The following is a 57,671-nucleotide window of genomic DNA, read 5'->3' as shown; positions in this document are numbered from 1 at the left end:
GGGGAGTTGCTGCTCGCCCGCGGCCTCGGGGACGTCCGCGCCACCCTGCGGCTGGGGAGTGCGTGATGCCGCCGAACATCCTGCTGCTCACCGCCGACGACATGGGCGGCGACACCCCCGGCTGCTTCGGCGGCCCGGCAGGCGTCACGCCGACCCTCGATCGGCTCGCCGGCGAAGGCATGACGTTCGGGCGGGCGCACGTCGCCGTCGCGGTGTGCCAGCCCAGCCGGTCGGCGATCATGACCGGCCGGTGGCCGCACCGCAACGGCGCGCAGGGCTTCGAACCGATCGCCGACGGCGTCCCGCTGCTGACCGAGGTGCTGCGCGAAGCCGGGTACTTCTCGGGCATCCTCGGCAAGGTCGAGCACCTGCAACCGGTCGAGCGGTTCGGCTGGGACTTCACCCGGGGCATGCGCGAGCTGGGCATGGGCCGCAGCCCCGACGCCTACGGCGAAGCGACGGCGGCCTTCGTCGCCGAGGCGGCCGAACAGGGCAGGCCGTGGTTCCTGATGGCGAACGCGCACGACCCGCACCGGCCGTACTCCGGCAGCCAGGCCGAGCAGGAGCGGTTCCCCGCCGAAGCCCGCGCGACCTACCCGCCGCCGTCGCGCGTTTTCGGACCGGAGGACGACGTCGGGGTGCCCGGATTCCTGCCGGACCTGCCCGGCGTGCGGCAGGAGTACCGCGAGTACCTCAGCTCGTCCCGGCGCTGCGACGACGTCGTGGCCGCCGTCCTCGGAGCCGTGGATCCGGCGGACACGCTCGTCGTTTTCCTGTCGGACAACGGGATCGCGGTGCCGTTCGCCAAGGCCAACTGCTACCTGCAGAGCAGCCGGACGCCGTTGATCGTGCGCTGGCCGGGCGTCACCCGCCCCGGCACGAGCGAGAACACGGCGTTCGTGTCGGCGCTGGACCTCTTCCCGACCTTCTGCGCGGCGGCCGGGGTGCCGGTGCCGTCCGGAGTGGATGGTCGGAGCCTGCTTCCGCTGCTGCGCGGGGAACCGCAGGGCGGCCGCGACGCGGTGCACACGGTGTTCCACGAGACGGCCGCGAAGGGCCGGTTCGAGATGCGCTGCCGCCAGGACGCCCGGTTCGGCTACATCTGGAACGCCTGGTCCGACGGCGTTCGCGAGTACCGCGCCGAGAACATGCTGGGCCTGACGTGGCCGGCGATGGTCGAAGCGGGCGGCGACCGGGTCGGGTTCTACCTGCACCGCGCCCCGGAGGAGCTCTACGACCTGCGAGCCGATCCCCACTCGCTGGCCAACCTCGCCACGGACCCCGCCCACGAGCAGAACCTGGCCGCGGTGCGGCGGGAGCTGCTTGCCTGGCTGGACACCACTGGCGATCCGCTGCTCGGTACCTACCGGGCGTTGCTGGCCGAGTCGTGAAGCCGCACTGGTACGAGGAGGGGGAGGAGCCGGACTACCGGTTCACCCTCGCCAACGAGCGGACCTTCCTGGCGTGGCTGCGCACGGCGCTGGCGTTGATCGCCGGTGCGGTGGCGCTGGCGCAGCTGGTGCCGTCGTTCTCGGTCGCCGGGCTGCGCACCGGGCTGGCGGTCTTGCTGGCGGTGGCGGGCACGGTGCTGGCGGCCTTCGCTTACCGGCGGTGGGCGACGGTGCAGCGGGCGATGCGGCACCAGCGGCCACTGCCGATGGACTGGCTGCCCGCCGCTATGGGCACGATCGCGGCCCTCACCGGCATGGTCGTGGTGTTCGTCGTGCTGACCCACCGGTCGTGAGCGAGCGCGACCCAGGGCTGCAGCCGGAGCGGACGGCGCTGGCCTGGCGGCGGACGGCCCTGTCCGCCGCAGTGGCCGCGGCCGTGTTGCTGCGGACCGGGTTGGTCGAAGCTTCTGCACTGGCTCTGACAGCCGGATTCGGCGCGCTGGCGGTGGTGGTGATCGCGGGGCGGGCCGGACTGTACCCACGTCGAACCGCTACGCCGAGGGTGCTGCTTGCCCTCTCGGCGGCCACCAGCCTGGTCGGGACGCTCGCCGCCGGGCACCTGCTGTGGAGGTAGCGCCGAGTGCACCGCAGAGGGAGGTTCGCCTTCGTTATCGAGGTTTGACTTCTCGCGTGGGAACAGTCACAGCTGATCGTCAGGCAATTCGCTCTCAGGTAGCTCGCGATCGTCGGACCATCGTGTCGGCCGTCTCGGGGAATCGTGCACGGAGTTCGTCGAGTAGTCGGTCTTCGCGGACGTAGAAACTTCTTGGCGAGTTCTGGTGGGCGGCTGCGGGCGTCACCCGCCGCCAGGCTCCTGGCGCGGGATGGATCCTTCGTGGACTTTTCCCGATCGAGGCCGGGCGCGTGGCGGATGGGTCTCTCTCCGGATCGGATTGCCGAATTTGGGGGAGAGCTCAGGAAACCGCGAGTGGTACCCGCTACTCAGAGGTAGTAAACACGTTGGCGTGAAAGAAAAAACTTCGATCTGCACCCAATCCGGTGATGGCTGCCGTGCCGAACCAAGACTGACGGTGAAGTCCAGACCCGAAAGGGGGTGAGATGGATGGATACTTCCCGGACGGATGACACGCCGGTAGAGCACCCGCTGGTACTTCGGGTGCTCGTGGTGGCCGGCGCGTTGTTCGGATTCACCCTGCTGGCCTTGGCCGTGTCGGGGGCCGCGAACGCTTCCGAAGGTTCGCCGCCGCCGGATCGGCCCGGTCTGCTCGGCGGCGTCGGGAGCGCCATGCACGACGTGCTCAAGCCTGTGGGGCCGGCGCTCGAGCCGGTCGCGGGCACGGTGCACACGGTGACGTCGCGGGTGGCTCCGGTGGTGAAGCCGGTGACGGACGGGCTGGAGCCCGTGGCCGCACCGGTGACGCGTCCGGTGCTGCATGCCGCGGAGCCGGTGCTGTCGGCTTTGCGGCCGGTCACCAAGCCCGTACTCCACGCGCTGTCTCCGGTGACCTCGCCGGTGTTGCATGCGACGGCGCCGTTGACCGCACCGGTGGTGCAGGCGGTCGGGGCCGAGCACGTGCTCCCGGCGGTGACCGGGCACCCGGCGACCGATCAGCCGGCGAAACCCGGACCGCGCGAAGACAGCGGTGCTGTGCCGGTGGTCGCCGCGCCTGCCGGTCCCACTGGGCCGGTCGTGGTCAACCAGGCCGGCTCGTCGCGTCCGCACGCGGCCGTGCCGGTCGCCGGGCATCCCGGTTCGGCGGACATCGGCGTTGCCGGTCCGCTGTCGGGCTCCGGTGGCGGCGAGTTACCCGCTGGCGTCTCGGGCGTGAGCGGGACGATGTCGGCCGGTTCCGGTGCGCGGCACGGTGGTGAGTTCGCCGTGACCGTGGCCGGGAGCGGTATTCCCGGCACCGATCGCACGTGGCGGGCGCCGCCCGCGGGTGCGTGGTCGTTGCACTGGCTCGAGTACTACGGCAACGACCATCCGAGCTGACGAACCCTTTCCACCTCCGGAAATCCATGAAGGACAGATGGTAAGGAAAGGGAAGTCATGCACAAGTACGTGCGACGCGGCCTGACCGCCGCGGTCATTTCCGGCGGGTTCGTCCTGCTGGGATCAGCGGTGGCCAGTGCGGACACCGGCGACTCGGGCCCGCTGGGCGGGCTCGGCACCACGCTGCACTCCGTGGTCTCCGGCGTTTCGGCCGGCGGCACCGGCGGGGACTCCGGTTCCGGCGGGAACGCGAGCAGCAGCAACAACGCTGTCAGCGGGAACTCCGGCAACTCGGGCAACTCCGGCTCCACCGGGCACAACAGCGCCTACGGCGTCTGTGTGCTCGCGAAGTGCAGCACCTCGGTGTCCTCGGGCAACTCCGGGAACACGGGCGCGACCGGCTCGACCGGGAACGCCTCGAACACCAGCACCACCACCGGCGGCAACTCCGGCAACGCCGGCAACGGCGGCTCCGCAACGTCGGCGGCGTCGGGCAAGAACACCGCGGACTCGCGGGGCGCCCGCGGCGGCCTGACCGGGGTCCTCGGCTCCGTGACCGGTACCGCCAAGGGCGGCAACGGTGGCGGCTCCGGCGACGCCGGGAACGCCACCAGCGGCAACTCCGCGGTGTCCGGTGACTCGGGCAACTCCGGGAACTCCGGCGCCACCGGCGGCAACAGCGCCTACGGCCTGTGTGTGCTGGCGCGGTGCGAAACCACGGTGACCTCGGGAGACTCCGGGAACACCGGCGCCACCGGCTCGACCGGTGACGCGACCAACACCAGCACCACCACCGGCGGCAACTCCGGCAACGCGGGCCGCGGCGGCGACGCCACCACGGCCACGTCCGGGGAGAACTCCGCCACGAACGACGGCGGCCATGCCTGGGGCTGGAACCGGCACGAGCGGGGCGGCAACACCGGCGTCCTGGGTGTCGTGACCGGAACCGCGAAGGGCGGCAACGGAGGCAACTCCGGCGACGCCGGCAACGCGAGCAGCAAGAACACCGCGGTGACCGGGAAGTCCGGCAACTCGGGCGACTCGGGTTCAACCGGCGGCAACTCCGCCATCGTGTGGACCATCGGCGGCCAGCACAACGGTCGCGGGCACGGGAACCACGAGAATGGGGCGAAGTCGGCCACCACGGTGACTTCGGGCAACTCGGGTGCCACCGGCGCCACCGGTTCGACCGGCGACGCGGGCAACTGGAGCACCACCACCAGCGGGAACTCCGGCTGGGCGGGCAACGGTGGCGACGCCACTGTCGTGAGCACCGGCCACAACTCCGCCACGAACAACGGTGGGCACAGCTGGAAGCACCAGAGCGGCCGTACCGGTGTTCTGGGTGTCGTGACCGGCGCCGCCAAGGGCGGCAACGGTGGCAGCTCCGGCGACGCCGGGAACGCCACCAGCCGCAATAACGCCGTGAGCGGCAAGTCCGGCAACTCGGGCGACTCGGGCTCGACGGGCGGCAACACCGCCGTCTCCTCGACCCGCGGGCACGAGCAGCAGAGCCGTCACCACGGCTGTGGCTGGAAGCACGAGAGCGGCACGAAGTCGCACACCACGGTGACTTCGGGCAACTCGGGTGCGACGGGTGCCACCGGTTCGACCGGTGACGCCGGGAACGACAGCACCACCACCGGCGGGAACTCCGGCTGGGGCGGCAACGGCGGCGACGCCGGCGTCATCGCCTCGGGCTGGAACACCGTCGCGCACAGCCCGCACACCGTCTGACGGTTCGCGGGATGGGCCAAGGCGGGGCACCGGAGGAATCCGGTGCCCCGCTCCTTGTGTGTGGAAATTCAGCGGTCGTGCGCCGGCGTTCAGCCGATCGCGAGGTTCGCGATCGAGGGTGTGGTGGGCTGCAGCGATCCGGTAAGGGGCGCCCATGAGTTCGGTGAGGCGGATTCGGTGTCGCTCATGGGGTTCCCTTCAGTTGACGATGAGGACCAGGCGGCCACGGACGTGACCGGTCTCGGCGGCATGGTGGGCTTCGGCGATGTCGGCCAGCGGGAAGGTCCGTTCGACCGGCAGCCAGAACTTGCCGGCTTCGATGAGGTCGCCGATGGTGGCCAGGGCGTGGAAGGCGTTGCCGTCGGTGAAGCCGTTGCTGAAGTGCACGCCGTGCTGTTCGGCGCCGGCGAAGTCGGCGAGGGTGATGACGTTCTTAAGCTCGCCGCCGGCGAGGGCGATGAGCTCGGGGAGCACGCCGTTGCCGGCGACGTCGAGGGTGACGTCGACTCCACCGGGGGCGAGGGCGCGGACGCGGTCGGTCATGCCATTCCCGTAGGTCACCGGTTCCGCGCCCAGGGTGCGCAGGAAGCCGGTGTTGCGGGCGCCGGCGGAGCCCATCACCCGTGCGCCGCGGGCGCGGGCGAGCTGGACGGCCGCGGTGCCGACGCCACCGGAGGCGCCGTTGATGAACAGGGTTGTGCCCTCGGTGACGTGGAGCTGGTCGAGGCCGCGGGTGGCGGTTTCGAGGGCGGCGGGGATACCGGCGGCGTCGACGAACCCGAGTGACGGCGGGATTTTCCCGCGGTAGGTCAGCAGCGCGTATTCGGCGGCCGCGGCTTGGTCGTCGGAGATGCCGAAGACGCGGTCGCCGACGGCGACGTCGGTGACGCCGTCGCCGAGTTCGTCGACGACGCCGGCGACGTCGGCTCCGGTGGTTTGGGGGAGGGTGGCGCCGAAGCTGAGTTCGCCTCGGCGGATCTTGGTGTCGCTGGCGCTGATCCCGGCGGCGCGGACCTTGATGCGGACCTGGCCGGGGCCGGGGTGTGGGTCGGGCAGGTCTACGAGTTCGAGGACTTCGGGCCCGCCGTACTGCTTGAACTGCACAGCTTTCACGGTGGTCGTCTCCTTCTCAGACGTTGCGGCTGTGGGGGATCTGCTTGGTGTAGTCGACGTCCCAGTCTTCGACGCCGATGGCGATGATCCGCCGGGGGTGGACGCGGATCATGGCGTTGTCGTGGTGGCCGGGGGTTTCGACGTCGGTGAGGGCTTCGGCGTGACCGCGGATCTCCAGGGAGCGGACCCGCCAGGGGTCGGTGCTGGGGACGTCGTCGATGACGAGCGCGATGCGGCCGTTGTCGGCGACGTTGCGGAACCGGCGGCTCTTGCGGAGGTTGAGCCCCATCAGGTCGATGGTCTGCGTGTCGGGGTTGTAGGTGAAGCCGACCGGGCTGACCTGGAGAGTTCCGTCGGGTTGGGCGGTCGCCACCCGGCACAGGGGCTGGTCGTGCAGGTACTGGATTTCCTTGTCGGTGAACATGGTTCTCCTCGGGTCGGTCAGTGGGTGAGGACGGGTTCGGCATCGGGGCTGACGGTCAGGGGGCCGGTGCGGAAAAGGCCGGCGGCGAGCAGGGCACCGGCGAAGAACAGTGCGGCGGCGATCCGGAACACGAAGTGGTAGCCGGCGAAGGTCGCCGCGGCGAGGCTGGCGGGGTCGGTCGCGGTTGCGGCGTGGGCGGTGAGGTAGCTCGTGGTGGCGGTCGCGCCGAGGGAGCTGAACACCGCGAGGCCGATCGAGCCGCCGACTTGCTGGGTGATGTTGGCCATCGCCGACGCCGCCCCGGTTTCGTGCGGCCGCACGCCGCTGGTGGCGGCGTTCTGGCCGGGGCCGAAGATCAGGCCGAGGCCGAGGCCGATGACGAGCAGGGCCGGGAGCACGCCGCCGGGGTAGGTCGAGTCCGCGTCGAGCCCGGTGAGCAGGACCATGCCCACGGCGGCGAGCAGGCTGCCCACCGGGACGATCGGGCGCGGCCCGAACCGGGGGAGCAGCACCGCACCGGAAACCACCGCCCCGGCCATGACCAGGACGACCATCGGCAGGAAAGCCAGGCCGCTCTGTACCGGCGTGAACTTCAAGGTGTCGGTGAGGTAGTAGGTGACGAAGAGGAACACGGCGAAGCCGCCGGTGCCGGAGATCCCGATGGTCAGGTAGGACCCGCCCCGGTCGCGGTCGAGGATCACCGACAGCGGCAGCAGCGGGTTCCGGACCCGGCGTTCGACGAGGACGAACGCGATGACGAGCAGTACGCCGAACGCGGTCGGGCCGACGGTCCACGCGTCGGTCCAGCCGCGGGAGGCGGCGTTGCCGAGGCCGTGGACGATCCCGAACAGGCCGAGCAGGGCCAGGGCGGTGCCCGCGAGGTCCAGGGGCGTGCGTGCCGGGCGGGCCCGGTCGACGAGGAAGACCAGCGCACCGCCGATGGCGATCGCGGCGATGACGACGTTGACGTAGAGGCACCAGCGCCAGGACAGGCTCTGGGTGAGCACGCCGCCGAGCAGCAGGCCGAGTGCTCCGCCGGCGCCGGAGATGGCGCCGAAGACGCCGAAGGCGCGGCCGCGTTCGTCGGCGTTGCCTGCGAAGGTCACCGAAACCATGGCCAGTGCGGCAGGAGCGAGGATCGCGGCGAACGCGCCTTGGGCGATACGGGCGATGAGCAGGAGGGTGAACCCGTCCGCGGCGCCGCCGAGGGCGGAGGCGGCGGCGAAGCCGAGCATGCCGGCGATGAACAAGCGTTTGCGCCCGTAGAGGTCGCCGAGGCGGCCGCCGAGGAGCAGCAGGCTGCCGAAGGCGAGGGCGTAGCCGGTGACGACCCATTGGCGGTTGTCGTCGGAGAAGGCCAGGTCGTGCTGTGCGGTGGGCAGGGCGATGTTCACGATCGTGGAGTCCAGGATGACCGTCAGCTGGGCCAGGCTGAGGACGACCAGCGCGAGCCACCGGTTCGGGACGGCTTCGGATTTCATGGGAGACCTTCGATCGCTCACGGGCTTGACTTACCGATGTTATATTAACTTACCGACGATAAGTCAAATGTGGGCGGGTAAGGTGACCGGTCATGACCGACGACGTCGTCTGGCTGCGGGACGAGCCGCCGCGGCCGCCGAGGCGGAACACGCCGCTCACCCTGGACCGGATCATCACCGCTGCGATCGCCGAACTCGACGCGGCGGGCGCGGAACGGCTGACGATGCGCAGGCTCGCCGAACGGCTCGAGGTGACGTCCACTGCGCTCTACTGGCACGTCTCGACGAAGGAAGACCTGCTGGATCTCGCGCTCGACCACGTCGTCGGCGAAGTTCCGGTGCCCCCGCCGGGCTCGGAGCCCCGGGACGGGCTCCGGACGCTGCTCGTCGGCTGGCGCGCCGCGATGCTCGCCCACCCCTGGTCGCCCGCGCTGCTCGGCCGCCCGCTGCTCGGACCCAACGTGCTCGCGCGCACCGAGTTCATCCAGGCGATGCTCGTCCAGGCCGGGCTGGCCGGACTGGAACTCGCGGCCGCGACCCGCACCCTGGCCGGCTTCGTGCTCGGCGCGTCGCTGGCGGACGCCACCTGGCGCCGGCTGGACGACCCGGCCGCGATCGCCAAGGTCCGCGCGCACATCCTCGCCTCCGCCGAGCGCTATCCGACGCTCAGCACGTCCGGGTTCGTCGACGCCGGGTGGCCGGACGACGAGCTGTTCGCCGTCGGGCTCGACCGGGTGCTCGACCGGCTTCTGGCCGGAACCTGAGCGCGGCGGGCTCGCCGACCTCGCGAACCCGTAGCACCTCTGCCCGGAGACAAGGCCGAATGCGGCGAGGCAGCCGGCGCAAGTGCGGTCGTGGTTCCTCGGCTTCCGCAAGCAGCTACGCCGGCGTAACCGCCGACTGCCACCCGAACCGCCGCTTCGCCGTCAACTCCGTGGTCCGCCGTTGCCCGATGCGGCGGCAGGACTCCCTGACCGCTCCGGGCAGGGGCACCGGAGCGGCGCGAAAGCGGCCTGGCGACACCCCATACGAGCGGTGGAAGGCGGCGGAGAAGCTGAACTCCGTATCCCGCCAAGGCGGCGGATGGCGGTGTGTCGGATGCTCCTCAGCGCTGGGCCAACCCCTCGAGCAGCGCCGCCGAGAACTCCTTCGGCTTCTCGATGTGCGGGCTGTGGCCGGTGTCGGAGATGACCACCTCGCGGTAGTCGCCGCCCGCCGAGGCGTAGCGGTCGAGGACGGCTCTGGTCTGGGTGACCATCGGCTGCGCGGGGTGGGTGGCCTCGCCCGGCCAGCCGGGCACCGCGCCGAGCCGGCCGAGGTGGGCGAGGTCGAACATGGAGGTGTCGGACACGATCTGGTCGTCGGCTCCCCGCACCCAGAGGATCGGGGGCTTGGGCTCGATGGTGTCGAGGTCATCGAGGCGGAAATGGCCGGGCGCCAGGGTGTTGAGCACGCCACGGGTGCCCGGCGCGACGCCCGGCCACGCGTCGGTCGTGGTGGAGTCGCCGGGGTAGTGGTCGTCGCCGACCCGGGTGGTGAGCATCGACTCGACGAGGTCGTCGAGGCGGGCGGGGTGGAACGGCGGTTTGACGTAGAAGGCCAGCAGCACCTGTCGCGGGGAGAACGGCGACTCGTCCGATGCGTCGCCGTCCTTGAGCCGGGCGACGAAGTCCGGGTTGGCTCCGCCGCCGCCCGAGCCGGCGCCCGCCGCGTCGACCAGCTCGCCGTCCGCGCCTTTGGTGCCGCCGAAGCCGTAGGGCGAGACCGGGTTGACCAGTGTCACGGTGCGTGCGAGCGCGGTGTGGTCGCGCAGCAGCTGCAGGACCACGCCGCCGCCCATGCTCCAGCCGACCAGGTGCGCGGCGCCGACGTCCAGCGCGGCCAGCGTGGCGGCCACGTCGTCGGCGTAGTCGCGTACCCCGCGCGTCGCGTCCACCGGCAACGGATCGGTGCCGCCGAAGCCGCGCAGGTCCACCGCGATCGGGCGGTACCGCTCCGGCAGGTCGAGCATCGACTCCTGCCAGAAGGCGGAGGACGAGACGTTGCCGTGGACGAACACGACCGGCTCGCCGTGCTCGCGGCCGGCCACCTCCAGCACGTGCGTGGTCAGCCGGTCGGTCGGCACCTTCGCCGAGGTGATTCCGTCGAGGAGTGTGGTCACAGTCGTCCCTTTCACGCCAGCCAGCTCGTCACCTGGGACATCGACGCCGACGCCCAGCCCAGCTGCAGGTGGTTCACCGAGCCGACCAGTGCGGTCGCGGCGAGGTGGCCGATGCCCGTGCTGTCCAACGCGCTGGCCACGAACACGATGCCGTCGCTCGGGCCGCGGTTCTCGTTGAACACGCCGACGATGGTGGGCGAGCCGCCGGCCAGCAGGTACACCGAGACGCCCGCGGGGGTGCCGGCGGACTGGATGGCAGAGATCATCGACCCGGCGTCGATCGCGGCCTGGATGCCCGTCCCGTCGGTGTAGAAGCCCTGGCCGCCGTAGTAGGTCGTGTACCAGTCCTGCTGCGAGCCGTCGACGCCGAGCGTGCTGTCGAAGCGGGCCAGCATCTGCCGCTGCCCGGGATAGGTGTCCCAGCCGGCGGTGGGGGTGATCGACAGTTCCGGGTGGTAGGTGTACCTGCCGTAGCAGGTCATCCTGGTGTGCGGACTCGGCGCGTTGATGTTGACGCCGCACTCCGGCCAGATCGACAGGTCGTGCGCGTAGCCGTGCGCGAACGGGTAGTCGTAGCCCCCGTTCGGCCCGCCGAGGGTGATCAGCTTGCGCACGTCGCCGGCGTAGGCCCGGCCCCACGGGGGCTTCACCGAGGAGACGTACATCCGCGTGGACAGCTCGCCCTTGCTCCAGCCGACCAGATCGACCTGGCTAACCCCCAGCCGTGACTTGATCAGTGCGATCGCGTCACCGACCTGCTGTGCCTGCTGGCGGTTCTCGCCCTGCTTGTGCGCGAAGCCGATGGCGAACACCCGGTACCCGCGCGAGCTGAGGTACTGCATCAGCCCGGTCGACGGGCAGGTCGCCGAACCGCACCCGAAGCCGCCGGATTCGTTCGGATTGGCCCAGGCCCGGTCGGGGTTGTCGTTGGCACCGTGGACGAGCAGCACCGGCGTGGCCTTCGCGCCGGTCGACCAGCCGGGTGCGGAGTACAGCAGGAACCGCGACGAGGACGGCTGCGCCACGCCGCCGAAGAAGGTCAGCCGCTGCCCGTCCTGGTTGCCCCGCCCGTCCGGCGGGTACTGCTCGTCGGCGAATCCCGGTGTGGTGTCGCGGTAGCGCTCCACCTTGGCCCACCCGTTGGCGACGGTGCTGAACGTCGCCTCGTTGGTCAGGTAGGAGGGAGCGGCCGAGGCAACCGGCAGCGCCGGCGCGGCGACCTCCACACCGACGACGATGGCGGCAGCGGCCACCAGGCTGAGCAGGCGCACGACGGGCTCCTCACGACACCGGGGGGAACTCCGCAACTATCGGCTAACGAGCGAGCCGGGGCAATGTGCGCCGGCCACGTCCCGCACGCCTCGGACATGGTCGTGGGCACCACATCGAGGGGTGCGGTCACGGGTCGCCGAAGGTGCTCGGTCCAGGGTGCCTCGGGCTGTCCGGGCTTCAGTGGAGGTCGAGGCGGTGGACGATCTTCTCGCGCTCGGCCAGGTTCACGTGTGCCTCTTCTCCTCGGGCCTCCAGCAGCAACGCGACCACGGCCTCGATCGAAGCGATCGTCGGCACGAAGCTGTCGTAGGCCGAGGGTGCGGTGACCTGCTGGGCCAGCACCACGTCCGCGTGGTGGCTCACCGGGGACAGCCAGGGATCGGTGAACAGCACGATCGTGGCCTTGCGCTCCGCCGCCAGCTCGGCCAGGCGCTCCGTCGGGGGCTCGTAGCGCCGGTAGTCGAACAGCACCAGTACGTCCTTCGGGCCCCAGGACGAGGCAGCCGCCGCTCGCTGTACCGGGTGTTCGGACAGGACTTCGACTCGGTCGCGCAGCTGCATCAGGTGCAGGGCCAGGTACTGGGCGAACAGGCCGCTGAACCGGCCTCCGGCGAGCGTGATCCGCCGCTTGGGGTCGGTGAGCAGGGAAACCGTGCGGTCGAGGTCGTGTTCGCTCGTCTCGGCGAACGTGCGGTGGATCGCCCGGCCGAACTCGCCGGCCGCGCGGTCGAGGACCGCGATCGCGCCGATGGGCTCGTCCGCTCCCGAATAGAGCGTCAGCGGCGAGGCTTCCCGGGCGCCGAGCTCCTCGCGCAGTGCGGCCTGGAACGCCGGGAAGCCCGCATAGCCGAGCCTGGTGACCAGCCGGAGCACGGTCGGCGCGCTGACCTTGGACTGCTCGGCCAGCGCCGCGAGGGTTTCGAAGCCCGCCGCGGGGTAGTTCGCCAGCAGGATCCGGGCGACCTTGGTCTCGGCGGGGCTCAGCTCGCCGAGCCGCCGCCGGATCTGCTCGGCAACCGTGTCGACGGGCATCGTGGGGCTCCTCCGTGTGCCGGGGCGGCGGGATCGCCCCGCCGACAACCTAACGGACGGGCGCCGTGCACGCCGTCGGCCCGACGTCGAGCCGCAAGTCCAGGACACTGCCCGGGACCGCGGGCTTCGTCCACGTCCGGGTGGCCGCGGTCTTCCGGAGCCGGACGTCGAACCGCGGCGCGGTCTCGAAGGTGTGCGCGGTCGTCGTGCGGGCGACCGCACTGCCCGCCAGGGCGACGGCGGTGCGCAGGAGCGAATAGGGCGTGCCGGCCGCGTTCCGCGGCGAATGGAAGACGTCGTCGTTCTCCGGGACCGGGGACCGGTCCACCGGCGTGGCGGGCCGGGCACCGGCCGGCGGAACGGCCAGCCGGGCCGCCGGGATGTACCGGGCACCGTCGGTGAGGTAGTCGTACCGGACGTCGTGGACGGACCAGCCGCAACTCCCGGTGGTCGCCTGGCCGTGGCGCAGGTCGAGGACCGTCACGCCGTGTTCGCCGAGCACCCGGAGCGTTTCGGCCGGGCTGCCGGGGCGGTCGACCACCACCGCCGTGTTTTCGTCGAGGGCGTAGACGCGGTCGTGCCCCGTGTCGGCGGCCAGCCGCAAGGACCGGCCTTCGCGGCCGTCGACGCCGGTGTGGGTGTCCAGCAGGCCGGACGTGAGCAGGCCGAACCCGCCGGCCGGGAGGTAGCCGAGCACCGAGGGGTCCTCGAAGTAGCCGGGCCTGCTGCCGTCGCGCAGGCCCTCGTAGGAGTCGCCGCCGGTGACCATGTCGGGGCCGGACGCGATCTGGGCGCCCGCACTGGATCCCGAGATCACCGCGCCCGCGCGGAACTTCGCCCGGATGGCGGCCAGCACCAAGCTGTCGGTGTGCCGGTCCCCGCGCAGCAGCGTCGTCACGTAGCGGTACTGGTCGCCGCCGCCGAAGAAGAAACCGCTCATACCCCGGACCCGCGCGGCGACCGCGTCGGATTCCGCCGCGGCCACGTGGTCCAGGTCGACCGGGATCCACTCCGCGGCGGCACCGTGCTGGGTGAACAGCCCGGCGTAGTACGCGCCGTTGCACACGGAGTTGGAGCACTTCTCGGGGTCGTCGGCGTCGGGGTCCTGGCTGGCCGGGAGGGAGGCTGCGGTGATGATCCCGATCCGGGCCCGTGGGCCGCCTGCCCGCGCGATGACCTCGTCGAAGACGGCGTCGTTGTCTTCGGCGAGCGCGCCGCCGACGAGCACCAAGGACCCTCGTGCGGCCGTCGTCGCGTGCGCGGACGTCCACGAGGAAAGCAGGAGCAGGATCGTGACGATGATGGCGCGAGCCGGGCGTCCGGGCATCAGAGGTCCTTCCGGGCATCGAGGGTGCCGCAGGTGGCGATGAGCGTGGCGAGCAGGGCGACGCGGTCCGGCACGGAGGTGACGTCGAGCCACTCGCCGGGGGTGTGGTCCGCACCGCCGATGGGACCGAGCCCGTCGAGGACGGGCACGCCCTGACCGGCGATGAAGTTGGCGTCCCCCACCCCACCCGTCGCGGCCGCGTCGACGGCGAAGCCGAGCCGGTCGCCGATGGCGCGGGCGCGGGCGAGCAGCACCCGGGCGCCGGGGCCGTCTTCCATGACCGGGCAGTCGTCGAGCTGGGTGACCACGGCGGCGGTGCCTTCGACGGCGAGGTGCCCGGCGTGTTCGTGGATGCTCTTCGCGGCCCACTCCATGCCGTCCCGGGTCGGCGAGCGCACCTCGAGCTCGAGGCACGCTTCGGCGGAGACGATGTTCGTCCGGGTACCGGCCCGGATCGTGCCGACGTTGACCGTCACGCCGGGCCGCCGCCCGTTCAGCGCCTGGAGTTCGAGCACGAGGTTCGCCGCCGCCAGCGCGGCGTTGGCCCCGCGCTCCGGCTCGATCCCGGCGTGGGCGGCCCGTCCGGTGATGCGGATGTGGAAGTCGGCGACGCCCTTGCGGGCGAGCACCAGGTCGCCGTTCTCCCGGGCGCACTCCAGGGCCAGGGCCAGGTCCGCGGTTCCGGCCAGTGCTTCGGTGACCGGCCGGCTCATGGGCGAGCCGGCCTCTTCGTCCGGGGTGGCCAGGAAGACCAGCTCGGCGAAGTCCCGGAAACCCGTGCCGAGCAGCAGCTTCGTGGCGGTCAACCCGGCGAGCAGCCCGCCTTTGTCGTCGCTGACGCCCGGTCCGTAGGCACGCTTGCCGTCGGCGGAGAACGGCCGCGCGGCGGCGGTGCCGCGGTCGAAGACGGTGTCCAGGTGCCCGGCGAGCAGGATGCGCCGTCCGCCGCGGGGCCGGGGTGTCCGGCCGGCCAGCCGGCCGATCACCGCGTCGCCCCGCCCGTCCAGCGGCACCCGCTCGACCGCGAACCCCTGCTGCCGCAGCAGGTGCGTCACCCGGGAGGCCACCGCGTTCACGCCCTCGGGGTCGTCCGAGCCGGAGTCCAACGCGACGAGCCCGGCGAGTTCGCTCAGGTAGCCCGGCAGGCTTTCGACCGCGGCGCGCCGGAGCGGGTGCGCCAGGTCGGTCCGCAGGCTCACAGGACCTTCGCCAGGAACTCGCGGGTCCGCGCCTGGCTCGGCCGGACCAGCACCTGCCGCGGATCACCCTCCTCGACCACGACGCCCTCGTCCATGAACACCGCCTTGTCGGCGACCTCCCGCGCGAAGCCGATCTCGTGGGTTACGACGACCATCGTCATCCCGCCGGCCGCCAGCCCGCGCATGACGTCCAGCACGTCGCCGACCAGCTCGGGGTCGAGCGCCGAGGTCGGTTCGTCGAACAGCATCAGCTTGGGCCGCATGGCCAGCGCGCGGGCGATGGCCACCCGCTGCTGCTGGCCACCGGAGAGCTGGGCCGGGTAGTGACCGGCCCGGTCGGCCAAGCCGACCCGGTCGAGCAGTTCCCGGGCGCGCTCGCGCGCGGCGGCCTTCGTCAGGCCGCCGACGCGGACCGGGGCCTCCATGACGTTCTCTTCGGCGGTCAGGTGCCCGAAGAGGTTGAACCGCTGGAACACCATGCCGATCTCGCGGCGGCGGCGGGCGACCTCCCGCTCGGTCAGCTCCAGCAGCTTCGTCCCCTGCTGCCGGTAGCCGACGAACCCGCCGTCGATCGACAGGTGCCCGCCGTCGATCTTTTCGAGGTGGTTCATGCACCGGAGCAGCGTCGACTTGCCGGAGCCGGACGGGCCCAGCAGGCAGCACACCTGCCCGGCTTCGACCTCCAGGTCGATCCCGCGCAGCACCTCGAGCCGGCCGAACCGCTTGCGCACGCCGTGGGCGCTGACCATGGCCGGGCTCATCGGTCTTCCTTTCGCGAGAGCCGGCGGGACAGCCCGCCGGCGAACAGCCGGGCCGCGGGGCCCGGTCCGGCGGTCGTGGTGCCGCGGCCGAACCGCCGTTCCAGCCACGACTGCGGCCCGGCCAGCAGGGTGACCAGCGCCAGGTACCACGCGCCCGCCACCACCAGCATCGGGATGACCTGGTAGTTCTGGGCGTAGACGTCCTGGATGTTCGACATCAGGTCGTGGGCGGAGATGATCGAGACCAGTGCCGTCATCTTCAGCATGTTGATCACTTCGTTGCCCATCGGCGGGATGATCACGCGCATCGCCTGGGGCAGCACGATCCGCCGCAGGGTCAAGCCCGGTGGCATGCCCAGGGAGTGCGCGGCCTCGGCCTGGCCGACGTCGACGGACTGGATGCCCGCCCGCACGATTTCGCTGCAGTAGGCCGCTTCGTTCAGCCCGAGCGCGAGCAGCGCGGCGACGGCCGGGGTCAGCACGGAGTTGGTGTCCACGCTGAAGAACGTCACGTGGGTGAACGGGATGCCGATCATGATGCGCTGGTAGAGCGCGCCGGCGTACCCCCAGAAGATGATCTGGACCAGCAGCGGCGTGCCGCGGAAGAACCAGACGAAGAGACTGCCGAGGCTGCTCAGCACGGGGTTGTGCGACAGCCGGAGCACGGCGATCACCGTGCCCAGCGCCAGGCCGAGCGCCATCGCGGCGGCGGTGAGCCAGAGCGTGGTGGCGAGCCCGCGGAAGACCAGGCCGTCGAAGAGGTACTGCCCGACGATGTCCCAGTGCACGTTCGGGTTCTTCGCCAGGGAGCCGATCAGTCCGATCAGGGCGGTGAGCGCGATCGCCGCGGAGACCAGCCGGCCCCAGTGTCGCAAGGGGACGGTGGTCAGCTCGGCCGGCGGTGTCCGGCCGGTCGTCGCCTCCGGTTCGGTGTGGACGGTCATCTCAGGCCGCCCCGGCGTTGCGGGTCGCCTTCGGCACGGCGATGGACTCGACGCCGTAGGCGGCGCAGATCTTCTTGAGCGTGCCGTCGTCGATCAGCGCCTGAAGCGCCTTCTGGATCGCGTCGGTCAGCTCGGGCAGCCGCTTGGACACCCCGATCCCGTTGGGTGTCGCGTCGTAACCGCCGTCGGCGGCGGGGTCCTGGACCGACTCGAACGCCGAACCGCCGTCGGCCGTCTTGGCCGTCCAGCCGGCGGCCGGCTTGGTCAGGACCTCCGCGGCCACCTTGCCCGAGCGGAGGGCCAGCTGGGCGTCGGAGTCCTTCGGGAACGTCTGGATCGAGATCGGCGCGGGACACTTCGCCTGCTGCGCGGTCAGCAGGTCGAGCTGGTGGGTCGCGACCTGGACCGCGACGGCCTTGCCGCACAGGTCACCCAGGGAGCCGATCTTCTGCGGATTGCCCTTCGCGACGAGGATGCCCGAGCCGGAGACCGAGTAGTCGACGAAGTCGAGGACCTGCTGCCGCTTCTTCGTGTCGGTGATGGCCGACATGACGACGTCGTACTTGCCGGCCTGGATCGCCGGGACGATCCCGTCGAACTTCTGCGGCGTGAAGGCGAACTTGACTCCGAGTTTGCCGCCGAGGGCCTGGCCGAGGTCGTAGTCGAGGCCGGTCAGCTCCGGCTGTCCCTCCTTGACGAACATCTCGAACGGTGCGTAGGGGACGTCCGAGGCCACCCGGACGGTCCCGGTGTCGCGGATCGCGGCCGGGAGCGCGTCGTGCAGGTCCGCGGCCGCGCTGATGGTCACCCCGGCGACGGCGACGGTCTGCTGGGCGGGCGCTGCGGTGGAGGACGGGCTGCAGCCGGTCAGGGTGGTCACGAGGCAGGCGGCGGCCACGGCGGCGAGCGGGCCGGGGTGGGCAGGAGGTTTCACGAGCACGGTCGAGCCTTCCCGAGGAGTGGGGCGGGGTCCGGTGATGGCCGGTCGAAGGTGAAACGCAACTTACATCTTCCGTCAACATGAGGCTAGATGTAATATTTGTTTCTTCACCGGACCTGGGAGGGCACATGGGTCGTCGCCTCACCGTCTTGGCCGCCTGCATGCTGCTGGCCGTCTCCGGAACCGCTGTCGCCGAAGCTTCGGTCACCCGGTTCCGCGCCGGCAGCTCGATCGACGTCACCCGGCCGGACTGGTCGGGCCCGGCGTTCACGATGAACGGCTCCGGCGCGGTCGTCGACGCGAGCATGCGCCGAGCCGTCGACACCATCCGCGGCGGCAGCGGCACCCTCGACGTCGTGGTCCTCGCCGGCTCCACCCCGGCGAGCGGCAGCCGCACCCCCGAATGCGACGCCGTCATCCGGCTGGCCGGGGTGAACTCCTGCACCACCTGGGTGCTCACCCGGGCCGCCGACGGTGACGACAGCCGGGTCAACGCCGACCTCCGCAACGCCGAGTTCGTCTACTTCGCCGGCGGTGACCAATGCCGTTACGCCGCTTGGAAAGGCACCGCCCTGCAAGCCTCCGTCCGGTCCGTGGTCGCCAAGGGCGGCGGTGCGGGCGGGGGGAGCGCCGGGACGCACATCACCAGCTCGATCGTCTACAACGGATGCGGCGCCAGTGTCGACAGCCGGACCGCGCTCGACGATCCCTACTCCTCGGACATCACCTTCACCACGGGCATGTTCGCGTGGCCGGACTACGGTGACACGATCAACGACTCGCACTTCGTCACCCGTGACCGGATGGGCAGGCTGATGGCCTTCACCGCCCGGGCGGTGAACGACGGTCTCACCTCCGGCGGTGCCGCGTGGGGTGTCGGTGTCGAAGAAGGCGGCTCCCTCTTCCTCGACCGCACCGGCCTGGCCACCCTGTACGGCCAGGACGCCTACGTCGTCCTGGCCGACCACCGGCCCGAGCGGGCGGTGCCCGGCGAATCGCTCACTTACCGCGGGTTCAAGATCTGGCGCCTGCGCCCCGGCTCGACGTTCGACTTCCACAGCCGTCCCACGACCGGCTACTACCTCCGCGACGTCGATCGGGGCACGCCGGACGCGGACCTGTACGCCCCGTGACGCGGCTCGGGAGCAGCGCCGCCGAACTGGACTGGATCAACCTGCTCGTGTTCCGCGCGGTGGCGGAGGAGCTGTCGTTCACCCGCGCCGCGACCCGGCTGCGGATGTCGGTTTCGTCGGTGTCGCAGCGCATCCGGCGGCTCGAGCGGTCCCTCGGCGCCCAGCTGCTCGACCGCGATTCGAAGTCGGTGGCGCTGACGGCGGCCGGCGACACGACACTCGCCGCCGTTCTCGAGATCGACGCGGTCTGGGCCTCGGCGCACCGGCGGCTGGCGGCACCGGCGGCCGCCGACCGGCCGGAGAGCTACACCGTCGGCACCTACCGCGCCGTGCACGAAGACATGGTGCCGTTGCTCAGTGCGGTGGCCGGGGACGTCCCCTGGCGCCTGCGCTACTACCGCGCCTGCGCGGACGGGTTCGCCGACCTGCGCCGCGGCGCCGTGGACTTCCTGGTCTGGGAAACCTGGTACGGCCCGCGGGTCCGGCCCCGGCTGGACCTGACCGGGTTCGGCTCGGCGGACATCGTCCGCGATCCGGTGTGGGCCATCTTCGGCGCGCACCACCCCCTCGCGGGGCAGCCGGTGGTCACCTGGGAAGAGCTGTGCCGGTACGACTGGCTGACGCCGATCGACGACCAGCGCGAACTGATGGTCCGGATCTTCGCCGATCTTTCCCCGGTGCGGCCGCGTCTGGTCCACGACGTCGACGACAGCGTGCACATGGCCGGCATCCACGCGTTCAGCACCGCGGTCGACATCGGGCCGCCGAGCTACCGCTGCGAGCCCGGCATCGTGTCGCGCCGGCTCCTCGGCGGCCCGGTGTCCCGCTATGCGCTGTCGTGGCGCGACGACCCGGCGGTGGCCGCCCTGGCGCCGACCGTGCTCGGTCTCTACCGCGAGCGGTACCGGCGGCGTGTGGCGGAGAACAACCCGGCGCACTACGCCTACATGGCGAAGAACCCGCTCTTGTACCCGGGAATCGACCTGCCCGGCGAAGGGGGCTTTACGCCGGCGTAAACAGCCGTGCGGTTCGTGAAGGAATCTCCTGTTGTCCGGCTATCGTGTTTCGCTCAGGCTGTGCTCGTGCGAACGAGAATCACGGCAATCCTGTCCTTGCTCACCGTTGCCTTCGTGTCGCCGACGACCGGCGTCGCGGCGGCCGCCGACTACACCGCCACGGTGACCGGGTTCGCCGCCGGCGACAACGATCCGCCGGGCGGCGCGATCGCCTACCCCGGCTCGGCACCGAGACACGGCACGGCCAACGGGACCGGCACCTACGACAACCCCGTCACCCTGGCGTCCGACCCGCGCTGGCTCAGCGCCGGAACCCGGGTGTACATCCCGTACCTCAAGAAGTACTTCGTCATGGAAGACCTCTGCGGCGCGTGCCAGAGCGACTGGTCCGGCGGCAAGCGCCGCGTCGACGTCTGGATCGGCTACTACACCGGATCCAGCGCCGCCGCCTGCGAAAGCGCCATCACCCGCAGCAGCGCCACGATTGTCGTCGGTCCCGCCTCGGGACTGACCGTGGACACCACACCCATCCTCGGCTCTTCGGGCTGTTACCTGTAATTTCCGGGAGAACGCATGACTCGCTCGTTCAAGAACGCAGTGTTGCACCTGGTGTCCGCCGCGGTGGTCGCGGCCGGCCTGTGCGCGACCCAGGCCGTGGCAGCGCCAGGGGTGGCGTCGGCCGGGGAGTGTCCGTCGGCCACCGCACTGTCGGTCATCAACCAGGGGCGCACGACCTTCGCGAACTCCCACGAAAGCGGAGTCGCCGACAACGCCACCGCGCTCAAGGAGATCAACCAGGCCGCTTCCGGCCTGGCCGCGCAGCGCAGCAGCTACGGCACCGCGCCGGGCGGTTCGGTGTGCCTCAAGGAATCCATGCTCAAGGGCCTCTACTTCGTCGGTTCGGCGTACCGGCTGTCGATCAGCGAGATCGCCGGCGGATCGCACACCGCCGGGTCGGCCCACTACGACGGCCGGGCCTTCGACATTTCCGTGATCAACGGCGTCACCGTCGACTCCGGGAATGCGTATTACCGCGATGTCATGCAAAGCTGCCGCAACAACGGGGCCAGCCTCGTCCTCGGCCCCGGCGACGCCGGGCACGACACCCACCTGCACTGCCAGTGGTCCGCCTGACCCGGGATCCCCGGCCCTCCCAGGTGGACGGTCACCGGGTGCGGAGGTACTGCTCGGCCCGGACGACCGCGGCCGCCGACCACGCTTGGGGCTTGCAGGCCGCCGGGTAGGCCAGGGGTGCGCCGGAATCGTCGAGCAGCGCGAACAGTTCGGGAACGTGGCCGCGGAAGTGGCCGGCCGTGCGCAGGATGGCCTCCGCCAGCCGGCCGGCCTGGTCGTGGTGTCCTTCCGCGGCCAGGCCCGTCAGGGCGATGGCCGTGTCGTGGGGCCAGATCGATCCACGGTGGTAGCTGAACGGGTTGTAGAGCGGGCTGGCCGAGCTCAGGGTGCGCAGCCCGAAGCGGGTCGTCAGGTCGGGGTGGCCGAGCCGGTGTGCGACGAGGGCCGCTTCTTCGCCGGTGAGCAGTCCGGTGCCGAGGAGGTGCGCCATGTTCGAGGTCGCGCCGTGGACCGGATTCTTCTCCGCGTCGAGAGCGATGGCGGGGTACCTGCCCGATGCGTCCTCGGTCCAGAAGGTCGCTCGGAAGCGCTGTTCGAGCCGGTGCGCCCAGCTGGCCCACTCCGCCACCTCCGGCCGCCGGAAGGCCTGTCCGAGTTCGACGGCGGCTCGCGCGGCTGCGTAGGCGTAACCCTGGGCTTCGCACAGCGCGAGCGGGGCTCGGGGATGACGGCCGTCGTCGTGCAGGAAGGCGTCGTGCGAATCCTTCCACCCCTGGTGGGTGAGGCCGCCGGCCGGCGAGGGCCGGTACTCGATCAGCCCGTCCCCGTCGGGGTCGGCGTCGGTTCCGGTGAGCCAGCTCATCGCCGCCAGGAGGTGGGGGAGCAGTCGCTCCACCTCCTCGGCGGGCAGGCCGGCGTGCCACGCTTCGTGCAGCAGGCAGATCCAGAGCGGGGTCGCGTCGATCGTCCCGTAGTAGCGGGAACCCAACCGCACCTGGCCGGTGTCGATCGGTGCCGCGCGCACTTCGTGGAGGATCTTGCCGGGTTGTTCTTCGGTGTGCGGGTCGTACCGGACGCCTTGGCGGCGGGCGAGGGTGCGCAGGGTGCCCGCGGCCAGGTGCCCGCCGAGCGGCAGCAGGAGCCGGGCCGCCCACAGCGAGTCCCGCCCGAACAGGGTCAGGTACCAGGGGGCGCCGGCGGCGAGGTAGACGTCGTCCGGGCTGTCCGGGTCCGCCAGCAGCAGCGCCCGCAGGTCCTCGAGGCTTTCCGCGACCGGGGCCGGCACGTCCGGTGTCACTGTCCACTGTGGAGCACGGGCCGCGGGCCGCTGGTCGAACTCGCTCGGGCCGAACGTGGCGGCCACGGTGACGTCGAGGTGCCAGGATTCGCCCGTCCCCAGTTCCAGCTGCCACGTCAGCTCGGTCACGGAGTCGGCGTCGACCTCGGCGATCCCCGCCGGCTCGGTGCGGAGGACGGCCGAGGCCCGCTCCTCCTGCCAGCGGATCCGGTCGTCGACCACCGGCGGGACGGCGGCGAGGGTCCGGCCGGCCTTGACCGCGTCCATGCCCGCGAAGTCGGTCGCCACGCGCAGGCTGATCGTCAAGGTCCGCCGGCTGTCGAAATTGGTGACGGTGAGCCGTTCGGCGAGGGTCGCGGGGTGGACCTGGCGCCGGTGCTCCAGCAGCAGCGTCGCGTCGCGCGAGTGGGACTCCGACTCGCGCGCGACGGCGTGGAACACGGCTGCCGAGGGCTGCTGGAGTTCGTGCCCGACGGAGACGGTGGGCACGTCCGCGATCGCGAACTCCAGGAGCGCGAGCACGCGGACGTCGTGGCTGAACCAGCCGGTCGCCCCGCGGCCGGACAGGTGCCCGTCGGGGTGGGAGCACACGACGGAGGGAGCGTTCAGCACGGTGATGAGACTGTGCAGCGACGTGCTCGAGCCGGTCACGGTTCCTCCGCGGGTGTTGACACGAACTGGTGACATCAGTCACTGTTACGGCCGGATTTGACCGGTCAAACTACGGAGAGTACGGCATTCGCGTGCGAGTGTCACCAGTTGCGGAGACGACGAGTGGTTCGACGAGGACAGGACGTGACACTGCGGCAGGTGGCGGCGCACGCCGGTGTGTCCCACCAGACCGTGTCGAACGTCCTCAACGCGCCCGAGCGCGTCGACCCGGCCACGCGCAGCAGGGTGCGGGAGGCGATCGAGGCACTGGGCTACCGGCCGAACCGGACGGCGCGCAGCCTGGCCACCCGCCAGGCGGGGCTGATCGGGTACTGCCTGTCCCGCCACTCGGGGCACAGCCTGTACATGGACGCGTTCCTGCACGCCCTCACCGCGGCCGTCGAAGCGTCGGGGCGGCACCTGCTGCTGTTCACCGCGCCCGAGGGCGAGGCCGGGCTCGCGACCTACGCCGACCTCGTCGCCCAGCAGGCCGTCGACGCGTTCGTGCTGTCCGACACCGTCGGGGAGGATCCCCGGCACGCGTGGCTCGCGGGTCGCGGCATCCGGTTCGCCTCCTTCGGCCGGACCTGGCCGCGGCACGGGCGGCAGGCCGGATCGTGGGTCGACGTGGACGGCCACGCGGCCTGCGCCGAGCTGGTGACGCGGCTGCACCACGCCGGGCACGACCGGATCGGCTTCATCGGCTGGGACAGTCCCGACGCGGGCGGAGCAGGCAGCGACCGGCGGGACGGCTGGCGGTCCCGGTGCCGGGACCTCGGCCTGCCGGAACCGGAAGCCCGCGCGGACTCCGACAGCCTGGAGGGTGCCGCGCGAGCGGCCGCGGAGTTGCTGGACGGCCGGGAGCCGCCGACGGCGATCGTCGCCGCGACCGACCTGCTGGCCGTCGGGGTGCTGGGCGAGGTGCGCCGCCGCGGATCGCGGCCCGGCCACGACGTCTGGGTGACGGGCTTCGACGACTCGTTGCTGGCGACGTCGGTGGAAAACGGCCTGACCACGGTTCGCCAGCCGACCGCCGAGATCGCGACGACGTTGGTCGGCCTGCTGGACGCCGAGCCCGGCACCGCGGAAGCCGGTGTCCTGCTGCCCGGGCAGATCGTGGTCCGGGGCAGCGCCCCGCTGGGTTTGTGAACATCAATGGTGATGGGAGACAACGAGCATGGCTGGACCGGGAACGACCGCACTGCGGGTGGCGGCGATGGCGGCGGTGGGGGCACTCGCCGCCGCCTGCGGCGGGGGAAGCGGCAGCGGGGCGGGGGCCACCGGCAGTGCGGCGCCGGCACTGGACGGACGGGGTGACATCACCTTCGTCACCGGCAAGGACACCTCCAACAACATGCAGAAGCTGGTGGCGGAGTGGAACTCCGGCCATCCCGGCGAGCAGGTGCGGATCGTCGAGCTGCCGGAGTCGGCGGACGCCCAGCGGCAGCAGATGGTGCAGAACGCCCAGGTGAAGTCCACCGCTTACACCGTGCTCAACCTCGACGTCGTGTGGACGCCCGAGTTCGCCGCCAACCGGTGGGTGGTCGAGCTCCCGCGTGACCAGTTCGACCTGGACAACTTCCTGAAGCCGGCGGTGCAGACCGCGGAGTACCGGGACAAGCTGTACGCCGTCCCGGTGTACTCCGACGGCGGGCTTCTCTACTACCGCAAGGACTTGCTGGCCAAGGCCGGGGTCGCGCCGCCGAAGACGTGGGACGAGCTGACCGCCGCGTGCCAGAAGGTCAAGGCGCTGCCCGAGGCGGCGAACGCGGGCTGTTACGCCGGGCAGTTCGAGAAGTACGAGGGCCTGACCGTCAACTTCGACGAAGCCGTGCACTCGGCCGGCGGAACGATCGTCGACGACTCCGGCAAGCCCGCCGTGGACACGCCACAGGCCAAAGCCGGTCTCGACCGGCTCGTGCAGGGCTTCAAGGCCGGCGTCATCCCCCAGAAGGCGATCACCTACAAGGAAGAAGAGGGCCGGCGGGCCTTCCAGGCCGGCGAGCTGGTCTTCCAGCGGCAGTGGCCGTACCAGTGGGCGCTGGCGAACAAGACCGACGGATCCTCGACGGTGGCGGGCAAGTTCGACGTCGCGCCGCTGCCCGGGGCGGCCGGTCCGGGTGTCTCCAGCCTGGGCGGGCACAACTTCGCCATCTCGGCGTTCGCCGAGCACAAGGCGACGGCGCTGGACTTCATCAAGTTCTTCACCACCGAGCAGGCGGAACGGTCCAACCTGCTGGCCACGTCGCAGGCGCCCACCCGGACCAAGCTCTACGACGACCCGGAGCTGCTCAAGCAGTTCCCGTACCTGCCGACGTTGAAGGCTTCGATCCTCGGCGCGAAGCCGCGGCCGAAAGCCGTCCGGTACGGGGACGTGACGACGGCGATCCAGGAAGCCGCGTACGCCGCCATCTCCGGCACCAAGGACAGCGCGGCCGCGCTGAAGGAGCTGCAGACCCAGCTCGGGGGCCTGCTCAAGTGAGCACGGCAACGCCCGTGCGGCGGGGCAGGGCGGTGAGCGAAGCCGGACGGCTCGCCGCCCTGCTGCTGTCGCCGACTTTCGTGGTGCTCGCCCTGGCCGTCGGCTACCCGCTGGTTTCGGCCCTGCGGGAGTCGCTCTACCAGTCGGGGCAGACGGTCGACGCCGACGGTTTCGTCGTTCAGGGCGACCAGTTCACCGGTCTGGACAACTACACCGGCATCTTCGGTGGCCCCGCGGCGGCCCGGTTCTGGAACGCCTTCGGCAACACAACGCTGTTCACCGGAGTCACCGTCTCCCTCGAGGTGGTGATCGGCGTGGCCATGGCGCTGGTCATGCACCAGGCGCTGCGCTGGCGTGGCGTGGTGCGGGCGAGCATCCTGGTGCCGTGGGCCATTCCCACGGCGGTCTCGGCGATCCTGTGGCGGTGGATCTTCCAGGCCGACGGGGTCGCGAACGCGATCATCGGCCACCAGGTGCTCTGGACCACCGAAGGCTGGCAGGCGAAGTTCGCCGTGATCATCGCCGACACGTGGAAAACGGCGCCGTTCATCGGGCTTCTGGTGCTCGCCGGACTGCAGGTGATCCCGCGCGAGGTCTACGAGGCCGCGCGGGTGGACGGCGCCGGAGCGGTGCGGCAGTTCCGGTCGATCACCCTGCCGCTGATCCGGCCGATCCTCGCGGTGGCGGTGCTGTTCCGCGTCCTGGACTCGCTGCGGATGTTCGACCTGCCGTTCGTCCTCGTCGGCAACCGCAAGGAGTCGGTGGAGACGCTGACGATGCTGGCCTGGGACGAGGCCAGCAACCTCAGGTTCGGCCCGGCGGCGGCCTACGCCACCGTGCTGTTCCTGTACGTGGCCGCCGTCGCACTCGTGTTCGTGAAACTGCTGGGCGCCGACGTCATCGGCGAGGCGCGCGACCGGACCCGCCGGGGACGCCGCCGGCCCGCTCCCGCGCCGGCCCACGAGCCCGTTCCCGAGGTGGTTCCGGTATGAAGTACCGCGCCGTGTTCCGCTACGGCGGCTTGGTGGTCATCCTCGCCTACTGCCTGGCCCCGTTCTACTGGATGGTCGTCTCCGCGCTGCGGCGGCCGACCGACCAGTTCTCGCTGACGCCCTTCCCGGTTCCGGTGTCCGTGGCCAACTTCACGGCCGTGTTCGGGGTGGACGTCGGGTTCGGCCGGGCGTTGCTCAACAGCCTCGTGGTGGCCGGGGTCGCCACGGTCCTCACCCTGCTCATCGGGCTGTCGGCGGCCTACTGCCTGGCGCGGCTGCGGTTCCGGTTCAAGAACGCGGCCGCCGCGATCATCATCGCCACGTCGATGTTCCCGGGCATCTCGCTGGTCGTGCCCCTGCTCAAGCTGTTCACCGACATCAACTGGATCAACACCTACCAGTCGATGATCGTGCCGAGCATGGCACTCGCCCTGCCGCTGGCGGTGTGGAACCTCAACGCGTTCTTCCGGCAGATGCCCGGCGAACTCGAGGAAGCGGCCATGATCGACGGCTGCACCCGGCTCGGTGCGTTCCGCCGGGTCATCCTGCCGCTGGCCGCGCCCGGGGTGTTCACCACCGCGATCATCACGTTCGTGACCGCGTGGAACGAGTTCATCATCGCGCTGTCGATGGTGAACGACAAGTCGATGCAGACCGCGACCGTGGCGATCTCCCGCTTCACCGGCGCGTACAGCTTCGACCAGCCCTTCGGTACTCAGATGGCGGCGGGTGTCGTCGTCACCGTGCCGCTCGTCGTGCTCGTGCTCGTCTTCCAGCGCCGCATCATCGCCGGCCTCACCGCGGGCGGTCTCAAGTGACCGGCCGTGCCGCGCCGGACGAAACTCCTTGGAGGTAACCGTGTTGCGCACGCGATCCGGTGTGCTCGCCGTACTCGTCCCGCTCTGCCTGACCGCTGTCCCCGCCGCCGCGACGGCGGGGACGAGCCCGCCCGGCCCGCTGCTGGTGGCGGGGTCCGGAGCGGACGAACCGACCACCACCACCCGCCTCGCCGACCGGCGGTCGCTGATCACCGGTGAGCAGGCGTACGTGCTCGGCGACGAGTCGGGGCAGTACCCGGCCGCGGGGTTCCACATCCGCGGGGAGATGGGCGGGTTCTGGGCGCCGCCGATCAAGCTGCTCGACGGCCTCTGGTTCCGGGTGGGGGACCAGTGGCTGGGCACCGGCGCCACCGCCGTCGGCTACGCCAGTGGTGACGGGTACGAGCGCTTCCGCTACCGCACCACCGGCGGCGTGACGGCGGAGCGCGTCCAGTTCGTACCCGACGGATCGGCCACCACCCTCGTCGCGCTCAGCCTGCGCAGCCCGGTGAGCCGTACGGTCGATCTCCGGGTCGACGCCCACTCGGAGCTGCTGCTGGCCTACCCGTGGACGTCGACCACACCGTCCTCGGCCGCCGTGGACCTGCCCGACACCGCGAGCACGGACGGAACGGCACTGACCTTCCGCGACACCGGGACGTCGTCGGCGCCCGGAGCGCGCCCGCACGACTACAGCGCGGTCGTCGCCGGCGATCGGCCACCGGTGGCGACCGCCACGGCGGGGCCGCACCGGGGGCCGCAGGACCCGCCCGTGCTGTGTCCCGCCACCGGCACGGCTCCGTACCGCTGCGACGACAGCAGTGCCGGCAAGGGGGCCGGAGGCGCTCTCGACTACCGGGTCGACGTCACGGCCAACCGCACGACGACGCTGTGGTTCGCGGTGGCCGGCTCCACCACGAGCGCCACCGAGGCGGCCCACGCCGCCCGGACGGCGCTGGCCGCCCCTGCCGCCGCCTGGACGAACAAGCTCGCGGTACGACGGGCCGCGGTCGCCCCGACCCAAGTGGACCTGCCGGGTGATCGTCCGCTGCAGGCCGCGGTCCAGTGGAGCAAGAGCAACCTCGCGGATTCGGTGCAGCAGGCCCGGAACCTGCAGATCCGGCCCGTGTCGGCCGGCACGGGCTACCCGCCCGCGGCCGGTACCGTCCCGTCCGCCCGGTGGATCGGCGCCGGTTTCCCCGACTACCCGTGGCTGTTCGGCACCGACGGGGAGTACACCGCCTTCGCGGCCGTGGCGGCCGGTCGCTTCGACCTGGTCCGCGACCACCTGCGCGCCCTGCGCGACGTCAGCGACCTGGTCAACCGGCGCAGCGGGAAGATCGTGCACGAAGTCGTTTCCACCGGTGACGTGTACTTCGGGGCCAACGGCGACCCGGGCAACACCGACGAGACCGCGAAGTTCCCGAGCGTGGTGGCGTTGCTGTGGCGCTGGAGCGGGGACGACCGGGTCCTCGACGACTTCTACGACCTCTCCGCCCGCGCGCTGAGGTACATCGCCACGAACCTCGACGCCGACCACGACGGCTGGCCCGAGGGGCTGGGCAACGTCGAGCGTCCCGGCATGGGCGCGGAAAAGCTGGACAACGCCGTCTACTACCTCCGCGGCCTCGCCGATCTCGCCGACATGGCCGAACGCCGCGGCGACCGCGCGACCGCCCGCTGGGCGCAGACCCGCTTCGAAGACCTGCGCGGCCGGTTCGACGCGACCTGGTGGGCGGGCGACGACGCCGCCGGGTACGGCGACTCCCTCGGTGACGGGAACACGCCCGTCTTCCAGCGGCACTGGATCGGGCTGACCCCGCTTGAAGCGGCCCTGCCGGGCGCGCGGGAACTCGCCTCCCGGCGCCACGCGCAGCAAACCCTGCAACGCCGGGAAGAGGACTGCTACAGCGGCGACCTCGGCCTCTACCACACCGGGACGGGCCCGACCAGCGCTTCCGGTGGCAACCCCGGCCCCAGCTGCGACCAGGTGGTCACCGCGGTACCGGCCGAGCGGGCCGTGTACTCCTTGAACACCGCGATCATGGCGGTGGCCGAAGGCAACTACGGCAGGCTCGGCCGCACCCAGCAGCAGCGCTACACCACGGCGAACACCCGGATCCAGCTCGACCCGGCGATCTGGGAGAAGCCGGGCGCGATGCCGGAAGTGGCTCCGTCGCCGGACTTCACGGCGAACATCGACCGCCCGTTCACCGACCGCTCGATGGTCCTCCAGGCGTGGGGCACCTACGGCGTGCTCTGGCCGGTCGTGCACCAGCAACTCGGTGTCGACCCCGATCTGCCCCACGGCCGCATCGCGGTCGTTCCCCAGATCCCGCAGGGGCAGCACCGCATCGCGGGCTCGGACATCCGGCTCGGCACCGGCTCCCTCGCCGTCCGCGCGACGAGTACCCCAGCGAGCCTGACCACGTGGTTCTCGTGGACCGGAACCGCCGCGGTCACGGTCGGAGCCGTCATCCCCCCGGGGAAAACGGTCACCGGCGTCTCGTTCGGCGGCCGCCCGGTGCCCTACCGGCTGGTCGCCACATCCCGAGGTGACCAGCTCGAGGTGGAGGTCACCGGCAAGTCGGGCGAGCTCCAGGTTCGGCTTCGGTGAACCGTCGGTCCGACCGGCGTTCGCGGCCGGCGCCGGTCGGACCGGGGATCGGAAACGCCGCTCGCCTCCGGCGGACCGCTCGCCACCACGCTCGGACACGGCGGAGGGATCGCTGCCGGACCGCGCCGAAGTCAGTGAGGCGGTGCGATCCGGGCTGTGCGCGGCCGAGCGGGAGCAGGTGGCGGAGCCGTGACCTGAGAGGGGACGCCGGCTCCGCCCTGCGGACTCGCTCAGGCGTGGCACTCGTAGAGGGTCTGGGCTCCCATCGGCCCGGCCTGCTGCGCCGCTTGACCGCCGTAGGCCGCCGGGTCGACCGCCGTGCAGTGCTGGGTGATCCACTGCTGACGCTGCCGGCCCGCGCCGCCGGACACGCCCGGCATTCCGCGGCTGTCGCCCGTGTTGCCGCCCAGGACGAACTTCAGCTTGCCTTCGGCGGTCCACTGCTGCAGCTGGTCGACGGAGGGGGAGTCGTCGCTGCCCATGAAGCCGCCCATGCCGATGACCGTCTCGTCGGAGCCGATGATGAAGCCCGCGGCCATGGTCGCCGCGCCGTCGACCGCGAGAGTGATCTCCGCGTTTCCCTTGTGCTGGCTGGCGTACTCGAGGACACGCTGCTGCTCGTCGGTGAGCTTGCCGTCCATCATGCCGCCGAAGCCGCCCGCCCGGCCACGGCCCGAACCGCCCGGTGGCTGCTGGGAGCCGCCGCCGGGGAAGGCCGCGTCGGTACCGCCCGGGAACCCGCCGGTGCCACCGGGGAACTGCGGCAGGTCGCCGGTGCCGCCCGGGAAACCACCCTGGCCGCCCGGTCGCAGGCCGCCGAAGCCGCCGCCGTTCGGGCCCGCCGCCGGCATCACACCGAGGTTCTCGCCGGTCGCCGCGGTCGCGGTCGACCACACCGCCGGGACCAGCAGCAGCGTGACCAGGCCCAGCACCAGCGACACCCGCGAGAACACCGCGCGGCGGGCCTCGGCGAGCCGCGCGCCGAGCAGCGCGGCCACCGTGACCACACCCGTCACCAGGACAGCCCAGCGCGTCCAGCCGTGCCAGGACGCTTCCCGGCTCGCCAGCACGAACGCCCACACCGCCGTGAGCGCGACCGCGGCGGGCAGCAGCAGCCACGAGGCCGCCCCGTCCCCGCGGTAGGCACGCCAGAAGCGGGCGAGGCCTGCCGCGGAGATCGCCGCGATCGCCGGAGCCAGCATCGTGGTGTAGTACGGGTGCCAGATGCCCTGCGCGTAGCTGAACACCACGCCCGTCACCAGCAGCCAGCCGCCCCAGGCGAACCAGCCGGCCCGCGAAGCCGGATCGCCCGGTCCCTTCGCCCGCACGCCCTTGACCGCGACGACGACCAGCACGAACAGCGACAGCGGCAGCAGCCACGAGATCTGCCCGCCGACCGACGGCCCGAACATCCGGCCGAGACCGGTGTCGCCGCCGAACATGCCGCCGCCCATCCCGGACGGCAGGCTCATCCCTTCGGGAAGATTCGGGCGGGCGCCGCCACCACCGGGACCGAAGTTGCCTTCGTCGCCGAAGATCCGGCCGAAACCGTTGTAGCCGAAGATGAGGTTCCACGCGGTGCCGTCGGTGCTGCCGCCCATGTACGGCTTCGAGCCCGGCCACCAGTCGTGCAGCGCCGCCCACCAGAACGACGACGCGAACAGCACGACGGCCGCGCCGAGCAGGTCGAAGATCCGCCGTTTGACCGGCGCGCTCGTGCCGACCAGGTACGCCAGGGCGAACCCGGGCACGACGATCCACGCCTGCATCATCTTCGTGACGAACCCGCAGCCGATGAAGAAGGCACACCACAGCAGCCATTTCGTCCGGGCGCGGCTCGTGTCCGCCTTCACCGAGCGCGTGAACGCGTACGCCGCCGCGATGAGCAGCAGCACCAGCAGCGTGTCCGGGTTGTTGTCCCGGTTGATGGCGACGGTGATCGGCGTGAGCGTGAGGATCAGCGCGGCCAGCAGGGCGACGTTCTCGCCCGCCCAGCGCCGGACCGTGCGGTGCAGCAGGAACACCGCGGCGACGCCTTCGATCACCTGGGGTAGCAGCAGGGCCCAGCCGTGGAAACCGAACACCAGCAACGAAAGCGCCTGCGGCCACAGCGACATCGGCGGTTTGTCCACCGTGAACACGCCGTACGGATCGAACGAGCCGAACAGGAAGTTCGTGAAGCTGTCCGTCATGGACTTCACGGCGGCCGAATAGTACGTGTTGCCCAGCTGGCCCGCGCCGATCCGCCACGCGTAGAGCGCGGTCGCGGCGACGCAGATCCCGGCGAGCGCCCAGACCTGCCACCGCGTCCGGGCCGGGGCAGCGGCGCGGCCGGCCGGTGCCGCTTGGTCGGCGGCGACTGTCATTCTTCGTCCTTTCCTCGGAATTTGCGGAAGACCCAGCTGCGCAGCAGCACGAACCGGCCCGCGGTGCCCGGCACCGAGGCCGCGAAGAGCACCGTGAAGACGTGGTGGAGCCCGAAGACCACGAGCCCCTGCACGTGTGGCTTGCGTCGGGAAGTGGCCGCCCCGACGAAGGTGAAGCGGCGGTTGGCCTCGGTGTTGAACAGCGTGGTGAGCACGAGCGCGGCAAGGTTGGCCACCAGCACCGGCCGCCACAGCCGGAACACCGCGTACAGCACCAGGTTCGCGACCGTGGAGACGACTCCGATCACGGAGAACGAGAGGATCTCCCAGAGCCGGCCGCCGCTCGGCGAGCCTCCGGTCGCGCCGACCGACATGCTTCCTCCGTTCGGGGTTTCCTGCGGCCGAGCACGACGCTGTGTGACCGGTTACGTGACTCTCACGGTGGGCTACCGATCGTGAGAATGGCCTGGAATTAACCTGAGAGAATCGTTAGAGGTGGATCTCTCACCCCGGTGGTGAGATCAACAGCCGGCGCACAGAATCGCCGCGTAACCTCTGGCCGGTGCGACTGCTGGTGGTGGATGACGACCCCGACGTGCGGGAGAGCTTGCAGAGGAGTCTGGAGTTCGAGGGCTACGACGTCGGGACGGCGACCTGCGGGACGACGGCGCTGGCGGTCTTGGCCGGCGAGGCGAAACCCGACCTGGTCATCCTCGACGTGATGATGCCCGAGGTCGACGGGCTGGAGACCTGCCGCCGGCTGCGGGCGGCGGGGGAGCGGCTGCCGGTGCTGATGCTCACCGCGCGCGACGCGCTCGGCGACCGGGTCACCGGCCTCGACTCCGGGGCCGACGACTACCTCGTCAAGCCGTTCGCGCTCGAGGAGCTGCTCGCCCGGGTCCGCGCGCTGCTGAAGCAGAACCGTGGCCGCCGTTCCGTGCCGGAGGTCCGCCGCATCGGCGACCTCGAGCTCGATCCCGGCACCCGTGAGGTCACCCGCGGCGGGCGGCGGGTGGACCTCACACCGACTGAGTTCGACCTGCTCTCCGTGTTCCTCGACGCGCCGGGCAAGGTGCTCACCAAGCATCAGCTGCGGCAGGCGGTGTGGAGCGGGGAAGCGAGCCGTACCAACAACCTCGACGTCTATGTCAGCTACCTGCGGCGCAAGACGGAAGCGGGCGGGGCGAGCCGGCTGCTGCACACCGTCCGCGGTGTCGGGTTCGTGCTGCGGGCACCGTGAGGCCCCGGATGCTGCTGCGCAGCCGCGTCGCGCTGATCACCGCGGCCATCGTCGCGTTCGCGATCGCGTCGATCAGCACCGTCACCTACGTGTCCACCCAGCACAACCTGCGTGCGCAGCTGGACGAGACGCTGCTCGGCGGCTGGCCGCCACCCGGTGCGCAGGACCCGGCCCTGCCGAAGCCGGACTGGGCCGGCCTGTGCCGGGCGGTCAACGGCAGCCGTCCGCTCCAGCGGTTCCTCGAAGGCGTCCAGCTGATCAAGGCCGACGGCGCGGCCTGCACGCCGCCGGGTGTCGACGCCGTCGTCCTCGATCCGGCGGACCGCGCGACCCGTGCGGTGGCGCTGCGGGACGGCTACACGGAGTCCGGCACGCCGGTGCGGGTCCTGCTCGGCCCGGTCGGTGACGGGAACGTCCTGGTCATCTCGCGCAGCCTCGCGGACGTCGAGAGCACGCTGAGCGGGTTGCGCAACGTCCTGGTCGTGGTGTCGGTGCTGGGAGCGGCGCTCGCGGCCGCGGCGGGTTTGGTGTTGACCCGCCGGACCCTCGAGCCGATGGCGCGGTTGACCGGCGCTGCCGAGGAGATCGCCCGCACCCAGGACCTCGACATCCCGGTCGCGGTGTCCGGCCGCGACGAAGTGGGTCGCATGGGGCGGGCGTTCGCGGCCATGACCGGTGCGCTCGCCGAATCGCGCCGTCGCCAGCGAGCGCTGGTGAGCGACGCAGCCCACGAGCTGCGCACGCCGTTGACCAGTCTCCGGACCAACATCCACCTGCTCGCCCGCAGCGAGCACACCGGCCGCCCGCTGGCCGACGAACAGCGCGCCCGGACGCTGGACCGGTTGCAGGTGCAGGCGGAGGAGCTGGGCGACCTCGTCACCGAGCTGGTGGTGCTCGCCCGCGACGAGCACGAGCTGGAGCACGCCGACGTCACGATGCCGGCCGTGGTCCGGCAGGCGGTCCGGAGGGCTTCGAGTCGTGCCCGGGACCACGAGTTCGACGTCGAAAGCGCCGAGTGGCGGGTGCGTGGCGACGCGGGCGCGCTCGAGCGGATGGTGCTCAACCTGCTCGACAACGCGATCAAGTTCTCACCCGCGGGGTCGGTGATCACGGTGCGTTCGACCCCCGGCCGGATCGCCGTCGCCGACCTGGGTCCCGGGATCCCGCCGGACCACCGGGAGGTCGCGTTCGAGCGGTTCTGGCGGGCGCCCGAGGCTCGGTCGCTGCCGGGTTCGGGACTCGGCCTGGCGATCGTCGCGGACATCGCGGCCGCACACGGCGGGCGTGCACGATTCGACGAACCCGGCGATGGTCGGGGTGCGCTGGTTGTGGTCGAGTTGCCAGGTTGACCCGCGGCTTTCCTCGTTGGCGCACTTCGGGTAGCCGGTGAAACCGGACGTCAATTCGAAGGCGCCGACGCGGAAGCCGTTGACGAACAGCTCGTACGGCCAGTGGCCGGCAACGTCGGCCTGATGGCTTTACGCCCGTTGATGATTTCTTGACGGATACCCTGCCGGTCCCGACGAAGCGTTAACGCCATCCGGGCCTTGTTCGCGCCTAGGCTCGGTTTTCCGAACACGAACTACCACTGGGGATTCACCTATGCGTTCTTTTCGCGTCCTCGTAACGGCTTTCGCCACGGCCTGCGGGCTGGTGCTGGCCACGGTCCCGGCCGGGGCCGCGCCGGCCGGCGACGTTCAGGACCTGCTGCACGCCTGGGCCGACGCGGGCGCGCCCGCCGGCGGCGGCACTTTGGACAGCCCGGAAGGCCGACGGCTGACCGAAGCCCTCGACAGCACGGCCACCCCGCAGCCGTCTGTCGCGGCGGCGGCTGCGTATCCGGCTTGCCACGGGACCTTCCCGTCGAACGGCGTCGCGAACATCACCGTGCAGTCGTCGGCGGCGCACGGGATTCCCTGGGTGGTCAAGCTGGCTTCGGCGAACTCCCGGTTCGGTGTGGTGGTGCTGTCGGCCCAGATCTACGCGAACAACCGGCAGGCCAATGTGTACGCGCCGCACACCGAACCGTGGAACTACAACTTCCACGGCCCGCTGCCTCGCAAGTTCCAGAAGGTCGGCGGCGGCACTTACACCATGCCGGACGGGGCGACCGTGTCGTTCCTGTTCGTGTGGCACTCCGCGGCTCACCCGTCCGAGGGTGGCTACGCTTACCTGACCTGCAAGTACGACATCTGAGGCCTTCACGCATGCAGACCGCGGACGAGAACGAGTACGTCGTCGAGGAGTTCCGGCCGATCCGGCACGACCTCCTCGCCGCCGGCCTGCATGTCGAAGCCGGGGATCCCCACCGCATCGCGGGGGATCCCCGGCTCTTGGCTTGGCTGCGCATCGACGGCGAGCGGATCGGTGTCCTCGCCTTCGACGAGGCTGCCGCGCCAGCCGAACGGCTGAGCACCCTGGCCGGCTTCACCCAGGACCTCGTGGTGGAAAACGTCTTCACCGACGGGCGCAGTTTCACCTGGCCCCGCTGCCTCGACCGGTCCCACCGGCATCCCATGGTCGTCGTGCTCGACGACGGCCGAGCGCTGTGGCGTTGCCCGCGCGACGCCGGTCTCGCCGTGTCGATCGGCGAACTCGGAGCCTGACGGCGTAGCCGTCCGATCGCTCCGGGTGTCTGACGCTGTTTGTGTCAGTTTGGAGTCAGGGGCGTGTCAGGCGGGCCGCCGACAGTGGCGGCATGACGAACACCAGCGCTTCCTCGGCGTGGACCGGCATGCTGCCGGTCGAAGACACCGCTCTCGCCGTCACCGACACCGGTGGCCCCGGTATCCCGGTGCTCTACTGCAACGGCCAGTTCGCCACTCAGGGCTACTGGCGCCGCGTCCTCGCCGAGCTCGGCGAGTTCCGGCACATCACCTTCGACGAGCGCGCCCGCGGCAAGTCGAAGCGTTCGGCGGACTACTCCTTCGAAGCCGCCGTCCGAGACGTCGACGCCGTGCTCGCGGCTCGGGGTGCCGAGCGAGCGCTCCTGGTCGGCTGGTCCTACGGGGCGGTCGTCGCGGCGCACTGGGCCGAGCGGAACCCGGAACGGGCGATCGGAGCGGTCCTGGTGGATGGTGCGTACCCCTACGACTGGCTCGACGAGGCGATGGAGCGGCGCATCCGGAAGCTGTTCAAGCGCCTGAACCTGGTCATGCCATTGCTGCGCCCGACCGGGTTGACCCCGCGGATGAGCGCGGCGCAGCAGGCCGAGAGCAACATCGAGCTGGGGGTGCTATCGCGCGAGCGCGAGCTGGGGCCGGTGCTGGACGGCATCACCGTCCCGGTGCGGTACGTGGTGGCTTCGGGGACGTCGTTCGGAAGCAAGGGCGACGAGCAGGAACGGCTCCGCACCAGTCTTGACGGGGTGACCTCCCGTAACCCGAACATCGAGGTGAGCGCGAAGGTCGCGAGCAACCACGGCGCAATTCTGAAGAAGGATGCCCCGGCCGTCGCCGCGGCCGTCCGCGAGGTCGCGAACTTCAGGCGCGCCGACGGCTGAGCCGCCGCTCAGGTGGCCTTGCGGAGGTGAGCTGACGAACGGCAGGAAGCCTGGTTCTCCGTCGCCGGGTCCGGCTTGACGCTGCCGGGCCCAGGAGACCTTCGAAAGCAAAAATCAGGCGGGTGGGGCCGGTGTTTTCCGGTGTCGTGACCGGGCCCACTCGAAGCGGCGCCGTCCGGCGGTGCAGCGTATCCGGAATGCGGAGCCGGAGTGTGCCGCTCACTCCACATTCGGGAAACGCAACGCACCGTCGGACGGCGCCTCGAGAACTCGGAGCCGGTTACCGTGTAAACGGACGGCTCCGGTGCTGGATCAGTTGCCCTGGCTCGTGCCGCCGTCGGACAGCTCGCCCGAGGCGCAGTTGTAGGCCGACTCGCTGCTGGCCTCGTGCGAGCCCGGCGACAGGATCGGCACGCCGATGCCGTTGAGCGAGTTGCGGATCGGCACCTGGACACCGAGCACGTTGACGTCGTTACCGCACGCGCCCACCGTGCCGTTGACGTTGTGCAGCACGTCCGTGTTGTTCAGGTTCACCAGTCCGACCTGCCCGGTGAAGTCGTGATCGGCGTAGTAGTGAGCGTGGTGGTGGTGCTCGTCCGGGGTACCGGCCGCGGCGACGCCGCCGGCCAGGAAGGCGCCGGCGGCTGCTGCGGCCACGACGAACCCGATCTTCTTCAGCATGACTTGCTCCTCGGTCAACGATATCGGAGAACGGGACGGCAGTTGGTGTGTGGTTCCGTCCCGTAGGAAAAACATATACTGAACCCGGCGAGTTGATACCACTTGATCCCACCATTGTGTGGTTTACGGGATGTGATGACTGAGGCGGATCAACCCCGATCGGGTTATTTCCCGTTTTCCCGATGCCGACACCGTTCAGTTGTGGGTCCGACGGTCGCTCGCGTGGTAGTGGGTTCTTTGGTGAGCGCACGCTATCCGGGCCACGCCTCGGCTTCGGCCGTGAGGGCGGTGGTCACGTCGATTTCGCCCGACCGCACTCGCCACGCGAGGGTTTCCGGTCGTGGTTGCAGCAGGTGCCACCCGATGACGTCTTCGTCGCGGTAGCGGGGGTCTTCGTCGTCACCGATGCCCAAGGCCGCGAAGTACTTGCGGGCGGCCCAGGTCTCGGGAACCCAAGCGCGGGCCCAGCGCATTACGATCCTGGCGAGGTGGTTGCGGCCGTCCGCCGGGTGGATCAGACGGTCGCCGGCGGTGCAGACCAGGTGTGGCGTGTAAGCCGCGCCGAGTGGCGCGACGGCGATTTCGGTGTTCATTTCTCCAGTTCGCGAGAGTGGACGGCCGTACCCGGCTCTTATGCGCTGTTGCGTTCGAGAAAAGCGGACGCTCGGAGACTGCCGAGTGCACGCGACCCTTCCGGGTGCGGCTCCGCTTTTGGACAGGGGGCCATCTTACAAAGAGCGCGGGAGCCCTGGAAAACGGGCCTTGCAGGCGATGTCTTCGTCCGTCCTGTTGGTGCGCGGCGGGCGCGTATGCGCACGGAAAGAACGATTCCAGGATCGGAAGCACGAGCCGGGACGAACCACAGGGTGCGATTCCTGTTGCGTTGCCTGCGACCGCGGAATGCGCCCTTTCGCGAGCGAAGTGGAGGGGGTGCCGGACCGCCCCGACGGTGGGCCGGCACCCGGCTCCGGTCAGTTGGCGGCGCTGGTGTTCACCTCGCCGTTGACGCCCTTGGGGAAGAACCCGCCGGAGGTGGCGGCCTTGTCGGTCAGGTACACGATGTTGAGGACCTGGCCGGGGGAGCGGCTGTAGGCGATGCCGTTGGCGTCGGTCGGGACGATGTTGGCGTTGCCGCGGCTGTCGATGACGCCCTGGTCGTCGTCGGCCGGGCCGTCGAGGCTGTCGCGGGCGTTGGACAGCTTGACGCTCGCTTCGCGCAGGTCGCGGCCGAGCAGGCCGAGGCCGCGGATGCCGTCGGTGTGCTGGTAGAGGGCGCTGCGGATGTTGCCGGCGTGGTAGGCCTCCACGGCGAGGATCCCGGCGGCGGCTTCGAGGTAGGTCTTGTTGGCGATCAGCGGGGCGGCGCCCTTGTAGGCGGTGACGCCGACGTCTTCGAAGAGGAACGCGGCGAGCAGGAAGTTCTCTTCGCAGGCGAAGGCGTCGAAGCTGTGTCCGGGTTTGACCAGGCCGGCGGCTTGGGCGGCGGCGGTGAAGCTGGCCTGCAGGTCGATCGCGGGGCGGCTGACCGCGGCCGAGCCGAGTGCGGTGCGCAGGAACTGGACGTGGGCTTTCTCGTCGCCGGCGATCTCCTGGGCGTACTGGCGGGCGGCCTTGGTCTTGAACTTGACCGCGCGGCCGCCGGTGACGCCGCCGCGGGTGCCGGTGCCGGTGGTCATGGAGTCGGCAAGGCCGTTGCCGGTGACGGCGTGCAAGTAGAACTCGGCTTCGAGGTATTCGAGGTTGAGGGCGAAGTTGAGGACTGCCCCGTCGCTGACCTCGCCGGAAGCAGCCGCCGCGGCGGGCCGGGCGGTGGCCGCGGCTGCGGGGCCTGCGGTGAGGCCGCCGAGGGCTCCGGCGCCGACGACGCCGAGGCCGGTCATCCCGGCCGCCTTGAGGAACCGGCGGCGGTCCTGGTCGTTCCCGGCGCTCCGGTTGATCATCGAAGCGGCATAGCGCTTGCCAAACACGGACGAATCTCCTCCCCGCCCGCGCGCGGAGACGGCGGGCGTCACCCGCCGCCAGGCTCCGGCGCCGGGATGGATCCTTCGTGGACACTTCCCGTTCGGGGCCGCCCGCCGCGTGGATGGGTCGACCCCGAACCGGCTTGCGGATTCGGCGGGTGCGCACCTTCGGCCGATGACGGCAAATTACGGTCGGCTACCGCTACTTGACGGTAGGAGAAACTTTGGGGTGAAAGCGGACCTGCTATCTGCACCCGATCCGACTACGGTTGCCGTGTTGAATCGCGACTGACGGTTAATCCGAACTCGAAAGGGCGAGATGGAGGGACACGTCCCTAGCGGGTGACCGAACCGGAGTCGCGTGAAGGCCGGGGCGTCTGTCAGGTTGCGGGGAAGCCCTGGAGCGGCACCAGCGCCCAGACCACCTTTCCGGCGCGGTCGAGCCGCACACCCCAGTCGAGGGACAGCTGGCCCACCAGCCGCAGGCCGTACCGGCCGGAGCCCGGATGGCCGGCGCGCACCGCCGCGACGTCCGGATCGTGGTCGCTCACTTCGACGAGCAGGTGCTCCCCGGCGCGGGCGACCTGCAGCTCGCGGACCGCGGTGGCGTGTCGGTACGCGTTGCCGACCAATTCGTCGATCACGAGCATGACTCCGCCGAACCGGCCATCGGGGCACGCACCGAACGTCAACGACTCGGCGACCCGCGACCGGACCTCACGCAGATCCGGCAGACCGCACAGGGAGACCCTGGTACCGGCCGCTCCGGCCGGCTCGCGAGTGAGCCGCGCCAGTTCCTCGTCGAAATCCACTGCCGAACCGACCTCTCCCGCGACGTTCGCCCGATTCGGATTCGATCCGGTTGTCCTCCCGGATTGGTCTGCGTCGTCGGCGGGCCGCGGTCACTTTTGAACGGTCTTCGCCCGATCGGGTTGAGCGCGGGGTTCGACCCACCCGGACGGATCGCGGCCGCGAACTCGGCGTAAGTGATCGCATCCGGGGCCTGACCACTGACCAGATCCGACCGGCCCGCTGCGAACTCGTTTCCACTCGATCAGGAGTTTCCGTGACCAAGGTCCGCTTCACCGGCATCGGCCTGGCCGCCGCCGCACTCACGCTCAGCGCGTGCGGCAACGGAGCCGGCTCCGGTTCGGCCGGCCCGGGCCGGCCGATAGCTGCGCCGTCGCCGAGCATCGCCGGCGCGACCGGTACGCCGGACGGGGTGACCACCAGAGCTGACGTGTTCGGGCCGGCCTGTCCGCAGTTGCCGCCGGGCTCGCTGGACTCGATGAGCTCGCAGCCGGCCGCGACGGCTGTCTCGGGCAACTCGCTGCTGACCGAACTGACCGCGGCCATCGCGGCCGCCAACCTGGCCGACACGCTCAACAGCCCTCACGGCATCACGGTGTTCGCGCCGGCTGACCCGGCTTTCGACACCCTCGGCGAGGCCGAGTCCACCGAGCTGGCGCGGACCCTGCGTTACCACGTTATCGGCCGGCGGTACGACGCCAAAGGCCTCTCGACCGCGGGCACGGCGACGACCCTCGACACGGCCGGTGGCCCGCTGAAGATCGAAGGTTTCGGTGAAACGATGACGATCAACGGCGCGAAGATCCTGTGCGGCAACATCCCCACCGAGAACGCCACGGTTTTCGTCATCGACAAGCTGCTGACGCCGGGAAGCGCGAAGTAGCACCGGCTTCCGGGCCGCGGAACATCGTTCCCCTGCGGACGGCCCGGTACTCCGACTCGACCTCGACGCGCTCCAGGTCCGAGAGCTACGGAGCCGCCGACCGGGACGGCGGGATGGCCACCGTTCGACGCGACGCCGAAGTCGTCCAGCGACGGCAAGCGCTCCATGCGGAGCGGGTCAGGGTCCGTTGTGGATCAGCGACGCCCACAGGTCCGGGCGTGCCGGGTACTCGGCGCGCAGGTCGAGCGTGGCCCGCCGGACCGCGAGAGCGGTGTTGCCGGCTGGTGGCGTTCCGTCGAGGTGCCGGTAGATCTCGCGTGCGGCGGTGGCCGCCATGTTGTCGGCGATCGGCCACAGGGTGGCGATGACGTGGCGAAAGCCGGCCAGCTGGAAGGCCGACGCGAGGTGCAGTGATTCGTCGGCCTGGTTGATGCCCGGGTTCGCGGTCGAACAGGCGGACAGGTACGCCAGTTCGGCGTCGGCCAGCCGCAGCCGGCTGATCGCGGACAGCGACAGGATCCCGTCGTGCAGCCGGATTCCACTGCGGGAGGGCACGAGCAGGTCGGCGTCCGCGTGACACGCGAAATGCGCCCACGTCGATTCGCGCAGGGCGGCGAGGACGGCGTCGGTCGTGGCGTGCTCGCCGGCCAGCAGCGGCAGGCCGGGGTGGGCGGCGTGGAGCTGTTCGGCTTCCTCGGCGGTGGCCGGCAGCGGCGCCGAGCCCGGGGCATCGGGGACGGCCACGGTCAGCTGCCTGCGTCCGGTCGTCGGTGGGCGGGACCGGGCGTGGGTCAGTGTGCGCAGGGTCGCGGTATAGGAAGAGACCACGGCGTCCAGTGCGCCCGGTTCGCCCGGATGCCCGGCGGCGTGCCAGGGGAGCAGGCTGAGCAGATCGGTCGGCATCCACCACACACGGGAGGTGGCCGGCAGGGCGGCCAGGATCGGGGCGACCGCGACGTCCCACAGCCAGCCGGTGATCTCCGGGATGACACGCCGCCGGCGCAGTGCGGCGGCGAACCCGCTTTGCTGGTTGACGTCGATGAGCTCCTGGATCTGCCGGTGCAGCTCGGCACCGCCGAGATCGGGCAGGTCGACGAGGATCGGATCGCCGCCGGCGGTGACGATGATTGCGCCACCCCGGCGGAGGTCCGTGTTGACCAGGACCACCACGCCGTCGGCCGCCGCCGCCCGCAGCTCAGGAAACGCCGGCGGGGCAGGGGTTTCGGCGGCAACGTCGAGTTCGGCGGCGAGCAGGATGCCGCGGCTCAGTTCTGCCACTTCGACGGCGCCCTCGGGATCGTCGATCGCGCAGTACGCGGCGATTGCTTCCCGCACCAGCCCCGTGTACCGGCCGATCCGGTACTCGCGGTCCCGCCAGTTCGCGCCGGGCGGCGGGACCGACGGCAACAGTGAGGCGGCCGAGTCCAGCAGTGCCGCGGCGCGGACGTGGTCGCCGAGCACCGTCGCCAGCCGGCCGGCCACGTGGTACGAGCGCACCTGCTGCGTCGTCGACGCCGTGGCGGCCGAGCCGGCGACCGCGTCGATGAGCGGGCCGAGGCGGCCCTCGTCCAGCGGACGACCCGTGGTGGTGGCGAACTGGTGGTGCGCCTGGCCGAGGTTCGCGGCCACCAGTGCCAGGTCGGGGTGGCCGGGTGAGAGGCACGCGAGTGCCTGTTCCTGCAATTCGATACCGCGTCGCATGTCGGCCGCGTCGCCGGAATGCCGGGACCGGCGCTGGTAGACGATGTTGAGCTCGGACAGGTAGCGATACCGGTCGGGGCGGTCGGCGGGCAGTGTGTCCAGCGCCAGGTGGGCGAGTTCGATGGCCCGGTCCAGGTCGGCGATCTCGCCGTGGTGTTCGAAGCGCTCCCGATACGCGGCGCTCACCATCCGGATGGTGACGCCTCGGGTCGGATCTTCGGCCGGGATGGCGGCCAGCGCCTGCTCACCCAGTTCGATGGCGTACGTCCGATCGGCCGCCGCCTCGGTGTGATCCGCCCGGCTCCGGTAGGCGACGCAGAGGTTGGACAGCGACGTGACCCGCACCGGATGACCGTCGGGCAGCAACCCGAGCGCCTCCTCGTCCACGTCGATGGCCTGCTGGAGGTCCGACAGCAGGCCGGTGTGCGCGTAGAGTCGTTGCAGCGCGGGGCTGAGGTTGCCCAGCGCGCTCGCCTGGTCCAGCGAACCGGTCTCGTACGTCGCGACCGCCAGCCGGCCGTAGCCGATCGCGCGCCGCAGGTGGGCCAGGTCTTCCGTGGCCTCGTACAGGTGACGGCAGGCCAGGTTGAGCATGGAGGCCGGCACGGCCCGGCGCACGTCGTCCCCGGGCAGCATCGCCAAGGCCTGCTCGCCCGACTCGATCGCCCGGTGCAGGTCGGCGACCTTGCCGAACCGCTGGTACCGCTCGCGGTACAGCACGCACAGGTCGGTCGGCGGCCGGTGCAGGTCCGGGTCCGCCGTGCGCGCCCGTTCCTCGGACTCGATCGCCCGCCGCAGATCGGCCACGTCGCCGAGGCGCTCGTACCGGCGGAAGTAGACCGCGCCGACTCGGGCCAGGTAGCCGGCGTGGTCGGGGTGGCCGGCCGGGGTGCAGGCCAGCGCCTGCTCGGCGCAGTCGACCGCGGCGGCCAGATCGGCGAGGTCACCGGTCCGGAACGACCGGTCGCGATAGCCGTCGGCGAGATTGGACAAGCACGCCGCGCGCCTCGGGTCGTCGGCGGAGTGCGCGGCCAGCGCGGTCGCGGTGAGCTCGATCGATCGGGTCAGGTCGGGCAGTGCGCCGGTTCGCGTGTACCGGGCTCGATGGGCCGATCCGAGGTTCGACAGGATTCCGGCGAACTCCGGGTGATCCGCCCGGAGGACGCGCAGCGCGCGTTCCCCCGTTTCGATGGCCCGCTCCAGATCGTCGGCACGGTGGGTGCGTTGGTGACGCCACTGGTGGCCCACGATGAGCATCGCCATCCGCGCGCCGGCACGGGGATCGTCATCGGCGGTCGCGGCGACCGCGGCCGCCAGCAACGCGATTCCGGCGCCGGCCAGGTACGGGTCGGGGGTGCGGAAGGCGGCACGCAGCAGGTCGGTCCCGACCCGATCCTGGGCGGTCGCGCTGGCTGTCGGGCCGAGCAGTGAGCGCAGCGGATCGGGCAGCAGGGCCGGATCGCCGGCCAGGGGTGCGAGATAGGTCAGTGCCCTGGCCAGTTCCGCGTGCTTGGCTGCGTCGGCCGCAGCGGTGGCGCGGAAGAAATGCAGCCGGCCGAGCACCGCGCACGCCGTCGTCCGACGGTCGTCCGTGCCGGACGAGGCGATCGAGGCCACCTCGTCCGCGTCGTCGGTGGTCGCCTTCGCGAACAACACCTCCGACCGGCCCGATCGCCGGAAGTCGGCCAGTCGCTCGGACAGCCGAGCCAGCGCCTCGTCAGATGCCACCGGCTGACACCGTACCCAACCGGGTCGTCGGCCGCCATATGATCCAGGCAGCGGAAACCGAGCTGGGAGAAACCGGATGGATGACGCCGAACGGCAGGTGCTGGCGCAGTTCTGCCTCGATCTGCCGAATCTGCGTGCCGAGATCGCGCGGCTCGACGAGACGAAGCACGGGCAGCTGGCCCGGATCGAGCGGGCGGCGGCCGAGGGCAGGCCGATTTCCGGCCTGCTCAAGCGGTACTTCGACATCGACCCGGCCACCGGGCACCGTTCGCTGCACCACGGACTGCCCGGCGCCGGCGCCGGCCGGGCACACGAGGAACTCTTCGGCTGTCCGCACGGCCACTGTGCGCGCGAGGAACGGCCGGTCCCCGCCGGGCCGGTGCCGCGTTGCCAGGTGACCGGTTCGGAGATGAAGCGCCTTAGCTGAGCGGCTTCTTCTGGGACTGGCGAAAGCACTCGCGCAGCAGTGGGGACGGTGCCCTGGCGCGTCAGGAGTCTGCCGATCCGCCGAGGCGGAGCCCGCGGCTGCAGCTGCGCCACGACTCCGCCGGCTTTTCACTCCGTGCCGCGAATCCGGGCCATGATCCGGCCGTCCAGGTCGGCAGCCGGCCGGGCTTCCGAAGCGGCGATCAGGTCCAGGCAGCGGCGCAGCTTCTCCACTTCGGCCCGGAGCGCCGCGCAGCGTGAGCAGCGCTCCCCGGGCCCCTCGCGGTCGTCCCAGGAACGGATCGGGTCGTGGCCGCACCGGTCGGCTCGGCCGTCGCTCCGGGTGGTCACGGCGCAAGCCGGCTGCTCAGGGCGAGTCGTGTCCGGTGGAGGCGGGTCAGGGATTCCGGTTCGGACTGCGTCAGCAGTTCGGCGACCCGGGCGGTGGGGAACCGGAGGACGTCGTGCAGGAGCCAGCCGGTCCGGTCGGCTCCCTCGATGCGGCGAAGTGCTTTGAGCAGCGGGGTCGGCGCCGCCCGGTCGAGGCATCGTTCGACGGAACCGAGAAGGAGGGTCGCCGTGCTCGGCTCACGATCGTGCCGGCGCGAGAGCTCGACGAACACCTGTTCGGTGACTTCCTCGGCCGCCACCCGGTCGCCGAGCAGGCACACCGTCAGCCGGAACACCGTGACGTGGTGTACCCGGACGAAGCGCTCGAAAGCCGCGAGCGATGGTTCGGCCCTCTCGCGTCCGGTCGCGGTCAGGACGGACGATGACACGTTGACCTCCTGGAGGGCCTCTCTGCTGAAGCCCGGTGCAGGCAGGATGTGCCCACGGCCGTTGCGCCGGAAACGTGCGGGTGGCCGCGGTCAGCGCGCCGGGTCGGACAGTGACCGGATCCGGCTGAGCAGGTTCGCCGTCGTGGTCTCGCAGAGTTCCGCGAGCTGCTCGAGCGCTGCCGGGTCGAGGTGGATCTCGTGCGCGGTACCGTTCGCGCCGGTTTCGGCGAGCTTGCCCTCGGCCCAACGCCGGAACGGGGCGAGGTCCTGGTGCTGGGTCCGGACGACACTGTGCAGGTCGACCCGGACGCCGTCGGACTCGCCGGCGCCGAACGTGCCGAAGTACCGCTGTCCGACCCGGGCGAGCAGCGCGTCGGGAGCTTCGCCCAAGGCCAAGCACAGCTCCACCAGGCGGACGACCGAGCACTGCCGGGTGCCGAGTTCGTAGGTCGCCAGGGTCTGCAACGACAGTTCGCTGCGCAGGCGGAGATTGAGGTCGCGCCGGGTGAGCCCGCGCTCCTCCCGCAACCGGCGGAGCTCATCGCCGAGCATCCTCTGGTAGGCGCCGGCATCCAGCTGCACCGTCGCTCCTCCCTGTCGAGCGGCCGCTGCCGCCGCGCACACCGACAGACTAGCTTCGCCCGGACCGTGCTTCGACGCCGAGCGAAGGGTGGCGTGCGGGTGGCACGCCGACCGGCCGACCCCGTAGATTGTGCCGGTCCCGAACCGGGTGCGACGCCATCACCGGGCACCGCACCGCACGAGGAGGTGGCCGACGAGTGGCCGACAGTTCCGCCGCTGCGGACGCGGTGACCGGACTGCCCGGCCGGGGGGTGCTCGAAGCCGAGCTGGCGCGGATGCTGTCCGCCGCGGGCGGCGGCCGGGTCGCGGTGCTGCTCGTCGGGCTCGACGAATTCGCGGTGGTGCGCGAGGCGCTCGGGTTCGACGCCGCGGACGAGGTGCTCGCCGCGGCGGCGCGGACGATCGAGACGCTCTTCGGCGACGTTCGAAGGGTTCTTGCGCTGCTGCCGGGTGACGTGTTCGCCGTGGTGCTGCCGGGCGAACACGATGCGGCAACGGTGGGAGAACGGGCGGAGTCGGTGATCGCCGCCCTCGGCCGGCCGTCCTATGTGGACGGGATAGGCGTCGGGATCAGCGCGAGTGTGGGTGTCTTCCTCGCCGGCACGGGTCCGCCACCACCGGCCGAGGTGATCCGGTCGGCGCAGATCGCGCTGCGCCGGGCGAGAGAGCTCGGCCGGACCCGGTGGGTGCTGTTCGACCCGGTGGCGGGGCGCGCGGACGCCGCGAGGTACCGCTTGGCGTGCGGCATCGCCGGTGCCCTGGAGTCCGGGCAGCTGGAGGTCGTCTACCGGCCGCACGTCGTGTTGCCGGACGCCGAGATCATCACCTCCCTCAACGCGGCGCTGCGGTGGCGTCACCCCGAGTTCGGGCAGCTGCGGTCCGAGCAGTTCTTCCCGCTCGCCGAGGCCACCGGCATGACCGGGGCGCTGGGGCGTCATCTGCTGGCCGAGGCCCTGCGCACCGCCGGTCACTGGCGCGGCAGGTTCGGGGCCGCCGCGCCGACGGTGTGCCTCACCCTGCCCCGGCGGATGGCGATCGACGAAGACCTCGTCCGCATCGTCGGGCGGGAGCTCGACCGCAACGAGCTGCAGCACCGGCACCTCGTGCTGTGCACGGACGTGCCTTCACTGCTGGACGACCGCGGCGACCTGCTCGGCTCACTCGACGAGCTGGCCCGGGCCGGTGTCGTGTTCGTCGTCCACATCACCGGGCTGTCCGAGCTCGAGCTGCTGCCTGCCCTGAACGTGCCGGCCCCCGGGGTGATGCTCACCGGAGCGATCATCGACGCACTGGAGGTCGACGAACCGCCGGAGCAGGCCGTGCGCACCATCCGGCAGGTGGTCGAGCGGGCCGAGGAGCTGGGGATCAAGGTCGGTGCCCGCGGTGTGCTGTCCGAAGAGCACGCGGAGCTGTTGTACGGCATCGGGGTCGTTGTCGCCGCGGGGCCCTACCTGCCCACCTACTCGACCGCGGCGGAAGCGGAGACCTGGGTGGGCCGGAACTTCCCGATCGGGTGAGTTCCCGGATCGACGGGTCTCGCGCACGAGTTCTCCTCGCTCGGCATCGCGGAAGCGGAGTCACCGAGCCGGTGTCGGGCGAAGCAGGCCACGCTCCCGGCGATGAACCGAGCCGCAACGCCGGAGACGTCACGGGCCCGGCGTGGCTGCCAGGGTCGGTCGGGAGGGCGACGAGGAGGCGGCATGATCGCGAAGGGGCCGATCGCGGTGGTCGGGCTGTCCTGCCGGGTGCCGGGAGCCGCCGACCCCGGTGCGTTCTGGCGGCTGCTGCGGGACGGCACCGAGGCGATCACCGACGTCCCCGCCGGCCGCTGGGACGCCCGAGCCGTCGCCGGTGCCGATCCGGCCGGCCGCGGTGGCTTCCTCGACGACGTACGGGGCTTCGATCCCGGCTTCTTCGGCATTTCGCCGAGGGCGGCCGTCGCGCTGGACCCGCAGCAGCGGCTCGCGCTCGAACTCGGGTGGGAGGCCCTCGAAGACGCCGGAGTGGTCCCGGCGCGGCTTGCCGGCAGCGACACCGGGGTCTTCCTGGCGACCGGCGGGGACGACTACGCCCTGCTCACCCACCAGGCCGGGCCTTCCGCCATCACCTCGCACACCTTCGCCGGGCTGCGCCGCGGGCTCGCCGCGAACCGCGTCTCGCACTTCCTCGGCCTGCACGGGCCCAGCCTGACCGTCGACACGGCCCAGTCCTCGTCGCTGGTCGCGGTGCACCTCGCGTGCGAAAGCCTCCGGCGCGGCGAGACCGTCGTGGCTCTCGCCGGTGGCGTGCACCTGAACCTGGTGCCGGACGGCGCGGTCGCCTTCGCGGAGTTCGGCGGCCTTTCCCCGGACGGCCGCTGCTACGCCTTCGACGCCCGCGCGAACGGAACGGTGCGGGGCGAGGGCGGCGCCGTCGTCGTCCTCAAGCGGCTCGCCGACGCGGAAGCGGACGGCGACCGGGTCTACGCGCTCGTCCACGGCGGTGCGATGAACCACGGCGGCGCGAGCGAGGCCCTGACCGTGCCGGACGAGGCCGCGCAACGGGCCGTCCTGCGCGCCGCCTACACCCGCGCCGGTGTCCGGCCCGAGGACGTCGGCTACGTCGAACTGCACGGCACCGGGACGCGGCGAGGCGATCCGGTCGAGGCCGCCGCACTGGGGTCGGTCCTCGGTGCCGCGCGGACCGGCGGCCGGCCGCTGCTCGTCGGTTCCGTCAAGACGAACATCGGCCACCTCGACGCCGCCGCGGGCGTCGCCGGGCTGGTCAAGACGGTGCTCGCGCTGCACCACGGCGAAGTGCCCGCCAGCCTCAACCACGTGGCTCCGCCACCGGAAATCCCCTTGGCCGAGCTGAACCTCGCGGTCAACGGCCGCCACACGCCGTGGCCGGACAGCGGCCGGTTCGCCGGGGTGAGCTCGTTCGGCATGGGCGGGACGAACTGCCACCTGGTGCTGTCCCGCCCCGCGCCGGCCGGCGGCTCGCCGGTGGCCGCGCCGCCGGTACTGGCCTGGACCGTGTCCGCCCGGACCCGCGACGCCGTCCGCGGGCAAGCCGGGCGGCTCGCCGAATTCGTGGCGGCCGAGCCCGGCCGCACGCCGGCCGAGATCGCCGGTGCGCTCGCCGCGGGCCGGACCGCCTTTCCCGAACGGGCCGTCGTCGTCGGCACCGGCGACGGCGAACTCCGGGCCGGGCTGGCCGCGCTCGCGGCGGGCGCCGACGCGGGGAACGTCCTGCGCGGCACGGCGACAGGCGGGACCACCGCGTTCCTCTTCGCCGGCCAGGGCAGCCAGCGCCCCGGCATGGGACGCGAGCTGTACTCGGCGTTCCCGGTCTACGCCGCTGCGTTCGACGAGGTCTGCGCCGCGTTCGACCCGCTGCTGGGCACCTCGCTGAAGGACGTCGTCTTCGCCGGGGGCGCGTTCCTGGACGAGACGCGGTTCACCCAGCCCGCCGTGTTCGCCGTCGAGGTCGCGCTGGTCCGGCTGCTCGCGCACTGGGGCCTGCGCCCGGACCTGCTCGCCGGGCACTCGGCGGGTGAGCTCGTCGCCGCGCACGTGGCCGGGGTGCTGTCCCTGCCGGACGCGGCCACCCTCGTGGCGGAACGCGCCCGGCTCATGCAGACGGTCGCCGTCGGCGGGGCGATGGCCGCCATCGAGGCGGGTGAAGACGAGGTACTCGGCGAGGGCCTCGGAGAGGGCGCCTGCGTCTCCGCCGTCAACGGCCCGCGGGCCACGGTGGTTTCCGGGGCGGAGGAAGCCGTTCTCGCGGTGGCCGCCCGGTGGCGCGAGCGCGGCCGCCGCGTGAAACGGCTCCCGATCGGCGTGGCCGGGCACTCCGCGCTGCTCGACCCGATCCTCGGCGAGTTCGCCCGCACGGCCGGGCGGCTGGCCTACGGCGAGCCCGGGATCCCGGTCGTCACCAACCTCACCGGCAGGCTCGCGGCGGAGGGCGAACTGTGCGAGCCCGGCTACTGGGTGCGCCAGGTCCGTGAGCCCGTCCGGTTCGGCGACGCCGTCCGGACGCTGCACGAGCTCGGCGCCACCCGGTTCGTCGAGGTGAGCCCGGACCGGGTGCTGGCCGCGCTGGTGCGCGGCGCCCTGCCGGACGCGGCGGTGTCGGTCACGGCGGTGCTGCGCGCCGGCCGGCCCGAGCCGCGCACCCTGGTTTCCGGGGTGGCCCAGGCCTTCGCCGACGGCGCGCCGGTCGACTGGCCCGCGGTGTTCGGCGACCCGGCGCCGGCCAGGGCGATCGGACTGCCCGGCTACGCCTTCCAGCGCAAGCCGTACTGGCTCGGCACCACCTTGTCCACTATGGACGAACAACCGGAAGTGCCCGCCGCCGGCGGGGACCCGCTCGACGTCGTCCGGTCCGCCACCGCGGTCGTGCTCGGGTACCCCGGCGCCGACGACGTCGATCCGCGCCGGACCTTCCGCGACCTCGGCTTCGACTCCCTGGCCGCGGTCGAGCTGCGTGACCGGCTCACCGCGGCGACCGGCGTCGAGCTCCCGCCGACGCTGACGTTCAACCACCCCACCCCGCTGGCGCTCGCCGAGCACCTGCGTGGTGGGCAGCGCGCACCCGCCGCCCCGGTGGCCGTCGCCGGACCCGGCGAGCCGATCGCGATCGTCGGCATGGGCTGCCGGTTCCCCGGTGGGGCCGGCTCGCCCGAAGACCTGTGGCGGCTGGTCGCGGACGGCGTCGACGCGATCACCGGCTTTCCCGGCGACCGCGGCTGGGACCTCGGCGCGGCGGGCGCGGAGATCCCGCGCCGCGGTGGCTTTCTGCCCGATGCCGCGCTGTTCGACCCGGAGTTCTTCGGCATCAGCCCGCGCGAGGCGCTCGCCATGGACCCGCAGCAGCGGTTGCTGCTCGAGACGGCGTGGGAAGCGCTGGAACGTGCCGGCCTCGACCCGGCGGCGCTGCGCGGCACCCCGGCGGGCGTGTTCGTCGGCGCGACGGCGAGCGACTACGGCCCCCGGCTGCACGAAGCCGGCCACGGCGCGGAGGGACACGTGCTCACCGGCAGTTCGGCGAGCCTGCTGTCCGGCCGGATCGCCTACACGCTCGGGTTCGAGGGCCCGGCCGTGACCGTCGACACGGCGTGCTCGTCGTCGCTGGTCGCGCTGCACCTGGCCGCGCGGGCCCTGCGGCAGGGCGAGTGCACGCTCGCCCTCGCCGGCGGGGTCACGGTGCTGGCGACGCCGGGGATCTTCCTCGAGTTCGGCAGGCAGGGCGGGCTGGCCGCGGACGGCCGCTGCAAGGCGTTCGGCGCGGGCGCCGACGGCACGGCCTGGGCCGAAGGCGCCGGGCTCGTCCTGCTGGAGCGGCTTTCGGACGCGCGTCGCCACGGCCATCCCGTGCTCGCGCTGGTCGCCGGGTCGGCGATCAACTCCGACGGCGCCAGCAACGGCCTGACCGCACCGAGCGGCCCCGCCCAGGAGCGCGTGATCCGCGCCGCGCTGGCCGACGCGAGACTGTCCACATCGGACGTCGACGTGGTCGAGGCCCACGGCACGGGGACGGCGCTCGGCGACCCGATCGAGGCCGGCGCCCTGCTCGCGACGTACGGCCGCGACCGGGAAACGCCGCTGTGGCTGGGTTCGCTGAAGTCCAACATCGGCCACGCGCAGGCCGCCGCCGGCATCGGCGGCGTGGTGAAGATGGTGCAGGCGATGCACCACGGGGTCCTGCCGGCGACCCTGCACGCGGAGGAACCGTCCCCGCACGTCGACTGGTCGGCCGGCCGGGTCCGGCTGCTCACCTCGGCGAGGGAGTGGCCGGAGGCCGGCCGTCCCCGCCGGGCGGCGGTGTCGTCGTTCGGGATCAGCGGCACGAACGCCCACGTGGTCCTGGAACAGGCTCCGGCCGAACCGGAAACCGCGGCCGATCCGGCGCCCGAATCCCCGTTGCCCTATGTTCTTTCCGCCCGTGACACCGCCGCGCTCCGAGCTCAGGCCCGGCGGCTGCGTGACCACCTCACCGACCACCCGGACGAGGCCCCGGCGGACGTCGCCTACTCCCTGGCCACCACCCGCAGCCGTTTCGACGAGCGGGCCGCGTTCGTCGCCACCGGACGGTCCGGCCTCCTCGATGCCCTCGACTCCATCGGTGGCGGTACCACCGGCGTCGTGCGCGCCACGACCGGCGGGACCGTCTTCGTCTTCCCCGGCCAGGGCTCGCAGTGGGCCGGGATGGCGGCCGGACTCCTCGGCACCTCACCGGAGTTCACGGCCCGGTTCGCCGAGTGCGAGCGGGCGCTGGCAGAGCACCTCGACTGGTCTCCCGCCGACGTCCTGCGCGAGCGGCCCGAGGCACCCGCGCTGGACCGTGACGACGTGGTCCAGCCGGTGCTGTTCGCGGTGATGGTGTCGCTGGCCGCGCTCTGGCGCGCCCACGGTGTCGAGCCCGACGCGGTGATCGGCCACTCGCAGGGCGAGATCGCCGCCGCCTGCGTCGCCGGTGCGCTGTCGCTCGCGGACGCCGCCCGGGTCGTCGCCCTGCGCGCCCGGCTGCTGAGCGAGCTGGCCGGGCTCTCCGGGATGGTTTCGGTTCCGCTGCCCGAGGCCGAGGTCACCGAGCTGCTGACCGGCTGGGGTGACCGCGTCTCGGTCGCCGCTGTCAACGGGCCGCGCTCGGTCGCGGTGTCCGGCGACCCGGACGCGTTGCGGGAACTCGTCGCCGCGTGCGCGCTGCGCGACGTGCGGGCCCGAGAGATCCCGATCGACTACGCGTCTCACTCCCGGCACGTCGAACGGCTCCGCGACCGGCTCCTGGCCGCGCTCGCGCCGATCACGCCGCGGCCGCCGGACATCCCGTTCTTCTCGACCGTCACCGGGGAACCGCACGCCGTCCTCGACGCCGCCTACTGGTACCGCAACCTGCGGGAGCCGGTGCGCTTCGAAGCCGGGGTGCGGCGGCTGCTGGCCGCCGGGCACCGCGTGTTCGCCGAGGTCGGCCCGCACCCCGTGCTCGCGCTCGGGATGCGGGAGACGTTCGACGACGCGGGCGTGGCCGCGGCGGCCGTCGGGACGCTGCGGCGCGGCGACGGCGGCCGGGACCGCTTCCTCCGGTCCCTGGCCGAGGCCCACGCCTGCGGCGCCGCCGTGCGCTGGGACGCCGTCTTCGCCGGGACCGGCGCCCGGCGCACCGGCCTGCCGACGTACCCGTTCCGGCGACGGCGGTTCTGGTGGCGCCCGCCGGCCGAGGCGCGCACCGGCAGCGATCCCGCCGCCGGCCTGCGCTACGCGATCGCGTGGTGGCCGGCGACGGCCGAAGGCACCGCGCGGCTGTCCGGGACGTGGCTCGTCGCCGGCGGCCGCCGGTCGCCGTGGCGTCCGCTGATCGCCGCGGCACTGGCGGAGGCGGGCGCCGACGTCCGCGACGAGGACTTCACCGGGGAACCCGCCGGTGTGGTTTCCCTGCACGCCCTCGACGAAGAAGGCGCGCTCACCGGGACGCTTTCGCTGCTGCGGCGGTTCGGCTGTCCGATGTGGAGTGTCACGTGCGGAGCGGTCGGCACCGGCGAAGGTGACCCGGTCCGCGCGCCCCGGCAGGCCGCCGTCTGGGGTCTCGGCCAGGTGGCCGCGCTGGAGCAGCCCCGCCGCTGGGGCGGGCTCGCCGACCTGCCCGAGCAGCCGGACGCGGAATCCGCGCGGCGGCTGGCCGGACTGCTGACCGGGACCGAGGACCAGGTGGCCGTCCGGCCGTCCGGCGTCTTCGCCCGGCGCCTGGTGCGCCCGGTCCCGCCGGCCCGGGCGGCCTGGCGGCCGCGGGGGACCGTCCTGGTCACCGGCGGGACCGGCGCGCTCGGCCGCCGGGTCGCGCGCTGGCTCGCCGGAAACGGAGCCGCGCACGTCGTGCTCGCCGGCCGGAGCGGCCCGGCGGCGCCGGAAGCCGTGGCCATCACCGAAGAACTGGGTGCGGACCGGGTCACCGTCGCCGCCTGCGACGTCACCGACGAGAGCGCGGTGGCCGGCCTGGTCGCGTCGGTCCCCGGCGAGCTGACGGCCGTGGTGCACGCCGCCGGGACGAGCCGGTTCGGGCGGCTGGCCGACATCGGCCCGGAGCACCTGGCGGAGGTGCTCGGCGCGAAAGTGCTGGGAGCCGAGGTCCTCGACCGCGTGCTCGGCGACCGGCCGCTGGACGCGTTCGTGCTGTTCTCCTCGGCCGCCGGCGTCTGGGGCGGTGCCGAGCAGGGCGCGTACTCGGCCGCGAACGCCTGCCTCGACGCCCTCGCCCACCGGCGCCGTGCGCTCGGCCGGGCCGCGACGGCGGTGGCGTGGGGCCCCTGGTCCGGCGGCGGCATGGTCACGCGTGAGTTCGAGACGGCCCTGCGTGCCCGCGGGTTCACCCCGATCGATCCGGGTGTCGCACTCGACGCGCTCGCGACGGCCGTCGGCGGCGGCGAGACCGCCACGGTCGTGGCCGACGTCGACTGGCCCCGCTTCGCCGCGCTCTACACGATGGCGCGGCCGAGCCCGCTGCTCGGCGAGCTCGCCGAAACCCGCCGTCCGGCGGAGCCGCGGCAGCCGGCTTCCGCGCTCGGGCAGCGCCTTCGCGAGTTGCCGGAGGCCGGGCAGCACGACCTGCTGCGGACGCTGGTCCGCACCCAGCTCGCGGCCGTTCTCGGGCACGACGGGCCGTCGGCGGTGGCCGCGGACCGGCCGTTCTCCGCGCTCGGGCTGGACTCGCTCACGGCGGTCGAGCTGCGCGACCGGCTGGCGGCCGCGACGGAGCTCGCGCTGCCGGTCACGATCGTCTTCGACCACCCGACCGCGACCGCGCTGGCCACGCAACTGCGTGACACCGCCCTCGGCACGCCCGTGGCCGAAGCCGCCGCGCCGGCCGCCCCCGCGGACGAGCCGCTGGCCATCGTGGGCATGAGCTGCCGGCTGCCCGGCGGCATCGAAGATCCCGAGGACCTGTGGCGGTTGCTGGCCGAGGGCGGCGACGCCGTCGGCGGGCTCCCGGCCGACCGGGGCTGGGACCTCGGCGCGCTGTACGACCCGGATCCGGACCGGCCGGGCACCAGTTACGTCCGCGGCGGCGGCTACCTGAGCGGGATCGACCGGTTCGACGCCGACCTGTTCGGCATCGCGCCGCGCGAAGCGCTGGTGATGGACCCGCAGCAGCGGCTGCTGCTCGAAGCCACCTGGACGGCGCTGGAGCACGCGGGCATCGCGCCGGACTCGCTGTCCGGCAGCGGCACCGCGGTGTTCGCGGGCATCCAGGTGCCCGACTACTGGACGCCGGACCGGATCCCCGGCGCCCTCGAGGCCTACCAGGTCACGGCGGGCGCGCCGAGCGTGGCGGCGGGCCGGATCGCCTACACCTTCGGGCTGGAAGGCCCGGCGATGACCGTGGACACCGCGTGTTCGTCGTCGCTGGTCGCGCTGCACCTGGCGGCGCGCTCGCTGCGCGCGGGCGAGTGCTCTCTGGCGATCGCGGGCGGCGCGACGGTGATGACCACCCCGGCGGCTTTGCGCAGCCTCAGCCGGCAGCGGGCACTGTCCCCGGACGGCCGGTGCAGGGCGTTCTCGGACGACGCCGACGGGTTCGGCGCCGCCGAAGGGGTCGCGGCACTGGTCGTGGAGCGCCTCTCGGACGCGCGGCGGAACGGGCACCGCGTGCTGGCCGTGCTGCGCGGTTCGGCGGTCAACTCCGACGGCGCCAGCAACGGGCTCACCGCCCCGAACGGCCTGGCCCAGCAGCGCGTCATCCGCGCGGCCCTCGCGGACGCCGGACTGTCCGCTTCGGACGTCGACGCCGTCGAAGCGCACGGCACCGGCACCCGGCTGGGCGACCCGGTGGAAGCGCAGGCGCTGCAGGAGACCTACGGCCGTGACCGCCCTGCCGACCGGCCGGTCCTGGTGGGGTCGGTCAAGTCGAACCTCGGTCACACCCAGGCCGTTTCCGGTCTCGCCGGCGTGATCAAGACGGTCCTCGCGCTGCGCAACGGGGAGCTTCCGCGCACGCTGCACGCCGACCGGCCGTCGTCCCACGTGGACTGGACGCGCGGCGCGCTGACCCTGCTGACCGAGCCGGCGCCGTGGCCGGCCACCGGGCGGCCGCGCCGGGCGGGGGTCTCGTCCTTCGGCATCTCCGGCACCAACGCGCACGTGGTCCTCGAGCAGGCACCGGCCGACCCGGAGCCGGCCGCGGGCGGCCCGGCAGGCGTGGTGCCGTGGGTGCTGACCGGGGCGACCCCGGAGGCCGTCCACGACATGGCGGACCGGGTGCGGTCGTTCGTCGCCGGGAGGCCGGAGCTGACGGTCCGGGACGTGGCCCGGACGCTGGCCGCGCGGTCCGCGCACGCACACCGGGCCGTCGTCGTCGGCGAAGGCCGCGAAGAACTGCTGGCCGCGCTCGCCGGCGTCCGGCCCGAGCGGGGGACCGGCGGGAAGCTGGCGTTCCTGTTCACCGGCCAGGGCAGCCAGCACGCCGGGATGGGCCACGGGCTGCGTGCGCAGTTCCCGGTGTACGCCAGTGCTTTCGACGCCGCCTGCGCGGCGGCGCGCCTCGACCCGGCGGTCGTGGCCGACGGCGACGCGCTCGCCCACACGGAGTTCGCGCAGCCCGCCCTGTTCGCGCTGCAGGTCGCGCTGTACCGCCTCGCCGAGTCGTGGGGGCTGCGCCCGGACGTCCTCATCGGACACTCCGTCGGGGAGATCGCGGCGGCGCACGTCGCCGGCGTGCTGTCACTCGCGGACGCGGGAACGCTGGTCGCGGCGCGCGGCCGGCTGATGCAGGACCTGCCCGCCGGCGGCGCGATGATCGCGGTCGAGGCGAGCGAAGACGAAGTCCGTGCCGCGCTGACCGGCGAGGCCGCGATCGCGGCGGTCAACGGCCCGGCCGCCGTCGTGCTCTCGGGGGCCGCGGACGCCGTCGAGGCCGTCGCCGCGGAGTTCGCCGCACGGGGCCGCCGGACGAAACGCCTGCCCGGCGGGCACGCGTTCCATTCGCCGCTGATGGCCCCGATGGTCGACCGGTTCCGCGAAGTCCTGGCCGGGCTGGAATTCGCCGAGCCCGCCGTCCCGCTGTGGCCGGCCGCGGCCGGCGATCCGGCGACGGCGGAGTACTGGGCCGGCCACGTGCTCGGCACCGTGCGGTTCGCCGACGCGGTCGCGCGGCTCGGCG

Annotated in this window: 47 protein-coding genes (2 of these 47 cut by a window edge); 25 read left to right on the top strand and 22 right to left on the bottom strand. The window is 72.0% G+C overall.

What is annotated here, in order from left to right; translation table 11 throughout:
- The 6 genes from ABZX11_RS29070 to ABZX11_RS29045 form a co-directional block, all read left to right on the top strand.
- On the top strand, positions 1-66 hold the 3' portion of the coding sequence (locus ABZX11_RS29070; protein ID WP_354918733.1) for a glycoside hydrolase family 3 C-terminal domain-containing protein. 2,307 nt of this gene lie to the left of the window's left edge; 66 of the gene's 2,373 nt are visible here — the last part of the coding sequence; the start codon falls outside the window, past its left edge; the stop codon is at positions 64-66.
- Positions 66-1,391, top strand: a complete 1,326-nt coding sequence (locus tag ABZX11_RS29065) for a sulfatase (RefSeq protein ID WP_354918730.1) — start codon at positions 66-68, stop codon at positions 1,389-1,391. Before ABZX11_RS29070 ends, ABZX11_RS29065 begins: the two co-directional genes overlap by 1 nt.
- Positions 1,388-1,744 carry a DUF202 domain-containing protein gene (locus ABZX11_RS29060; protein ID WP_354918727.1) on the top strand — a complete coding sequence of 119 codons (357 nt, stop codon included), beginning with the start codon at positions 1,388-1,390 and terminating at the stop codon, positions 1,742-1,744. Before ABZX11_RS29065 ends, ABZX11_RS29060 begins: the two co-directional genes overlap by 4 nt.
- Positions 1,741-2,025: a DUF202 domain-containing protein gene (locus tag ABZX11_RS29055; RefSeq protein WP_354918724.1), complete on the top strand. Its 285-nt coding sequence runs from the start codon at positions 1,741-1,743 to the stop codon at positions 2,023-2,025. Before ABZX11_RS29060 ends, ABZX11_RS29055 begins: the two co-directional genes overlap by 4 nt.
- 489 nt (positions 2,026-2,514) lie before the next feature.
- On the top strand, positions 2,515-3,405 hold the full coding sequence (locus tag ABZX11_RS29050; protein ID WP_354918720.1) for a hypothetical protein: 891 nt from the start codon (positions 2,515-2,517) through the stop codon (positions 3,403-3,405).
- A gap of 57 nt (positions 3,406-3,462) precedes the next feature.
- The gene (locus ABZX11_RS29045; protein WP_354918718.1) at positions 3,463-5,142 is read left to right on the top strand and encodes a hypothetical protein; all 1,680 of its coding nucleotides are present in this window, start codon (positions 3,463-3,465) and stop codon (positions 5,140-5,142) included.
- A 198-nt stretch (positions 5,143-5,340) separates the two neighbouring features.
- Here the strand turns inward: ABZX11_RS29045 and ABZX11_RS29040 are convergent, their stop codons facing one another.
- From ABZX11_RS29040 to ABZX11_RS29030, 3 genes are read right to left on the bottom strand one after another with little or no spacing between them, the layout of a single operon-like run.
- Positions 5,341-6,255 carry an NADP-dependent oxidoreductase gene (locus ABZX11_RS29040; RefSeq protein ID WP_354918715.1) on the bottom strand — a complete coding sequence of 305 codons (915 nt, stop codon included), beginning with the start codon at positions 6,253-6,255 and terminating at the stop codon, positions 5,341-5,343.
- A gap of 16 nt (positions 6,256-6,271) precedes the next feature.
- Positions 6,272-6,679: a PPOX class F420-dependent oxidoreductase gene (locus ABZX11_RS29035; RefSeq protein WP_354918712.1), complete on the bottom strand. Its 408-nt coding sequence runs from the start codon at positions 6,677-6,679 to the stop codon at positions 6,272-6,274.
- A 17-nt stretch (positions 6,680-6,696) separates the two neighbouring features.
- Positions 6,697-8,160, bottom strand: a complete 1,464-nt coding sequence (locus tag ABZX11_RS29030; protein ID WP_354918709.1) for a DHA2 family efflux MFS transporter permease subunit — start codon at positions 8,158-8,160, stop codon at positions 6,697-6,699.
- A gap of 92 nt (positions 8,161-8,252) precedes the next feature.
- On the opposite strand from ABZX11_RS29030, the gene ABZX11_RS29025 reads away from it, so the two are divergent.
- The gene (locus ABZX11_RS29025) at positions 8,253-8,924 is read left to right on the top strand and encodes a TetR/AcrR family transcriptional regulator (protein ID WP_354918706.1); all 672 of its coding nucleotides are present in this window, start codon (positions 8,253-8,255) and stop codon (positions 8,922-8,924) included.
- A 341-nt stretch (positions 8,925-9,265) separates the two neighbouring features.
- Here ABZX11_RS29025 and ABZX11_RS29020 read toward each other — a convergent pair whose 3' ends face one another.
- From ABZX11_RS29020 to ABZX11_RS28985, 8 genes are all read right to left on the bottom strand, one after another.
- Positions 9,266-10,321: an alpha/beta hydrolase gene (locus ABZX11_RS29020; RefSeq protein ID WP_354918703.1), complete on the bottom strand. Its 1,056-nt coding sequence runs from the start codon at positions 10,319-10,321 to the stop codon at positions 9,266-9,268.
- An 11-nt stretch (positions 10,322-10,332) separates the two neighbouring features.
- Complete coding sequence (locus ABZX11_RS29015; protein ID WP_354918700.1) at positions 10,333-11,592, bottom strand: lipase; 1,260 nt, start codon at positions 11,590-11,592, stop codon at positions 10,333-10,335.
- 178 nt (positions 11,593-11,770) lie between these two features.
- On the bottom strand, positions 11,771-12,625 hold the full coding sequence (locus ABZX11_RS29010; protein WP_354918697.1) for a MurR/RpiR family transcriptional regulator: 855 nt from the start codon (positions 12,623-12,625) through the stop codon (positions 11,771-11,773).
- Positions 12,626-12,674: 49 nt separating this feature from the next.
- Positions 12,675-13,952 carry a Type 1 glutamine amidotransferase-like domain-containing protein gene (locus ABZX11_RS29005; RefSeq protein WP_354918694.1) on the bottom strand — a complete coding sequence of 426 codons (1,278 nt, stop codon included), beginning with the start codon at positions 13,950-13,952 and terminating at the stop codon, positions 12,675-12,677.
- Complete coding sequence (locus ABZX11_RS29000; RefSeq protein WP_354918691.1) at positions 13,952-15,151, bottom strand: M20 family metallopeptidase; 1,200 nt, start codon at positions 15,149-15,151, stop codon at positions 13,952-13,954. The genes ABZX11_RS29005 and ABZX11_RS29000 overlap by 1 nt, the downstream gene beginning before the upstream one ends.
- Positions 15,148-15,912, bottom strand: coding sequence for an amino acid ABC transporter ATP-binding protein (locus ABZX11_RS28995; RefSeq protein ID WP_354918688.1), 765 nt, complete (start codon positions 15,910-15,912; stop codon positions 15,148-15,150). Before ABZX11_RS28995 ends, ABZX11_RS29000 begins: the two co-directional genes overlap by 4 nt.
- Positions 15,909-16,856: an amino acid ABC transporter permease gene (locus tag ABZX11_RS28990; RefSeq protein ID WP_354918685.1), complete on the bottom strand. Its 948-nt coding sequence runs from the start codon at positions 16,854-16,856 to the stop codon at positions 15,909-15,911. Before ABZX11_RS28990 ends, ABZX11_RS28995 begins: the two co-directional genes overlap by 4 nt.
- Before the next feature lies 1 nt (position 16,857).
- Positions 16,858-17,796, bottom strand: coding sequence for an ABC transporter substrate-binding protein (locus ABZX11_RS28985; protein WP_354918682.1), 939 nt, complete (start codon positions 17,794-17,796; stop codon positions 16,858-16,860).
- Between the two features lie 128 nt (positions 17,797-17,924).
- On the opposite strand from ABZX11_RS28985, the gene ABZX11_RS28980 reads away from it, so the two are divergent.
- The 4 genes from ABZX11_RS28980 to ABZX11_RS28965 all read left to right on the top strand — a co-directional run bounded on the left by ABZX11_RS28980 (position 17,925) and on the right by ABZX11_RS28965 (position 21,079).
- The gene (locus ABZX11_RS28980; RefSeq protein WP_354918679.1) at positions 17,925-18,929 is read left to right on the top strand and encodes a hypothetical protein; all 1,005 of its coding nucleotides are present in this window, start codon (positions 17,925-17,927) and stop codon (positions 18,927-18,929) included.
- Positions 18,926-19,945, top strand: coding sequence for a LysR family transcriptional regulator (locus ABZX11_RS28975; protein ID WP_354918676.1), 1,020 nt, complete (start codon positions 18,926-18,928; stop codon positions 19,943-19,945). Before ABZX11_RS28980 ends, ABZX11_RS28975 begins: the two co-directional genes overlap by 4 nt.
- 66 nt (positions 19,946-20,011) lie before the next feature.
- On the top strand, positions 20,012-20,503 hold the full coding sequence (locus tag ABZX11_RS28970) for a hypothetical protein (RefSeq protein ID WP_354918673.1): 492 nt from the start codon (positions 20,012-20,014) through the stop codon (positions 20,501-20,503).
- 15 nt (positions 20,504-20,518) lie between these two features.
- Positions 20,519-21,079: a hypothetical protein gene (locus tag ABZX11_RS28965; RefSeq protein WP_354918670.1), complete on the top strand. Its 561-nt coding sequence runs from the start codon at positions 20,519-20,521 to the stop codon at positions 21,077-21,079.
- Between the two features lie 31 nt (positions 21,080-21,110).
- On the opposite strand, the gene ABZX11_RS28960 is transcribed toward ABZX11_RS28965, so the two are convergent.
- Complete coding sequence (locus tag ABZX11_RS28960; protein ID WP_354918667.1) at positions 21,111-22,967, bottom strand: glycogen debranching N-terminal domain-containing protein; 1,857 nt, start codon at positions 22,965-22,967, stop codon at positions 21,111-21,113.
- Between the two features lie 144 nt (positions 22,968-23,111).
- Here ABZX11_RS28960 and ABZX11_RS28955 point away from each other — a divergent pair, with 144 nt between their 5' ends.
- The 5 genes from ABZX11_RS28955 to ABZX11_RS28935 are packed head-to-tail and all read left to right on the top strand — an operon-like array spanning position 23,112 to position 29,876.
- A complete protein-coding gene (locus ABZX11_RS28955; RefSeq protein ID WP_354918664.1) occupies positions 23,112-24,116 on the top strand; it encodes a LacI family DNA-binding transcriptional regulator in 1,005 nt (334 codons plus the stop codon).
- Between the two features lie 28 nt (positions 24,117-24,144).
- Positions 24,145-25,449: an ABC transporter substrate-binding protein gene (locus ABZX11_RS28950; protein ID WP_354918661.1), complete on the top strand. Its 1,305-nt coding sequence runs from the start codon at positions 24,145-24,147 to the stop codon at positions 25,447-25,449.
- Between the two features lie 32 nt (positions 25,450-25,481).
- Positions 25,482-26,441, top strand: coding sequence for a sugar ABC transporter permease (locus tag ABZX11_RS28945; RefSeq protein WP_354918658.1), 960 nt, complete (start codon positions 25,482-25,484; stop codon positions 26,439-26,441).
- The gene (locus ABZX11_RS28940) at positions 26,438-27,259 is read left to right on the top strand and encodes a carbohydrate ABC transporter permease (RefSeq protein ID WP_176170703.1); all 822 of its coding nucleotides are present in this window, start codon (positions 26,438-26,440) and stop codon (positions 27,257-27,259) included. The genes ABZX11_RS28945 and ABZX11_RS28940 overlap by 4 nt, the downstream gene beginning before the upstream one ends.
- A 40-nt stretch (positions 27,260-27,299) precedes the next feature.
- On the top strand, positions 27,300-29,876 hold the full coding sequence (locus ABZX11_RS28935; RefSeq protein ID WP_354918655.1) for a hypothetical protein: 2,577 nt from the start codon (positions 27,300-27,302) through the stop codon (positions 29,874-29,876).
- 230 nt (positions 29,877-30,106) lie between these two features.
- Here ABZX11_RS28935 and ABZX11_RS28930 read toward each other — a convergent pair whose 3' ends face one another.
- Entirely contained in the window at positions 30,107-32,242 is a 2,136-nt protein-coding gene (locus ABZX11_RS28930; protein WP_354918652.1) for a glycosyltransferase family 39 protein, read from the bottom strand.
- Positions 32,239-32,616 (bottom strand): GtrA family protein, encoded by a 378-nt coding sequence (locus tag ABZX11_RS28925; protein ID WP_354918649.1) that lies wholly within the window; start codon positions 32,614-32,616, stop codon positions 32,239-32,241. The genes ABZX11_RS28930 and ABZX11_RS28925 overlap by 4 nt, the downstream gene beginning before the upstream one ends.
- 188 nt (positions 32,617-32,804) lie before the next feature.
- On the opposite strand from ABZX11_RS28925, the gene ABZX11_RS28920 reads away from it, so the two are divergent.
- The 5 genes from ABZX11_RS28920 (at position 32,805) to ABZX11_RS28900 (ending at position 36,984) form a co-directional block, all read left to right on the top strand.
- Positions 32,805-33,482 (top strand): response regulator transcription factor, encoded by a 678-nt coding sequence (locus tag ABZX11_RS28920; RefSeq protein WP_176170700.1) that lies wholly within the window; start codon positions 32,805-32,807, stop codon positions 33,480-33,482.
- Positions 33,483-33,490: 8 nt separating this feature from the next.
- Positions 33,491-34,831 carry a HAMP domain-containing sensor histidine kinase gene (locus ABZX11_RS28915; RefSeq protein ID WP_354918644.1) on the top strand — a complete coding sequence of 447 codons (1,341 nt, stop codon included), beginning with the start codon at positions 33,491-33,493 and terminating at the stop codon, positions 34,829-34,831.
- A gap of 253 nt (positions 34,832-35,084) precedes the next feature.
- A complete protein-coding gene (locus ABZX11_RS28910; RefSeq protein WP_354918641.1) occupies positions 35,085-35,678 on the top strand; it encodes a hypothetical protein in 594 nt (197 codons plus the stop codon).
- An 11-nt stretch (positions 35,679-35,689) separates the two neighbouring features.
- A complete protein-coding gene (locus ABZX11_RS28905) occupies positions 35,690-36,088 on the top strand; it encodes a hypothetical protein (RefSeq protein WP_354918638.1) in 399 nt (132 codons plus the stop codon).
- Positions 36,089-36,180: 92 nt separating this feature from the next.
- On the top strand, positions 36,181-36,984 hold the full coding sequence (locus ABZX11_RS28900; protein ID WP_354918635.1) for an alpha/beta hydrolase: 804 nt from the start codon (positions 36,181-36,183) through the stop codon (positions 36,982-36,984).
- 312 nt (positions 36,985-37,296) lie between these two features.
- Here ABZX11_RS28900 and ABZX11_RS28895 read toward each other — a convergent pair whose 3' ends face one another.
- The 4 genes from ABZX11_RS28895 to ABZX11_RS28880 all read right to left on the bottom strand — a co-directional run bounded on the left by ABZX11_RS28895 (position 37,297) and on the right by ABZX11_RS28880 (position 40,438).
- A complete protein-coding gene (locus ABZX11_RS28895) occupies positions 37,297-37,665 on the bottom strand; it encodes a hypothetical protein (RefSeq protein ID WP_354918632.1) in 369 nt (122 codons plus the stop codon).
- A 251-nt stretch (positions 37,666-37,916) separates the two neighbouring features.
- Positions 37,917-38,258: a hypothetical protein gene (locus ABZX11_RS28890; protein ID WP_176170694.1), complete on the bottom strand. Its 342-nt coding sequence runs from the start codon at positions 38,256-38,258 to the stop codon at positions 37,917-37,919.
- Between the two features lie 378 nt (positions 38,259-38,636).
- The gene (locus tag ABZX11_RS28885; RefSeq protein ID WP_354918629.1) at positions 38,637-39,632 is read right to left on the bottom strand and encodes a ferritin-like domain-containing protein; all 996 of its coding nucleotides are present in this window, start codon (positions 39,630-39,632) and stop codon (positions 38,637-38,639) included.
- Positions 39,633-40,006: 374 nt separating this feature from the next.
- On the bottom strand, positions 40,007-40,438 hold the full coding sequence (locus ABZX11_RS28880) for an ATP-binding protein (protein ID WP_354918626.1): 432 nt from the start codon (positions 40,436-40,438) through the stop codon (positions 40,007-40,009).
- Positions 40,439-40,692: 254 nt separating this feature from the next.
- Here ABZX11_RS28880 and ABZX11_RS28875 point away from each other — a divergent pair, with 254 nt between their 5' ends.
- Complete coding sequence (locus tag ABZX11_RS28875) at positions 40,693-41,319, top strand: fasciclin domain-containing protein (RefSeq protein ID WP_354918827.1); 627 nt, start codon at positions 40,693-40,695, stop codon at positions 41,317-41,319.
- A 177-nt stretch (positions 41,320-41,496) separates the two neighbouring features.
- Here the strand turns inward: ABZX11_RS28875 and ABZX11_RS28870 are convergent, their stop codons facing one another.
- The gene (locus ABZX11_RS28870; RefSeq protein WP_354918623.1) at positions 41,497-44,748 is read right to left on the bottom strand and encodes a CHAT domain-containing protein; all 3,252 of its coding nucleotides are present in this window, start codon (positions 44,746-44,748) and stop codon (positions 41,497-41,499) included.
- 76 nt (positions 44,749-44,824) lie between these two features.
- On the opposite strand from ABZX11_RS28870, the gene ABZX11_RS28865 reads away from it, so the two are divergent.
- The gene (locus ABZX11_RS28865; protein ID WP_176170690.1) at positions 44,825-45,175 is read left to right on the top strand and encodes a hypothetical protein; all 351 of its coding nucleotides are present in this window, start codon (positions 44,825-44,827) and stop codon (positions 45,173-45,175) included.
- A 128-nt stretch (positions 45,176-45,303) separates the two neighbouring features.
- On the opposite strand, the gene ABZX11_RS28860 is transcribed toward ABZX11_RS28865, so the two are convergent.
- From ABZX11_RS28860 to ABZX11_RS28850, 3 genes are all read right to left on the bottom strand, one after another.
- Positions 45,304-45,525 carry a hypothetical protein gene (locus tag ABZX11_RS28860; protein ID WP_354918620.1) on the bottom strand — a complete coding sequence of 74 codons (222 nt, stop codon included), beginning with the start codon at positions 45,523-45,525 and terminating at the stop codon, positions 45,304-45,306.
- Positions 45,522-45,953 carry a hypothetical protein gene (locus ABZX11_RS28855; RefSeq protein ID WP_354918617.1) on the bottom strand — a complete coding sequence of 144 codons (432 nt, stop codon included), beginning with the start codon at positions 45,951-45,953 and terminating at the stop codon, positions 45,522-45,524. The genes ABZX11_RS28860 and ABZX11_RS28855 overlap by 4 nt, the downstream gene beginning before the upstream one ends.
- A 90-nt stretch (positions 45,954-46,043) precedes the next feature.
- Positions 46,044-46,535 (bottom strand): helix-turn-helix transcriptional regulator, encoded by a 492-nt coding sequence (locus ABZX11_RS28850; protein WP_354918614.1) that lies wholly within the window; start codon positions 46,533-46,535, stop codon positions 46,044-46,046.
- A gap of 197 nt (positions 46,536-46,732) precedes the next feature.
- Here ABZX11_RS28850 and ABZX11_RS28845 point away from each other — a divergent pair, with 197 nt between their 5' ends.
- Both ABZX11_RS28845 and ABZX11_RS28840 read left to right on the top strand, forming a co-directional pair.
- Complete coding sequence (locus ABZX11_RS28845; protein WP_354918611.1) at positions 46,733-48,052, top strand: EAL domain-containing protein; 1,320 nt, start codon at positions 46,733-46,735, stop codon at positions 48,050-48,052.
- A 183-nt stretch (positions 48,053-48,235) separates the two neighbouring features.
- A protein-coding gene (locus tag ABZX11_RS28840; protein ID WP_354918608.1) for an SDR family NAD(P)-dependent oxidoreductase crosses the window boundary here: on the top strand, positions 48,236-57,671 show its 5' portion. The gene runs 8,402 nt beyond the window's last position; the window shows 9,436 of its 17,838 coding nt (coding positions 1-9,436); it begins with the start codon at positions 48,236-48,238; the stop codon falls past the right edge of the window.

This window comes from Amycolatopsis sp. NPDC004169, assembly GCF_040610315.1.
Lineage (GTDB): Bacteria > Actinomycetota > Actinomycetes > Mycobacteriales > Pseudonocardiaceae > Amycolatopsis.
This window is presented reverse-complemented; position numbering and strand designations above follow the sequence as displayed.

What these genes read in the sequence shown, in the direction of transcription:
- ABZX11_RS29035 (WP_354918712.1), bottom strand. Translation starts at nt 6,679, where the DNA reads ATGTTCACCGACAAGGAAATCCAGTACCTGCACGACCAGCCCCTGTGC.
- ABZX11_RS28930 (WP_354918652.1), bottom strand. Translation starts at nt 32,242, where the DNA reads ATGACAGTCGCCGCCGACCAAGCGGCACCGGCCGGCCGCGCCGCTGCC.
- ABZX11_RS29045 (WP_354918718.1), top strand. Translation starts at nt 3,463, where the DNA reads ATGCACAAGTACGTGCGACGCGGCCTGACCGCCGCGGTCATTTCCGGC.
- ABZX11_RS28980 (WP_354918679.1), top strand. Translation starts at nt 17,925, where the DNA reads ATGGGTCGTCGCCTCACCGTCTTGGCCGCCTGCATGCTGCTGGCCGTC.
- ABZX11_RS28925 (WP_354918649.1), bottom strand. Translation starts at nt 32,616, where the DNA reads ATGTCGGTCGGCGCGACCGGAGGCTCGCCGAGCGGCGGCCGGCTCTGG.
- ABZX11_RS28940 (WP_176170703.1), top strand. Translation starts at nt 26,438, where the DNA reads ATGAAGTACCGCGCCGTGTTCCGCTACGGCGGCTTGGTGGTCATCCTC.
- ABZX11_RS28900 (WP_354918635.1), top strand. Translation starts at nt 36,181, where the DNA reads ATGACGAACACCAGCGCTTCCTCGGCGTGGACCGGCATGCTGCCGGTC.
- ABZX11_RS29065 (WP_354918730.1), top strand. Translation starts at nt 66, where the DNA reads ATGCCGCCGAACATCCTGCTGCTCACCGCCGACGACATGGGCGGCGAC.
- ABZX11_RS29050 (WP_354918720.1), top strand. Translation starts at nt 2,515, where the DNA reads ATGGATACTTCCCGGACGGATGACACGCCGGTAGAGCACCCGCTGGTA.
- ABZX11_RS29010 (WP_354918697.1), bottom strand. Translation starts at nt 12,625, where the DNA reads ATGCCCGTCGACACGGTTGCCGAGCAGATCCGGCGGCGGCTCGGCGAG.
- ABZX11_RS28865 (WP_176170690.1), top strand. Translation starts at nt 44,825, where the DNA reads ATGGATGACGCCGAACGGCAGGTGCTGGCGCAGTTCTGCCTCGATCTG.
- ABZX11_RS29030 (WP_354918709.1), bottom strand. Translation starts at nt 8,160, where the DNA reads ATGAAATCCGAAGCCGTCCCGAACCGGTGGCTCGCGCTGGTCGTCCTC.
- ABZX11_RS28990 (WP_354918685.1), bottom strand. Translation starts at nt 16,856, where the DNA reads ATGACCGTCCACACCGAACCGGAGGCGACGACCGGCCGGACACCGCCG.
- ABZX11_RS29005 (WP_354918694.1), bottom strand. Translation starts at nt 13,952, where the DNA reads ATGCCCGGACGCCCGGCTCGCGCCATCATCGTCACGATCCTGCTCCTG.
- ABZX11_RS28950 (WP_354918661.1), top strand. Translation starts at nt 24,145, where the DNA reads ATGGCTGGACCGGGAACGACCGCACTGCGGGTGGCGGCGATGGCGGCG.
- ABZX11_RS28965 (WP_354918670.1), top strand. Translation starts at nt 20,519, where the DNA reads ATGACTCGCTCGTTCAAGAACGCAGTGTTGCACCTGGTGTCCGCCGCG.
- ABZX11_RS28895 (WP_354918632.1), bottom strand. Translation starts at nt 37,665, where the DNA reads ATGCTGAAGAAGATCGGGTTCGTCGTGGCCGCAGCAGCCGCCGGCGCC.
- ABZX11_RS28890 (WP_176170694.1), bottom strand. Translation starts at nt 38,258, where the DNA reads ATGAACACCGAAATCGCCGTCGCGCCACTCGGCGCGGCTTACACGCCA.
- ABZX11_RS28915 (WP_354918644.1), top strand. Translation starts at nt 33,491, where the DNA reads ATGCTGCTGCGCAGCCGCGTCGCGCTGATCACCGCGGCCATCGTCGCG.
- ABZX11_RS28995 (WP_354918688.1), bottom strand. Translation starts at nt 15,912, where the DNA reads ATGAGCCCGGCCATGGTCAGCGCCCACGGCGTGCGCAAGCGGTTCGGC.
- ABZX11_RS28905 (WP_354918638.1), top strand. Translation starts at nt 35,690, where the DNA reads ATGCAGACCGCGGACGAGAACGAGTACGTCGTCGAGGAGTTCCGGCCG.
- ABZX11_RS28910 (WP_354918641.1), top strand. Translation starts at nt 35,085, where the DNA reads ATGCGTTCTTTTCGCGTCCTCGTAACGGCTTTCGCCACGGCCTGCGGG.
- ABZX11_RS29025 (WP_354918706.1), top strand. Translation starts at nt 8,253, where the DNA reads ATGACCGACGACGTCGTCTGGCTGCGGGACGAGCCGCCGCGGCCGCCG.